Raw genomic sequence first — 45,449 nt, forward strand, 5'->3', positions numbered from 1 at the left:
TCGGCATATAGCGCTTTATCGCCCCAAGTGTTGATTGGGTTGAGTAAATTGCTGTCTACGCCTGTGACTGCCACAGGAACGGCGAGGTTCAAGGTGTCTAAGTGGACGGTTTCCACATCTTTCAGCTCACCGCTGACAATCGCATCGACGATGGCGCGGGTGGTTGGGATGTCAAAACGTTTACCTACACCGTGTGGACCGCCAGTCCAGCCTGTGTTGACTAAGTACACTTGGCTACCGAATGACTCAATGCGCTTCATCAACAGTTCTGCGTACACGCCAGCAGGGCGAGGGAAGAAAGGTGCGCCGAAGCACGTTGAGAAGGTGGATTGAATCGCCGAGGTTGAGCCGATTTCAGTCGAGCCCACTTTGGCGGTATAGCCAGATAAAAAGTGGTATGCCGCTTGTTCTTTGGTCAGGATAGAAACCGGTGGTAATACGCCAGATACGTCGCAGGTTAAGAATACAACCGCATGTGGCTCAGCGCCGCAGTTGTCTTCTTTACGTTGGGCGATGTGCTCCAGCGGATAGGCTGCGCGAGTATTTTCCGTTAGGCTGCTGTCTTTGTAGTTAGGTACGCGGTGTTCGTCCATAACGACGTTTTCAAGTACAGTGCCGAAACGAATCGCATCCCAAATCACGGGCTCATTCTTCTGGCTTAAGTCGATACATTTGGCGTAGCAACCGCCTTCGATGTTGAATACACCGCCGGGTGCCCAGCCGTGTTCATCGTCACCAATCAGGAAGCGTTTTGGATCAGCAGAGAGTGTGGTTTTACCTGTGCCAGATAAACCGAAAAATAGCGTAGTGTCGCCATCTTTACCCACGTTGGCTGAGCAGTGCATTGGGAGCACGCCTTGGGCTGGCAGTAGGAAGTTTTGCACTGAGAACATAGACTTTTTCATTTCGCCGGCGTATTTAAGGCCAGCGAGCAGCACTTTACGTTCGGCGAAGTTTAAAATCACGGTCGCATCTGAGTTAGTGCCATCACGTTCTGGTACGCAAACAAAGTCAGGGGCATTGATGATCTGCCACACTGGTTTGTCTTTACGATTAAATTCTTCAGGAATGATAAATAGATTGCGGGCGAACAGTTGGTGCCAAGCGTATTGCGTGGTGACTCGTACTGGTTGGTAATGTTCAGTGTCGGCACCGACTTCGAGATCAGATACAAACAGTTCTTTATCGGCTAGGTAAGCTTCAACCCGTGCCCATAAACCTTCAAAAGCACCTGGATCGAAAGCCTGATTGACTGTTCCCCATTCGATGTCAGCTTCTGAACTGGGTTCTCTTACAATGAAACGATCGCCAGGTGAGCGACCGCTGCGAGCGCCTGTTTTAGCAACTAATGCGCCATTGGCTGTCAATTCACCTTCGCCGCGTAGCAGGGCAAATTCGACAAGTTGTGCTGTTGAGGGGTTAAAGTGAACGCGGTTTAATCCATCCGCCATAGTGAGGTCTCCATTTGATTTGTAAGGTTATTTTAATATCGATCGTCTGCCGATTTAATTTTATTTATCGCCTGAGTCGTGCTAGGTGACAAAGTGAGGCGATTGTAGCCTAAGCCGAGTGCAATGTGTGAGGGGATTATAGGTATGAATAAAAAATGGGCGCCAAATAGGGCGCCCATTTTTTAGCTGTAGTAGTTTTACTGCTGGGTTGTTGATGTCTGACCGTTAGCAAATAAGGTTGCTACGTCTATGGCATCAAAGGTGTATTTAGCGTTGCAATATTCGCAACCCATTTCTATCTTGCCATCTTCGGCCAGTATGGCTTCGATTTCTGCTTGATCTAAGGTTTTGATCGCGCCGGCACTGCGCTCATGGGAACAAGTGCATTTAAAGCTCACATCAATAGGATCAAATAAGCGCACTTCTTCCTGATGATAGAGGCGATGTAACACGCTTTCTGCATCAAGAGTAAATAGCTCTTCGGCCTTGATGGTCGACGTCAGTTGGCTCAAGTGTTCGAAGTCGGCGTTGTGATCTTGCTGGCTTGGCAGAATTTGTAGGAACATGCCCGCCGCTTGCTTGCCGTCGGCAAATAACCAAATTCCCGTAGGTAACTGCTCAGATTGATTGAAGTATTCTTCAACACAGGCCGCAAGCGTTGGCTTGTCTAGTGCAACGACACCTTGGTAGCGTTCACCTTCGTCGGGTGTTAAGGTGATGACCATATAGCCTTGGCCGAAGAGTTCTGTGAGGCTAGCATCATCGGCGAGTTCAGAATTCCAGCGAGCCACACCGCGTAACTCTTGTAAATTGTTACCGTTGATCACCGCTAAAGAAACAGGGCCGTTGCCTTGTAACTGTACGCTGATATCACCGCTAAATTTCAATGTAGCGGTTAATAGTGAGGTGGCTGCCATTAATTCACCCAGTAGCACTTGCAGTACGGCTGGGTATTCTTGGGCGCTGATCACTTGTTGATAGCTGTCTTGTAACTGCACCAGTTCACCGCGCACATCGGCATTATCGAACAAGTAGCGGTGTAAAGTATCTTGGTTCATCGTGTATCTCACTGTTAAAGGTCTTTAAAGCGCATGAGCTGGCGTCGTTGCTTTTTATCTGGTTTCTGATCGGGTATCGGGTTATTGAGCATGTGGAGGCGTCGTTGCTCAGCATTAATGGCCCGTTTAGCCAGACTTGTCGCGGTTTCTTCGTACAATTCTTGTGCAATCGCACCACTTTGGCGTAATTGCGATAATTTTTTTATGACGATCTCTTTATCGTCATATCCTTGGCGTATCTTAAGGACGGCGCCTATCTCGGCATTCCTACTAGATTTGGCACGCTGGCCGTTGTAATGTACTTTGCCGCCGTTAATCATTTCTTTGGCGATGGCACGGGTTTTATAAAAACGTGCAGCCCAAAGCCACTTATCGAGTCGAATGTCTGTTTTATCGCTTTGACCTTGAGTCATAGTGTCTCCAGCTAAAAGATCGATGAGTTCACATGCCGAGCAAGAAAATGCGTGAAGAGCATTTCTATTATGTTAAAGGGTGGCGTGCTTCACACCCTTTTATGGCGGGCAAAGTTAGCATAATTGGCCTATTTTCGCCAATTTGAATGCTGTTATGGGCTTGTTGCCAAATGCTGCCTAGGTTAGCATGAGACGGTAATCGCCTAATTATTATAATCAGAACAGAGACCTGTATCGAGGGTCCACATAAAATATGGATTTATTAGATAAAGTTATCGCAAAAGCCATTGGCATGCCCCATAAGCCCTTAAGCCGGATAGTCTTCTGGTTGGGTTTTATTGTGATCATGTTGTTAGCCGCGCAAATTACATGGAAATTAGTGCCTACTAGCTCATCACCCAGTGCTTGGTCACCAACGCCCGTTAATCTGACGGGTAAAAGTGCTGGGCAGGTTGATCTTGCGGGTTTACAGCAGCTTGGTCTCTTTGGTAAGGCAGATGCTAAATCTGAAAAGCCAAAAACTGAGGTTGTTGAGACTGTGACCGACGCGCCTAAGACCACGCTCTCTATTCAGCTCACTGGCGTTGTTGCATCGACAGCAGATCAGAAAGGCTTAGCGATCATTGAGTCAAACGGCAGCCAAGAGACCTACAGCTTAGGCGATAAAATCAAGGGCACTTCGGCATCACTGAAAGAAGTCTATGCCGACCGTATTATCATCACTAACGCTGGCCGTTACGAGACATTAATGCTCGATGGCTTAGTTTATACTAGCCAAAGCCCAGCCAATCAGCAGTTACAACAAGCTAAGACTAATAAGACTGGCTCGGCAGTGAGCCGTGTCGATCAACGTAAAAATGCCGAAATCTCCCAAGAACTCGCCGAATCCCGCACCGAATTGTTAGCCGACCCCAGTAAGATCACCGATTATATTGCCATTTCACCTGTCAGACAGGGTGACGCTGTGGCGGGATATCGCTTGAATCCAGGGAAAGACGCCAATTTGTTTAAGCAGGCGGGTTTTAAAGCTAACGATTTAGCCAAATCGATTAATGGATACGACTTGACCGTAATGAGTCAAGCGTTAGAAATGATGAGCCAATTACCTGAGTTAACTGAAGTTTCTATTATGGTTGAGCGGGAAGGACAATTGGTTGAAATCATGTTTAGTTTGCCGCAATAACACGCGTTAGAGGAAAGAAAAAGAATGAATAACAAAAGGATTCGACGCAAGCTGATTGCTGGGGTTGTTGCGGGTGCAGCCATGTTCTCCTCCCAATTCGCTTGGTCTGAACAGTATGCGGCCAACTTTAAAGGCACGGATATTCAAGAATTTATCAATATCGTTGGTAAGAACCTGAATAAGACCATCATAGTTGACCCGACAATTCGCGGCAAAATCAACGTTCGCAGTTATGATCTGTTGAACGATGAACAGTATTACCAGTTTTTCCTCAACGTCTTACAAGTTTACGGTTATGCCATCGTTGAGATGGAAAATAACGTTATTAAAGTCATCAAAGACAAAGATGCCAAAACCGCTGCAATTCGAGTCGCTAACGATAATGACCCCGGCCTTGGTGATGAAATGGTGACGCGTATCGTGGCCTTGTATAACACTGAGGCTAAGCAATTAGCGCCGTTATTACGTCAACTTAATGATAATGCGGGTGGCGGCAACGTAGTGAACTACGACCCCTCCAATGTCTTGATGTTGTCTGGCCGTGCTGCTGTCGTGAACAAGTTAGTCGAAATTATCCGTCGAGTGGATAAGCAAGGCGATACCTCGGTGCAAGTGGTGCCGTTAGAATTTGCCTCCGCGGGTGAAATGGTACGAATTATCGATACCCTTTATCGTGCTACCGCTAACCAATCCCAATTGCCAGGCCAAGCGCCAAAAGTGGTTGCTGACGAACGTATCAATGCCGTAGTCGTGAGCGGTGATGAGAAGAGCCGCCAACGTGTGGTCGAGCTTATCCGTCGTCTCGATGCCGAACAAGCCAGCACAGGTAACACAAAAGTTCGTTATCTACGTTATGCCAAAGCAGAAGATTTAGTTGAAGTGCTGACCGGTTTTGCCCAAAAGTTGGAAGGCGAGAAAGATCCGAGCGCTCAGGCTGCAGGTGGTAAACGCCGTAATGAAATCAATATCATGGCGCATACTGAAACCAACGCCTTAGTGATCAGTGCTGAACCCGATCAGATGCGTACTATCGAGAGCGTGATTAATCAACTCGACATCCGCCGTGCTCAGGTACTCGTAGAAGCCATTATCGTGGAAGTCGCCGAAGGCGATAGCGTCGGCTTTGGGGTCCAATGGGCCGCGAAAGCGGGTGGTGGTACTCAGTTTAATAACTTAGGCCCAACCATAGGTGAAATTGGTGCAGGTGTATGGCAGGCGCAAGATCAAGAAGGGACATTCATCACTAACCCGAGCACTGGTCAGGTGATAGGTCAAAACCCGAGTACTAAGGGAGATGTGACGCTACTCGCACAAGCCTTAGGCAAAGTTAACGGTATGGCTTGGGGCGTGGCCATGGGCGACTTTGGTGCTTTAATTCAAGCAGTGTCGAGTGACACTAACTCAAACGTACTGGCAACGCCTTCTATTACGACCTTAGATAACCAAGAAGCCTCATTTATTGTGGGTGACGAAGTGCCTATTCTGACAGGTTCTACCGCCAGCTCGAGCAACAGCAACCCATTCCAAACCGTTGAGCGTAAAGAGGTTGGGGTTAAACTGAAAGTGGTGCCGCAGATCAACGAAGGCAGCTCTGTTAAGCTGACGATTGAACAGGAAGTTTCTGGGGTTAACGGTAATACAGGCGTGGATATTTCCTTCGCGACTCGTCGGTTAACCACTACCGTTATGGCGGATTCTGGTCAAATTGTGGTACTCGGTGGTTTGATCAACGAAGAAGTACAAGAAAGTATACAAAAAGTACCGTTCTTGGGTGATATCCCTATTCTAGGACATTTGTTTAAATCTTCTTCGAGCAAAAAAACGAAGAAAAACCTAATGATTTTCATCAAGCCAACGATTATACGTGATGGCATCACGATGGAAGGGATTGCTGGGCGTAAATATAATTATTTCAGAGCATTACAGCTTGAACAGCAAGAGCGTGGCGTTAACTTAATGCCTGATACTAAAGTGCCTGTACTAGATGAATGGAATCAGTCTGAGTATTTACCACCTGAAGTTAACGAGATTTTAGAGCGTTATAAAGAAGGTAAAGGCTTAGAGACTCAGATGCGTAAAACGGATCCGACGCTCAAAACGCTCGATGAAAACAAAAACAAAGATAAAACCAATGAGTGAAATTCAACTATCCCAAGTCGATGACCTCAGCCAAGTCTCTAATGAGCTAGGCCTTGAAGCTGAAGGTGATGAGGTATTTCGTTCGAGCAGTAAAGAGCGTTTACCTTTTGCCTTTGCACACCGCCACGATGTGGTGCTCGCGCTGGGTGAAACGGGCGAGTTAAGCTTGTTCTATACGAGTAAAACACCGTTAACGGCTATGCTCGAAGCGCGGCGTTATTCGGGTGTTGATTTGCCTTTGGTTAAGCTCGAAGTCGCAAAGTTTGAGGCCAAACTCACTCAAGCATATCAGGCGAACTCGTCTGAAGCGCAGCAGTTGATGGAAGACATAGGCAACGAGATGGATTTATTCACCCTTGCCGAAGAGCTGCCGCAGACCGAAGACTTACTTGAAGGTGATGATGATGCGCCTATCATCAAATTGATTAATGCCTTGTTATCTGAAGCGATTAAAGAAGAAGCGTCGGATATCCATATCGAAACCTACGAGAAACAGCTTGTAGTGCGGTTCCGTATCGATGGTGTGCTCAAAGAGGTCCTTAAGCCAAACCGTAAACTGTCGTCGCTGTTAGTCTCGCGGATTAAGGTTATGGCTCGCCTCGATATCGCCGAAAAACGTGTGCCACAGGATGGCCGTATTTCTCTGCGTATCGCAGGTCGTGCGGTGGATGTGCGGGTATCGACCATGCCATCGAGCCACGGTGAACGTGTTGTACTGCGTCTGCTGGATAAAAATACTGGCAACCTCGATTTAGAGCAATTGGGGATGACCGACAGTATTCGGGTTAAGTTTGAAGATCTTATTCGTCGCCCTCACGGGATCATTTTGGTGACTGGCCCAACGGGCTCGGGTAAAAGTACCACTTTGTATGCGGGTTTGACGGAGATCAACTCCAAAGACACCAACATACTCACAGTAGAAGACCCTATCGAATACGAGTTAGACGGTATCGGTCAGACCCAAGTTAACACTAAGGCCGACATGACCTTCGCCCGTGGTCTGCGCGCTATTTTGCGTCAAGACCCCGATGTCGTGATGATAGGCGAGATCCGCGACCTCGAAACCGCGCAAATTGCGGTACAAGCGTCACTCACTGGCCACATGGTGATTTCAACCCTGCATACCAACACAGCGTCTGGCGCGATTACACGTTTGCAAGACATGGGCGTAGAGCCTTTCCTCGTGTCTTCAAGTTTACTCGGCGTGTTGGCTCAACGTTTGATCCGAACCCTTTGTCCTAAATGTAAAATCGAGCATGTGCCCGATGCGCGTGAGCGTGAGTTGCTGGGCATAGCCGCTGATGATGACAGGCGTATTTTCCGTGCCAATGGTTGTAAATCCTGTGGTAACAATGGCTACCGTGGTCGAACCGGTATTCATGAGCTATTACTGGTTGACGATAATGTGCGTGAATTGATCCATGGCGGCCGCGGAGAGTTAGCCATCGAAAAGTATATTCGTCAGTTTGTACCGAGCATTCGTCACGATGGCATGAGCAAAGTGCTCGCGGGCATCACCACTCTCGAAGAAGTGCTACGTGTGACTCGCGAGGAGTAATTTATGCCAGCATTTGAATATAAGGCACTGGATGCCAAGGGAAAGCAGCTTAAGGGCGTGATTGAGGCGGATACCGCCAGACATGCCCGCAGCCAACTGCGCGATCAGCGCATGATGCCCTTGGAAATACTGCCTGTTACTGAAAAAGAAGCCAAAGCTAAGAGCAGCAGTTTTTCGTTTTTCAAACGTGGTATTTCAGTTGCTGAATTAGCTTTGATCACCCGCCAAATTGCGACCTTAGTGGCCGCGGGTTTACCGATTGAAGAATCCCTTAAAGCCGTTGGTCAGCAGTGCGAGAAAGATCGTCTCGCGAGCATGATTATGGCGGTACGTTCTCGGGTGGTGGAAGGTTATAGTCTGGCCGATTCCTTGGCTGAATTTCCGCATATTTTCGATGATTTATACCGTGCCATGGTGGCCTCGGGTGAAAAATCCGGTCACTTAGAAGTGGTGCTTAATCGTCTGGCGGATTATACCGAGCGACGCCAACAGCTTAAATCTAAGCTGACCCAAGCCATGATTTATCCCGCGGTTTTGACCACAGTGGCGATAGGGGTGATTTCAATCCTGCTAGCTGCGGTTGTGCCTAAAGTGGTCGGACAGTTTGAGCACATGGGCGCCGAGTTACCCGCTTCGACCCGCTTCTTGATTTCTGCCTCTGACTTTGTTCAAAACTATGGTGTGTTTGTGGTCATCGCCTTAGTGCTGCTGTTCGCACTCTTTCGGCGCATGTTAAAGTCACCTGCGTTTAGGATGAAGTACGATAATTTTTTATTGAGCATGCCGGTTGTTGGCCGCGTGAGTAAGGGATTAAATACGGCGCGTTTTGCGCGGACGTTAAGTATTTTATCCGCCAGTTCAGTACCTTTGCTCGATGGGATGCGTATCGCGAGTGAAGTGTTGCAGAATATGCGAGTGCGGGCCGCAGTTGACGATGCGACTGCACGCGTGCGGGAAGGAACTAGCTTAGGTGCAGCGTTGACTAATACTAAGTTGTTTCCGGCTATGATGTTATACATGATTGCGTCGGGCGAGAAGAGTGGTCAACTTGAGCAGATGTTAGAGCGGGCCGCCGATAACCAAGACAGGGAATTCGAAGGTAACGTCAACATAGCATTGGGTGTATTCGAGCCTATGCTGGTGGTCAGTATGGCGTGTGTTGTGCTCTTTATCGTGATGGCAATTTTGCAGCCAATTTTAGCCTTGAATAACTTGATTAGCGGTTAATTTTTGAATTTATGGATTATGACCAAGTCGATTGGCATAGGATTTTTTAGGAGAAGTAGTCGATGCAAATGAACAAGAAACATCAAGGTTTTACCTTACTCGAAGTGATGGTTGTTATCGTGATTTTAGGGATTTTAGCCTCTATGGTTGTGCCTAACTTGATGGGTAACAAAGATAAGGCTGACCAACAAAAAGCCGTGTCTGACATAGTTGCACTCGAAAATGCCTTAGATATGTATAAGTTAGATAACGGTGTCTATCCATCGACCGAACAAGGCTTAGAAGCATTAGTGCAAAAGCCTACGATTTCGCCTGAGCCACGTAACTACCGTGAAGATGGTTATGTAAAACGTTTGCCAGAAGATCCATGGCGCAATAACTACCTGTTGTTAAGCCCTGGCGAAAACGGCAAGTTAGATATTTTCAGTGCAGGCCCAGATGGTCAACCAGGTACCGAAGATGACATCGGTAACTGGAATTTACAGAATTTCCAATAAGATGCTAAAGCTGCGTCACGCTGGTTTCACCTTAATGGAGGTGATGCTAGTGATTTTGTTGATGGGGCTCACGGCTGCGGCCGTGACTATGTCTATCGGCAATTCTGGGCCGCAACAGGCCTTAGATAGAACGGCGCGGCAGTTTATTGCGGCCACTGAAATGGTGCTTGATGAAACTGTTTTAAGTGGCCAGTTTATTGGTATTGTGATTGAGAAAACTAGTTATCAGTTTGTTTTTTATAAAGAAGGTAAGTGGGAGCCTTTGGATAAAGACAGACTCTTATCTGAAAAGCAAATGGAGCAAGGGGTTGAGCTGAACTTAGTGCTCGATGGTTTACCTTTGGTACAAGAGGATGAGAAAGACGATTCTTGGTTTGAAGAACCGCTGATTGAACCCTCTGCCGATGATAAGAAGAAACACCCTGAGCCACAGGTCATGCTATTCCCGAGCGGTGAAATGAGCGCTTTTGAGCTGACGTTTATCGCTAAAACTAACAAAGGCCAGCAGGCCGAAACGTTAGTGGTCGGTGATGCGCTGGGCAGATTAACCATAGGGCGCCCCGATGAAACGCGTTAAGGGCATGACCCTACTCGAAGTGATTGTGGCCCTTGCCGTATTTTCGATTGCGGCCGTGTCTATCACTAAAAGTTTGGGCGAGCAGATGGCAAACATGCCGATTCTGGAATCGCGCACTTTGGCACAGTGGGTGGCTGATAATCAGATGGTCGATGCCAGACTTGATCCACAGTTTCCTGAAATCGGTAAAAAAGAAGGTCAAGTTGAGCTCGCAGGAAAGGATTGGTATTGGCGTAAAGAAGTGGTGAAAACGACGGACGATAATTTTCGTATGATCCGCATTAGTGTGAGTGAAGACGAACGATATCAGCGTATTGCCGCACAAGTGAGCAGTTATGTCCTTAAAACTAACTAGTGCGCAGCGGGGATTCACCCTGTTGGAAATGCTGATCGCCATCGCGATTTTCGCCATGATAGGTTTGGCTTCTAATGCGGTACTCAGCACAGTGCTGACTAACGATGAAGTGACGCGCGCTTTTTCAACTCGGCTTAAAGCTCTACAACAAGGCTTTGGTGCGATTGAGCGTGATCTCGCGCAAATGGTGGCGCGCACGCCAAGATTACTCGAAGGTGGTCGAGGTTCGACCGTCTTCCAAACGGGCAATGATATCTTAGATTCGGAATCAGAAGCCTTAGTGTTTTACCGCTTAGGCTGGTTAAATCCCGACGGTTTATTACCGCGAGGCAGCTTACAGTCGGTGGCGTATGTGGTGCATGAAGGGCGGCTGGAACGTTGGTATTTTCCTTATCCTGAGCCTGAATTTGGCGCCGAGCCGATTAAGACAGTGATTATCGACAAAGTGCTGTCGGTGGAATATTCCTTCTTCATGGAAGACAAGTGGGAGCGTAAAGTCGAGGCGACTAAGTTGCCTAAAGCGATCGCCATGGAGATTGAGATTGAAGGTTTAGGCAAGATCCAACGTAAGTTCTTGTTGCCGCTGGGTGCTGTTGCACCAGAAAAGTCTAAGGATGACGATAATAAAGACGAAAATCCGGACGATACGAACAAAGATAAAGACAAAGATGGAGTCGATGATGGCTCGGGGAACGATCCAGGTGACGGTTCTGGTGATCCAGGTGATGGCGACCCTGAAGATGAGGGCCGCGAATGAGAACCCAATCTCGGTCTAAACAGCGTGGTGTCGCACTGATAGTTGTGCTCTTGATAGTTGCCATGGTGGTGATCATCGCGACAAATATCACAGGCCGTAATCAGTTATCCATGCGTCGAACGTTGAACTTGGCCCAGTACGATCAAGCCTATTGGTACGCGATTTCTGCCGAAGAACTGGCGAAGAAGATTTTAAAACAAGATTTAGACGACTCGGAAGGTCGAGTCCACAGGCAACAATATTGGGCCATGGCCGATGTTGTGTTTCCGGCGGAATACGGTGAAATTGCTGGCAAGATCACTGATATGCGCGCCTGTTTTAACTTAAATGCCTTGTCTGTGACTACGAAAGAGGTGGAAAACAGTCAACCTAAGCTGCCGCTGGCGGCGAAGCAATATAAGGCCTTGTTGGTGAGTTTAGGGATGGACGACTTTAGTGCGGACCGTCTGACCCAGACCTTAAAAGATTATATCGACGAAGACACCACTGCTAGCCCTTATGGTGCCGAAGATGCGGAATACGAAGCGCGAAATGTGCCTTACCGTGCGGCCAATACGCTGATGAATCATCGCAGTGAATTACGGGCAGTGATGGGATACACCCAAGATATCTATTTGAAACTCTTGCCCTATGTATGCGTTATCCCTGGCAATGACAGGCAATTACTGAATGTGAATACCTTGGAAGTAGAGCAAGCGGCACTGTTAGCTGGCATGCTCGAAAATCAGATTTCGGTAGGCGAAGCAGAAAGTATCATCAACCAACGCCCCGGTGATGGCTTTGCCAAGATAGATGATTTTTATGAAAGCTCATCCATGGGATCGATCAAGTGGGAGGGTGCCATGAAGTCGAGCTTTGTCATCGATAGCCAATATTTTTTATTGGCCTCAGGGGCGAAGGTTGATAACGCCGTATTTAGAATGGAAAGTGTGCTCAAAAAGAGCGGCGGCAATAAAATGGAAGTGCTCACCCGTCAGTTTGGTGGCCAAAAATAATGGAAGTGCTCACCCGGCAGGGTTTGATGTTGGTGGACAAAAATAATGGCAGTGCTCACCCGTCAGGGTTTGATGTTGGTGGCCAAAATAATGGAAGTGCTCACCCGGCAGAATCTGGTGGACAAAAATAATAGCAACGAGCTCAGTCACGCTTTCTTGACTGGGACTGGTGGAGAAAAACTGTGAGTGAACGGCTATTTATTCGCTTAGGCAGAACAGCAGAGCAAGCGTGCTCTTGGCTCGTTTGGTCGGAGCAAGAACAGGAAATTATCGCCTCTGGCGAGCTCGCCAATGCCCAAGGTTTGTCGACCTTAACTGAGCGTGCGGGCAATCGTCCCGTCGATGTGTTAGTGCCCGCCGCGGCAATGACGCTCACTAGTGTGCATTTGCCCGAAAAAGGTCAACGCCAAGCCTTGAAAGCCTTGCCTTTTATGCTCGAAGAAGCCTTAGCCGATGATGTCGATGCTATGCATTTTACTGTTGGTCCACGTGACGGTGACGCCTTAAGTGTGGTCGCAGTGGCACATGAGCAAATGCAGACTTGGCTGAGTTGTTTGACCGAAGCGGGTTTAAAAGTGAAGCGCATTGTGCCTGATTGTTTAGCCTTGCCATTGCAAGAGTGCCAATGGGCGGCAATGAATTTTGGCAATGAGCTATTGCTGCGTACCGGATTAGCTTCGGGCCAGAGCTTACCTCTGCCTTGGTTGCCAATTGCGTTAGAACAACTTAAGCCTGCACAGGGCGAAGTCTCTGTCGCCAGTTATACCGAGATGCAACTCGAGGGGGTCGAGCTTAAGCCGCAGTCACTCGAGCTACCTATGTTAGTGTTAGCCCGCGGTATTTTGCATGCACCAGTGAATTTACTGAGCGGCGTTTACACACCGAAGCGTGAATACAGCAAACAGTTGATGATGTGGAAAAGTGCGGCCATCGTTATTGCCATCGCGTGCGTGCTGGCCTTAGTGAATAAAGGGCTGACTATACATCAAGTCAATGGTCAGGTTGCCGATCTTAAAGCCCAGAGTGAATCCATTTATCAGCAAGTGATCCCGGGAAATTCGCGTATTGTTAACCTACGTTCGCAGATGGAAAGTCAATTACGTGCATTGCTGGGACAGGGCAGTGGTGCCGAGTTTTTTGCCATGCTCGATGGTTTACAGGATGCCTTTAAGCAAGTGCCTGAACTTAAACCTAATAGCTTAAGATTCGAAAGTGCTCGTAACGAGATCCGCATGCAAGTGAGTGCGAAAAATTACGCGCAGATCGAGAAGTTTAAAGAGATTGTCGGTCGTCGTTTTCAACTCGACGGCGGCACTATGAATAGCGGTGAAGAGCAAGTCACCAGTACCTTAACCTTGAGGAGCAAATAAGATGGATAATTTGCGGACTTGGTGGCAAGGGCTCGCATCGCGCGAGCAGCAGTTAGTGGGCTTTTGCTCGGTATTTTTAGTCATTGGTATTTTTTATTGGGGTGTTTGGACGCCGATTGCCAATGCTGAAGCCGATGCATTACGTAACCTCAATGCACAACAACAGACGTTGAACTATGTAAAACAAACGGCGAATAAAATAGCGAGTCTTAAGCAGAACGGTGCTAAGCCAACGACGTCGGGCAGTTTAAGCTCAGTGGTTAACCAAACTGCAGGCAATTATGGGTTAGTGATTACTCGCATGCAGCCCCAAGGCGATAAAATCCAAGTGTGGATGGACGATGTTCCTTTTGATGCCTTGTTAGGTTATTTGAGTGAGTTAGTGCAGAAGAAAGGACTTTCGCTCGAAAGTGTTGATTTGGCTGAGGCCGATGTACCTGGCTATGTCAAAGTGAGACGTATCCAATTAGCGCAATAAATTAAGGTGTAGCTGTGAGTTTGATAAAAAAAGTCATCATAGGCGTACTGATTTATTTAATATTTTTAGTCGTTCTATTCCCCGCTAAGATTGCGATAGCGTTAGCCCCATTGCCCGCGAATATCAGTGTTTCGGGTGTGAGTGGCAGTATTTGGTCTGGCAGCATAGAAACCTTAAGTATGCCGCAGCGTCAGGTAGAGCAAGTGCGTTGGGATCTGAGTCCTTGGGCGCTATTTTTAGGTAAAGTGAAAGTTGATTTTCAAGTGGGCAGCCGCGCAACACCTGTCAGTGCTAAGGGATTAATTTCTTGGTCTATGGGAGGCTTAAGTGCGCAGGGTTTACGTTTCGAAGCGCCAGATAGCTTTTTACTCGGCAATGCAAAACTGCCTTTTAAAACCGAAATATCCGGTGAAGTTAGCCTATTAGTCGAGACGTTAGAGCAAGGTAAGCCTTGGTGCGAGCAGCTGTCTGGTAAGCTGTTTTTGAATCAAACCAATGTTAAAAACCAGTTTGGCAACTATCCACTAGGCAATATCGAACTCGGCCTTAGTTGCGTTGATGGCAAAGCGCAATTAGCCACAGATGAAGCCAAGAACCAGCTTGGTATTGTTGGTACCTTACAGTTAGATGAAGGTAATATGGTGAAGGTTGAGGCTAAGATTAAAGAAACGGCAGAGCAACCAGAAGATATGCGTGAGTCGCTGAATATTTTAGGTAAGCGTGGTGCGGATGGCTATTTCCCTGTGGTATATCAGGGGCGGATCCCTGGGTTATAGCGCTGTTTTAGATGAGCACTTAAACTTAATGTGAGTGCTCAGATGTGAAGGCCGTAATGCGAGAGTTGCGATTAAATGTCCGATCATAAAACAATGCGATGAATAGAAACGAAGGCACCTTAGGTGCCTTTTTTATGGCCTTTTTATCGCGTTAGATCAGTCAGTAGTGAGTGATAGTCGGTAATCGCGGGGAAATCGTGAAAGACTTTGATTGGTTTTTTACTGTCTGGGTTAGCAATCCCCAATTGATGGCCCACGCCAGCAAGTTTAGCGGCTTTGAGTATGGGTTCGCTATCGTCGATAAAGAGACAGCGACTTGGCTCAAGGTTGAATTGTTTAAACAAGGTGAGCCAGAATTGTGGGTGTTCCTTAGGGTAACCCGTCTCGTGGCTAGAAATCATGTCATCGAGCCCTGCTGCTAGCTCAGTATGTTCAAGCTTTAGGGCAAGACTCTTGGGATGCGCATTGGTCACTAAGATGCGCCGTTTACCCGCAGAGGCCAAGGCCGCTAAAAATGGCATGCTGTCTTGGCGCAGTTGAATGCGATCCACTAAAGTGCGGTGCAAGCCCATAATGTCGAGCTGCAGTTGCTCCTGCCAATAATCGAGACAGTACCAATCGAGCGTGCCGACGACTTTCTCATAGGCGTTTACAACTAATTGCTGCGCTTCGTTGTGGCTCACACCTTGCTGTCGACTCAATTCCTGCGGTACTAAATTTAGCCAAAAATGATTGTCGAAGTGCAAATCCAATAGGGTGCCATCCATATCGAGCAGAACCGTATCGATAGTCTTCCAGTTAAACATGGGTATTTCCTATTTTTGCAAAACTGAATCACGCTTAGCATTGATTGTTGCACTGCGTAATACTCAGTGATGACGATGATTCGAGTCACTTGTATGCTCAAATCTTTGTGCTAGTCTTGGATGATTAATTATTTTTAGTCTGAAAATTAAGCGGTTGGATATGGATATCTGTTCTTTTGCCCTATTAGCTCAAGTTTCAAACCCCCTTAGTTTACAGCAAGAGTTGAATGCTTTGCTGCAACAAGACTGGTTACCCCATGTAAATCCGCGTGATTATATGGGTGGTTGGGATGTTCTCGTCTTACGCTGTGCAGCAGAGTATCGCGGTGCTCATCCTATCTTGCAAGCCTTCTCAATTTCTACCGGTCAGCACTGGCAAGATTTGCCTCAACTCGAATCGAGCCCTGCGTTATGCCATTTTCTGCAATCCTTAGCCTGCCCAGTGAAATCCGTGCGTTTGATGCGCTTACATGCGGGGGCAGAAATCAAACCCCATAGAGATCAAGGACTCTGCCTAGAACAAGGCGAGGCAAGATTACATTTGCCACTGCAAACGAATGAGCAACTCAATTTTTACGTGGACGATAAACGTGTACCCATGCAGGCCGGAGAGCTTTGGTATATCAATGCCGACCAAGTCCATTGGGTTGAAAATAAAGGGCAGGATGCGCGGATCAATTTAGTGATTGATTGCGAGGTCAATACTTGGTTAAGGGAGTTAATCGATGCTGCAAAGATCAGAGCTTGAATTAGGGCATAGTTTGGATGTAGCTGTATTAACTCAGTTTGCTAATGCGCTACTGCTGTCAACCTCAGCAGGGGAGTCTAAACGGCTCATCGATCCCATGCTGAAGCAGTTGTGCCAAATAGCGGCAGTGGAGTTACACCCCGAGTCTTTTTTGGATACTGAGGCGAGCCATACGCCTTTTGGTAAGGCGGTGTCACTCACTACCGCGGCGCAGTGTGCCGAAGATCCTGAGCGGGGCCGAGTCTTTATACAAGGGATTTATCAAGCAATACAAGATCGTCTAAAGGCTCATCCCGGGCAGATTGTGAACATCTTATATGCGGGGACTGGGCCTTTTGCTTGGTTATTATTACCTCTGCTGCCGTTATTTTCTGCGAGTCAAATTCAAGTGACCTTGCTCGACATTCATCAAGCCTCGTTAGATAAAGTTACCAAGCTTATTGAACACTTTGATTTAGCTGATCGTGTGGTGGAGAGTGTCTGTGCGGATGCCACGTTTTGGCAGCCAAATACAGTCGTAAAGTTTGATGTGATTCTTTCCGAAACCATGAAGCACTTGTTGCAACAGGAGCCGCAAGTGCAAATTTTTACCCATTTACAGGCGTATCTTGCAGATGATGGTGTGCTCATCCCGCAAAATATTGAGTTAGACGCTTGGCTTGAGTGTCGTACTGTGCAGGATTTTGTGGAGACGCATTATTTAGGGCCGTTATTCGCGCTCAACCTACAAACAGCACGCTTGCTTGCCAGTGGAGACCGCAGTTTCTTGGCTGGTACATTACTATTGCCCGATTTCAGTCTGAGTGCAGTAACGCTTAAGTTTACTACCAGCATTCAAGTTTATGGTGAATCGAAGTTGAGCGAAAACCAATCTCAACTCACGTTACCTCGATATCGACGTGAACATTGGCTTAAGCCGCTCTCATGCCTTGCTTTTCGATATGAGCAGGGTACTCATCCCGATTTTGTGTTTGATGTTATAGAGCAAAAACCAGTGCTTGTGTCGAGTGACGATCTGAGCTGCTTAGGCATTTATCATTTGCAGCGGCTTTGGCAAAAGATACAGCTACGCAAATGGGAAGTGCCATTCACTGAACTGGCTAATGAATGGCACTTAGATAAAACCTTGCTGGATCTTTGTGGAATAGGGCTAGAGCCGGGTCTAAGAGCTTTATATCAAAACGATCATCAGTCAGCTTTTGTTGCTTACATTCAGCAAATCGCCAAGCTGACAGCCGCGGATATTGCTGGGATTAATCAGCAATTAGGCGCTATTTTCCATGGATTAACGCCATCGGTCACAGTATCAGAAGTCGAAGACTTCAATTCAGCGGAGGTTGAAGACTCAAATCTGGCGGCAGTACTCAGTGAGTCACAACTCAATTTTTGGCAAAGTGAAGGTTATTTAGTGATCCCGCAAGTACTCACGGCAGAGCAATGCGCCGCAACTCGAGATTTTATTTGGCAGCAGTTAGGATCCAATGAACAAGATCCCACCACTTGGTATCAACCTCATGAGTTTATGCAGAAAATCATGCTGCAACTGTTTCGCCATCCGCAACTGGACGCGAATCGACAAGTCCCCAAAATTCGTCAAGTGTTTGAACTTTTGTGGCAGCGAACGGATTTAGTTATGACAACCGATAGAGTCAGCTTTAATCCACCTGAAACGCCAACTTGGCATTTCCCCGGTCCGGATATGCACTGGGATATGCCGCTACAGCTCCCCGTTAAGTTTGCGACGCAAGGGTTAATTTATTTAACCGATACCAGTGCGGAACAAGGCGCATTCTGTTGTGTCCCCGGATTTCATCTCAAGATAGAGGAGTGGCTTCTCGAACAGAACAAGTCTGATATAGAGCTTCAGCAACAGGATTGGCATCGCTGGCAAGTAAAACCTATAGCGGCTAAAGCGGGCGATTTAATCATTTGGCACCATGCCTTGCCCCATGGCGCCAGTCCTAATCGTGGGACGTTACCGCGTATGGTGCAATACATTAACTTTTACCCTATGGCTTCCTAATGGTTGATTTTAAAGAACAACAGCAACGCTATTGGTTGTTAGTTCATAATCCAACCGCCCTGAGGGAGCTTGGCAAGGTTATGACTCTCACCAACTTTTGCCAATATTTGCGGCTTTTTTGGCACTTACCAGACTGTGGCGATGATACGTTACTGGCTATCTTGCATACTGGTAATCGACAAAGGATAGAGCCGGATTATTCACTCTTCTGCCAGTTTTGGGCGCCAACTGACTATGACCCTAAACGCAGAGTATTAGAGTGGATGTCCGCCGCAGAAAAACCGATTCATCCTTTCTACTCGGAGCATATTTCTGCCGTGCGGGGTCAGTTATTGTCCGCCTTGATTAAACCCCAAACTGCTCTGTTACCTGCGCCAAATCTTTCTGGGCTAGTAGAACAAGTGCAGCCTGCCGGATTTATATTTCACCTCTCTCGCTGTGGATCTACCTTAGTGTCGCGCAGTTTTGCGGGGTTATCTAAATGCAGGGTGTTATCTGAATCGCCTTTACTGACTCAAGTGCTATTGGACAGGAGCCTATCAGATACTGAAAGACGTGCGGCTTTAATATTTTGCATTAATACCCAAGGTCAGTTGTTTCATCCTGAACAGCATTTGTTGATTAAATGGAATGCGTGGGATTTGCAGTTTTGGCCATTGATCCTATCACTTTATCCTCAAGTTCCCGTGTTATTACTACTTAGGGACCCCGTCGAGATCTTAGCATCACAGCAAAAGTCTGCTGGATATCATATGGTGCGACAACCGTCTCGACCTTTATTCCGTGAATTATCAGTACCAGAGGAGGGGGAGTCGATACTGGATTATCAATGTAAGGTATTGCGCTTGTTATTGGGTTATGGGTTAGAGATGAGTCAGCGTAACCAAGTGATGGTCGTGGATTATCAGGAGTTGTTACCCGCGATAGCGAATAAAATCGCAAACTGGTTTTCGTTGGCTCTCTCTAAAGAAGAGTGCAGCCAAGTCGAACAATGTCAGTTAATACATGCTAAAACAGCCACGCAGCCCTTTGTAGCAGATTCACAATCTAAACAAAGTTTTTTTTCGGCTAAGCAAAAAGAACAGATCCACCGTTATTGTAACTGGTCTAATCTTCACCTTTTTGAAACTAAAGGTTAACATAAATCTTGTATTTTTGTGTGATGTGAACTAGCTTTAGCCAACTATCTATATTAAAAAATATCAGCAAGTTAACGTTTTTATTCTAGGGATGGAAAATGCAATCATGTCATTTCAAGTCGTTAGCCGTTTTATTCTGCCAACGCATTCCCCTGAGCCACTCTTTAAACCTGTCATTCGATTTGTTGAGTTTTTTGCCCGTTAACCCCGAGCTGCCACGACGAATTAAAGAACTATTAACGCGCTGTTAGAGTTACTTATTACAGGGAATGTATTTGATGGTAGAAGACATAGTATTACCTAAGGCCTATTCATTGCGTTATGCGTATAAAAATGACGATGCTTTTGTATTTGTACTATTTTGTTCTGCAAGGACGGAACTGTCTCTATTACCGCTTCCCCCACAGCAACGAGAGCTGTTAGTGCAACAACAATACCGCTTACAGCAAGCGAGTTACGCTGCCCAATACCCTCAAGCGGTGACTCTAATCATTGAATATCAATCAATTTCTATTGGCAAAATCATACTTAATCCCTCTGTTAACGGTGTCCATATCGTCGATTTTGTCATCGCACCGCAATTTCGTGGCTATGGTTATGGTTCAGTCATTTTGGACTCGGTAAAAGCCTATGCCCAAGCAAAAGAGGCGAGTGTGAGTCTGAGTGTTGATCGACAAAATATGCGTGCGAAACAGTTATATCTTCGCTTGGGTTTCTTACCTTTTGAAATATCACCTACCCAAGAGTGGCTATCGTGGCCATCATCATAGGTAGTGTTGTTTGAGGGAAGAGGAAAGCGTGTGTAATCAAACTGATGATGTATAGATAGGTTTATTTTTATTAAGGAGTCATGGATGTCTGATTTTTTTCTCGGAGAAATTAAGCTTCTCCCATACAACTGGGCACCTAAGTATTGGACTTTGTGTGCAGGGCAATTATTGCCAATCAACACCAACCAAGCACTTTTTTCACTCTTGGGTACGACCTACGGTGGCGACGGTATCAATACTTTTGCGTTGCCGGATTTACGTGGTCGCGTACCAGTTCACCCTAATGTTAGTGCAGGTTTGCCTCAGGGCAGTAAGGCGGGTGTTGAAAATGTAACCCTAGTACCTAACAACCTGCCAGTACACAATCACCTTGTGATGGCCAGTTCTACTGCCGGCGATACCACGTTGTTTGCAGGCAATAATATTGCCGCCGCCAAAAATGCAGCTGGTGAGGTCAATTTGTATGGGTCCGCTGCAAGTTTACAAGCGTTGGACCCTGCAACGGTATCCAGTACTGGTGGCAATCAAGCCCATGAAAATTGTCAGCCTTCACTGGTAATGAATTATTGCATTGCCACTCAAGGCATTTACCCTTCACGTAACTAGAGGAGAATCACTATGGATCCTTATATCGGTGATATCCGTCTTTTTGCGGGTAGTTTTGCACCTAGAGGTTGGATGTTGTGCGCTGGTCAGCTATTAAGTATTAGTGAGCAAAGCACTCTTTTCGCAATTATCGGAACCACTTATGGTGGTGATGGGGTAACAACATTTCAATTGCCGGATTTGCGCGGTCGCCTTCCGGTTGGGCAGGGTAATGGCCCTGGTCTGACTCCCCGTGTTATCGGTCAGCAGTTTGGTGTTGAATCCATTACCTTATTAACGCCGCAAATACCTTCACACAGCCATAGTTTGTCGGCGAGTACTGCAAGTCCCTCCACATCACCTAGCCCTATGGGTAATGTCTTTGCCCACAGTAATACCGATAATATTTATGCTCCTTTGCCATCTAGCGGTGCCGATCCCCAAGTTATGAATGCACTCAGTGTGCAAGCCTCAGGGGGAACACAACCACACAATAACATCATGCCTACTACAGCGATAAATTACATCATATGTATTGAAGGCATTTTCCCATCGCGTAATTAAGGAGCGAAATTATGGATCCATTTATAGGTGAAATCCGTTTGTTGCCATTCAGCTTCGCTCCCCACAATTGGGCGCTGTGTAATGGCCAAATATTGTCAATCGCAAGTAATACCGCGTTGTTTTCAATTATCGGAATTACTTATGGTGGCAATGGTACAACCACGTTCCAATTGCCTAATTTGCAGGGGCAGACCGTAGTTGGTGTAGGTCAGGGCCCCGGGCTGAGAACCTGGGATTGGGGCGAACAGTTTGGTGAAAATGGGGTGACGCTGATCTCCACTGAAATGCCAGCACACAACCACACGCTGACCGGTTTGAATAATCAGGGGACTTTGCCTTCTCCGGCAGCGAATACCTATCTTGCGAAGGATGGACGTGGTGGTGGCATAGTCAACTATATGCAGGCAGCACCAGGTACATTAAATACCACTATGGCACCACAGACTTTAGGTCTAAATGGTGGTGGTCTACCCCATGAAAACCGTCAGCCATTTATCGCATTGAATTATTGTATTGCCCTTTATGGTGTATTTCCGGCACGCAATTAATTGATGAATGATCCCGGCATGTTTGTCGGGAAGTTTTTAATAAATATTTTTAATTAGTAAGTCACATTAATGCCAAACAAATTACATTTTATTTCAGGTTTACCGCGTGCTGGCTCGACGCTGCTCGCAGGTATACTTCGGCAAAATCCACGCTTTCATGCGGCTATCAGTAGCCCTGTAGCGGGGCTTGTGAATGGTGCCCTCGAACAAATGGGGGCAGGTAGTGAGTCCTATTCATTTTTCGATGAACATAAACGTAAGGTCATTTGTCGGGCATTAATTGATGCTTATTACCAAGATAAAAATCATCCGGTTATTTTCGACACCAACCGTCACTGGACTGCCCGTCTACATCAATTGGTAGAGTTGGTTGATGATTTTAAAGTGATTTGTTGTGTGCGCAATCCGGCTTGGATTATGGATAGTTTTGAAGTGATTTACCGTAAAAACCCATTTGATTACAGCCGTATGTTCAATGCGGCCTCGCGTCAGACGGTGTATAGCCGCTGCGAGTCATTAATCAATGCTGGTGGTGCGGTTGGAAGTGCATGGACCGCACTCAAGGAAGCCTATTACGGCGAGTTTTCTGATCGCTTGCTATTAGTGGATTATGATCTGCTTACCCAGCATCCGGCACGCACGCTGGAGTTAATCTATCGTTTTATTGGCGAACCGCAATTCGATCACGATTTTAATAATGTCGACTATGCTGAAAATGAGTTTGACCACAATCTTGGGGTCAAAGGTTTGCATAGCGTTAAGCGGAAAGTGGAATACAAAAGTAGGCGCAGTATTTTACCGCCTGACTTATTTATGAAGTATCAAGAAATGGACTTCTGGCTAGATAGTACTGGCACTGCAGCCAATATTATTGCAAGTAAAAAACCTGTAGCACCTAACGCAAAAAATGAAGGGAATCACTTATCATGAGACACGCACTGCTTAGTGGGCTTTCCTCGCTGTTATTACCATTCGGACTCTATGGTGCTGGTGCTATTGCAGCGCCGAGTTATCAGCGATCCTATTTGAGTTCATCGATAAGTGCATCGACCGATCTATTATTGCGTTCAGACACCTCTCTACCACAGGATCTAATTGATTTATCTGGCGATCAACTGGATATCCAGAGTGCACATCCGGTGCGTGAGCTGGTGATTGTTGATGGCGCAGTGGCTGAAGCTGATAAATCGGTATTGCGTCGCGCCCTTAAACCTAGTGTTCAATTGGTAGAGTTAGATTCTTCTATCGCTGGATTACCGCAATTAATTAATGTACTTGATGGTCACAAAAATCTCGCAGCTATTCATGTGGTTTCCCACGCACAAGCTGGTGTGATACTGCTAGGCAATTCACGTATTACCCCAGAGATAATCCAGCAAGAAGTGCAGGCATTTGCTGCGCTAAAAGGCGCGGTGCGTGAAGGTGGCGATTTATTATTTTATGGTTGTGATTTGGCCGCGAATGAAAGCGGTGAAGCGCTGCTGGATATCATTAGCAATAACACGGGTTTGGATGTTGCCGCCTCCAATAATTTAACCGGTAATGCCGAGTTGCAGGGCGACTGGGATTTAGAAGTTACCCGCGGAAATATTGAATCTACTGTGGTGTTTTCTGAAAAAGCATTAAGGGATTTTTCAGAGGTGTTAGCGCCAATTGTAGATGGCACTTATGATTTTGCAGGTTGGAGTGGACAGGGAACTGCACAGCTCAGCACAACCCATTTCAGATTAACCGCTAAGGGGGGGGATGGAGTCACTCAAAATCTAGGTAATGGCCTTGGCAATTTTGCTTACATGCATGGTGGTGCGACTAGCACTAACCATTATTTTTATTTGCGCGCCGATGGTACCAATACTACTGCATTTGAGTTAACGGGATTAACGGGAGGCGAGTACGCTGGCTACTCTAGTGAATTTACTAATCTGCGTATTGTCGGTTACTTGCAGAGTGGCGGAACGGTTACGTCATCTGTTGTTAACGGAGTCTCAGGTGCTCAAAACTTCGCCTTTGGTGCTGGGCAGTTAGGATCTTTTTCTGGCGTTAAGCTAAAAGGGTTCAAATTATTTTTTGATTGTGCAAGTGCTTGTACTTTGCCAAATGATGGGCCGGAGAACTTTGAGTTTCGTAGCTTCACAGTCGCGAATGCAATAGATACTCCTCCTCTACCTACAGTAAGTGATGCCCGTATCGGTATCTCCGGCGCGTCAGGTACGAGCGGGGCATATAAAATTGGCGATATAGTTACCGCAACTTGGAATAATACAGCTGGAGGCGACAATAACTCAGGTGTGACGGGGGTGACTGTTGATTTCTCTCAGTTTGGCGGCGGCGCTGCAGTGGCCGCAACGGATAGCAGCGGAACTTGGACGGCAACTTATGTTATCACCTCAGGTGCGATTGATGCGTCCAGTCGTAATGTCAGTGTGACCGCAACCAATGCCCAGGGGGGAACTACTACTGCTGACACTACTAATGCTGTTGTGGATAACGTTGCGCCAGTTGTCACGGATAACCGTCTTGGCCTCAGCGGAGCCACTGGTACCGGAGGTGCCTATAAAATTGGCGATACCGTCACCGCGACCTGGAACAACACGGCCGGTGGTGATAACAACAGTGATACGATTAGTTCAGCTACCGTCAACTTTTCACAATTTGGTGGCGGTGCCGCCGTTGCAGCAACTAACAGCAGTGGTACTTGGACTGCAACCTACACGATAGTGGCTGGTGCGATTGACACCACCAACCGGAATATTTCCTTCAGCGCAACCGATAACGCGGGCAACAATACGACAACGGCAGACACCAGCAACGCGACACTCGATAACGTTGCGCCATTTGTGTCCGATGTTTATATCGGCATTTCCGGCGGTACTGGTACTGCTGGCACTTTTATCGCTGGTGATACAGTCACTGCCAGCTGGGACAATAGCGCCATTGGGGACGATAACAGCGATACCATCAGTGCTGCGACGGCTGACTTCAGCCAGTTTGGTGGTGGCGCTGTCGCGGCAACCAATAACAGCGGTACTTGGACGGCGATTTATACCTTAGTTGCGGGCGCTATTAATACCACTAATCGTAATGTGTCAGTCACTGCAACGGATAATGCAGGTAATACCAGAACTCAGGCAGATAGCAGTAACGCCACTGTGGATAATGTGGTGCCAGCGGTAACGAGTGTTAGCGTTCCGGCCAATGCGACTTATATTACCGGGCAATCCATCGATTTTACCGTCAATACTAGCGAAGCTATTACTGTTGGTGGCACGCCGCGTATTGCATTGACGCTCGGTGCATCCACTGTGTATGCAAGCTATCTTTCAGGTACTGGCAGCAGCGCATTGACTTTCCGCTATACAGTGCAGAGTGGCGATCTCGATACCGATGGAATAGCGATCGCGGGATCGATAGAAGCCAATGGCGGCACTTTAAAAGAGGGCTCGGGTAATACTCTGAACTTAGTGTTAAATTCGATTGGCAGCACGACGGCCGTATTAGTGGATGCGGTACCACCAACTGTGAGTAGCGTTACAGTGCCCACAGATAATACTTATGCAGTTGATGATACCTTGATTTTTACGGTGAGCAGCACTGAAAATGTGACTGTTAATACGGGCGGGGGTACGCCGCGTATCGTCTTGACTATTGGTGGAACAACCCGTTATGCCTCATATATCAGTGGCTCCGGAACCTCAAATTTAGTCTTTAGCTACACAGTGCAGGCCGGTGATAACGATACCGATGGTATTGGCTTGGCATCTAGTATTGATGCCAATGGGGGCGCATTGCTTGACGGCGCGGGTAATAATTTAGCGCTTACGCTGAACTCGGTTGGTTCAACTACCGCAATTCTCGTGGATACAGCCACGCCAACAGTACAGAGTTTTAACCCCCTAGATGGCGCTATTGGGGTGGCAGTTGGTGCCAATTTTGTGCTGACCATGAATGAAGATATTCAACTCGGTAGCGGTAATATCGTTATTTACAACACCGACGATGTGGCCGTAGCGACGATTGATGTGGGTTCACCTGTTGGACAGTTAACGATAACGGCGGGTGTGTTGACTATTAATCCAGCCGCTAACCTAGTTGAAAATACCAGTTATTACATTCAAATCGCTAATGGGGCTATTACCGACTTGGCGGGTAATCTTTACGCCGGAATTAGCAATAAAACCGATTGGAATTTTACCGTTGCCGATGTTACACCTCCAGTGGTTACTGGGATTGTCGTGACGGGATCGCCAGCAGCGAATGGGGCTAGTCTAGTATTTACTGTGAGTTTTGATGAGGTAGCGAGCAATCTATCTACCGATGATTTTGTGCTCACGGCAACAGGCTCGGCAAGTGGCAGTATTGCCAGCGTTTCTGCGGCATCTGGAACAAGTGTTGATGTGACGGTGAATACTGTGAGCGGCACTGGTAGCCTGAGACTCGATGTCAAGGCGAATTCCAATATCCAAGATGTTTCCGGTAACGGTAATGGAACCAATGGCTATACTGCCGCTTATACCGGTGGCGCAAATCACACAGTCGATCGCGATGCGCCTTTAGCACCTTCGGGACTCGATCTTGCCACGGCTTCCGATTCTGGGATCAGCAGCACAGATAATTTAACCAGCGATACCACTCCGACACTCACAGGCAACGCTGAGGCGAATAGTACAGTGACGCTCATGAGCAGTATCGATGGTGTATTGGGTACCACAACTGCAGATGGTTCTGGAAATTGGTCGTTTACCACGCCACTATTAACCAGCAATTCCGCGCACAACATTACGGCCACTGCGACCGATGTTGCGGGCAATACTGGCGCGGTGTCGACGGCACTTGCGCTTACGCTCGATACACAAATCCCCACGATAACCAGCTCGGCTCCTGCAGTAGGTGCCGCGGCCGCGGATGCCAGTGTGATATTCAACCTCGCTTTTAGCGAATCTGTGAATAGTCTGACGACGGATGATTTTGCTCTGGCGAGCACAGGCACTGCGTCTGGCACTATTTCGAGCGTTTCTGCTAGCTCTGGAACTGGTGTTGTCGTCACTGTTAATGGCATATCGGGTACGGGTAGTCTGAAGGTAGGCCACACAACGAGTGATATTGTTGATGATGCGGGTAATGCACTCGGTACCTATAGTGCTGGCACTGCACACTCTGTCGATACGGATGCACCAACTATTTCGGGTGTCAGTTTTGACCAGACGTCGGTGACTCAGGCAAATCAAAATGCGATTAGCCTGACCTTAGCGAGTGCGGAGGTGGGAACCAGCGCAAATTACACTATTACTGGCAGTTCAGGCACGCCTGTTACAGGATCTATTGCGGTCGCAAGTGCGTCACAACAGATCGTCAATATAGACGTGAGCGGCTTAGGGGATGGCACTCTGACAGTGAGCCTTACCCTGACCGATGCGGCGGGTAATGTTTCTAGTCCCGCAGTGACCGATACCATATCGAAGGATGCTGTAATTCCCGCAGTGAATGTGGTTAATGTTAACTATGGCCATTATGGGGTCGGCAGTGCTATTGATATCACTCTTACTCTGACCGAGGATGTGACGGTTTCTGGCACACTTTCTACGCTGTCGCTCGATATCGATGGTGTGGCTCGTCAGGCTGTGTTTGTGTCTGCGGCGAGTGGTGTGCTGACCTATAGATATACTGTCCAAGCGGGTGATAACACGGGGGCGAGTGGGTTAATTGTCGATGCCAATGGCATAGTCCTTAATGGCGATACTATGCGAGATGCGGGCAGCAACGATGCTGACTTAAGCTACAGTCAGTGGAACAGTGTCAATGTGATTGTCGATACGACGGCTCCCGTCGATCCAGTGGTTACTACACCTGCTGGCGCCATCAGTACCAATCAGGCAACGACATTGGTCAGCGGTACGCACGCTGAAGATGGGGTGACAATCAGCCTCTATGCCGATGTGAACAATGATGGCGTTGCCGATAATGCGACTGTGTTGGATGATACTATTGTGGTGGCGGGCGCTTGGACCCTGAGCGCTGCATTATCGACGGACAGTGACAATAATTTTGTCGTGGTTGCCAGCGATGCTGCGAGTAATGTTTCTGCGCCTCAGAATGTCCCTACTATTACTCAAGACGCCACTGTACCTGTCGCACCTTCTGCGCCTGATCTCGATGCGGCAAGCGATTCAGGTGTGAGTTCAACGGATAATATCACCAAGAATACGACTCTCATACTGACTGGCACGGCAGAGGCCGGCGCCAGCGTTGTCCTTAGCAGCCATCTTGATGGAGTGCTTGGTACAGTCAATGCGGATGGTAGTGGTGACTGGAGTGTCAACGCAACGAGCGTGAGCCCTGGAACCCATAGCATCACAGCGGTTGCGACAGATATTGCAGGAAATAGCAGTGTTGCATCGAGCGCCCTTTCTGTAACTATTGATACGAGTGCACCCACTTCCTCGGCAATTACTCATCAAAATATTCAACCTGGCGAGAGCTCATCTATGCTCGCATTTACTATTGCAGATGATGTAACCGCTGCAACGGATATCCTAGTGACGCCAGCGAGTTCTGATACCACTGTGGTTCCACTTGCGGGTGTTGTATTGGCAGGAAGCGAAGCTGATAGAGGTGTGACTGTGACTGCGCTGGGATCTGGCACGAGCACCATCACCCTGACGCTAGTTGATATTGCGGGTAATACTAGCACTCGGACCTTCGATGTTGTGGTGAATAGTGTACCCACTATTTTAGGGACACCTGCGACCAATGTGGCTCAAGGTACACTTTACAACTTTATGCCCATCGCAGCAGACGCGGACGGTAATAGTTTAGTCTTTGATATTACGAATCGACCTTCGTGGGCTGGCTTTAATACAGTTACGGGGGCATTGAGCGGTACGCCGAGCAATGCAGATGTTGGTATGACGACGGCAATTGTGATCAGTGTGAGTGATGGGGTGCTCAGTGCGAGCCTGCCCGCTTTCAATCTCACAGTGACGAACGTCAACGATGCACCGACGATTAGTTCGACGGCGATGACGGCAGCAACTCAAGATGCGGCGTACAGCTACACCTTGACTGCAATTGATTCTGATGTGGGTGATGTATTAACGCTGAGTGCCATCAATAAACCGAGTTGGTTAAGTTTCAACGCGACTACAGGTTTACTCAGTGGCACGCCAGGCAATGCGGATGTGGGCAGTCATGCGGTCACCTTAAGAGTGACGGACACGGATGGCTTAACGGCTGAGCAAAGCTTTAGTATCACGGTGACGAACGTCAACGATGCACCGACGATTAGTTCGACGGCGGTGACGGCAGCAACTCAAGATGCGGCGTACAGCTACAGCTTGACTGCAATTGATTCTGATGTGGGTGATGTATTAACGCTGAGCGCAGTGACCAAACCGAGCTGGTTGAGTTTCAACTCGGTGACGGGTTTACTCAGTGGTACGCCGAGCAATGCGGATGTGGGCAGTCATGCTGTGTTACTGCGAGTGACGGACGCTGACGGATTAACAGCAGATCAATCGTTTAGTATTACAGTCACTAATAGCAACGACGCACCAACCATCACTTCAACAGCAACTACGGCCGCTGTGCAAGACGCTGTTTACAGCTATACCTTTGCCGCTACAGATGTCGATGTGGACGACGTACTGACATTGAGTGCGGTGACGATACCAAGCTGGTTGAGCTTCAACGCGGCGACGGGTTTACTCAGTGGCACGCCTGGCAATGCTGATGTGGGCAGTCACCCGGTAACCTTACGTGTGACGGACACGGATGGCTTAACGGCTGAGCAGTCCTTTAGCATTACAGTGACTAACGTTAACGATGCGCCTGTTGCGACGAGTGCAAGTTTGACCTTAGAGGAAGATAGCTCTGTGATGATCACGCTTACTGGGGAGGATGCAGATAGTGATCCTCTTACCTATGAAGTGGTGAGCCAACCTGAGTCGGGCACTTTGGAGCAGCATGGAACTGTGTGGTTATACACACCGGGGAAAGATTTCAACGGTGCAGATCAGATAAGCTTTATTGCTAAGGATGCTGAACTGAGTTCTGAGCCTGCAACTATCACCATGAATGTCACACCAGTGAATGATGACCCACAAGCTGTAGATGATAATTACACTCTAGCCAGCACCGCGGATGATAAATACATACTACCTGCGCTAGAGAATGATGTTGATGTGGACGGTGATACTTTGACTATCGATGGCGCGGCAGCAGACATAGGTAGTGTGCAGATTACTGCTGATGGACTCATATTTACTGCCCCTGCAGCTTATGTTGGTCCGGTCGCACTTCGTTATACCATTAGTGATGGTCAGAAAGGGCGCGCAAGTGCAAAAGTCAACTTACTGGTAGAAGGTGGGGAGGCTGACAATTTACCTGTTATTACTGTACCTAGTGATGTTGAAGTTAATGCAACAGGCTTGTTCACTCGAGTGGATCTAGGGTTTGCGAAGGCCGTCGATCGTAATGGTCATCCACTGCCCGTTTCTTTGGTCGATAAGCGTTTATTCTTTGCCCCTGGTAGTTATCTTGCTTACTGGCAAGCCGTAGATCGTGATGGCAACAAAGCGACTAAGGCTCAGAAAGTAAAAGTGCATCCATTAATTTCCTTGAGTAAAGATCAAGTCGTGGGTGAGGGTAATGAGGTTGTTGTTAGTATTCACTTAAACGGTGTCGCGCCTGAGTATCCAATATCAGTTCCTTATACGGTTGCAGGTTCCGCGGACAGCAATGATCATGACTTAGTCGATGCGGTATTGGAGATTACTTCAGGTACATTGGCCCATATTCACTTTAGAACCATAGAGGATGGGGAAGTTGAGGCTGAAGAAGATGTGTTGATCAGCCTAGATCCAAGTTTGAATTTAGGCAGTAAGAAGCAAACACAAGTGTCGATCACTGAGGCTAACATTGCCCCGAGTGTGACTCTTGAGGTGACTCAAGCGGGTGAACGTCAGTTGATCGTGGCACAAAATGGTGGCGAGGTTCATATTCATGCGCAGATTAGCGATGCCAACATGAACGATACTTTGACATCTGTATGGTCGAGTGGCGCGCTGAACTTGCAGTCCGATGATGCGGGGATGTTCTTCTTGCCGACAGAGGTCTTGCCGGGCATTTATCCTGTGAGCCTGACTGTGACGGATAGCGGCTTACCCGCGCTGTCTACCACGGAGAAAGTTTATATTGTTGTGCGCCCATCTTTGCCACCTCTGACGGGGACTGATACCGACGGTGATTTGATCCCTGATAAGCAAGAGGGATTTACCGATACAGACCGCGATGGCATTCCAGATTACTTGGATGCAATCAATGATTGTAACGTGATGCCTGAAGGTGAGTTGCAGCCTGTGTACTTTCTGGCAGAGGGGCAAGCGGGCGTGTGCTTACGCTTAGGTAATATTGCACTGATGCAAGAGCAAAGTGGTATTCAACTATTACCTAATCTGGTTCCTGAAGACAGTATCGCGGCTAATGTGGGGGGGATTTTTGACTTCATTGCTACAGGACTACCGCAACAAGGGCAGAGTTACAGTCTGGTGATACCACAACGTTCGCCAGTTCCTGCCAATGCAGTATATCGTAAGTATCAAGCCCAAAATGGTTGGAAGGATTTTGTGATTGATGCGCGCAATAGTGTCGCGAGTAGTGAAGGTGAGCGTGGTTTCTGCCCTCCTCCTGGAGATAATCGTTGGACTTCTGGATTAACTGAAGGCCATTGGTGTGTGCAGTTAACCATAGAAGATGGTGGGCCAAACGATGACGATGGCGTCGCTAACCGAACCATTGTCGACCCAAGTGGCGTGTCAGTGATACTCAATGGTAACCATTTACCTGTGGCGAACCCAGATACGGCATCTTTACCTTGGAATCAGAGTCTCGATGTCGATGTGCTCGCCAATGATACGGATAGCGATGGTGATGCCTTGACGGTAACACAAGTCACCAGCGAGTTCGGAACTGTAGTTATCTTGGCTAATCAGCAGTTAAGTTACACGCCAGCAACCGATTTCATCGGTACAGATGTGCTGGTGTATAGCATTACCGATGGTAAAGGTGGTACTGCGAGTAGTGAGTTGACTGTGATTGTTAATGGCAATACGGCACCTACGACGGTGAACGATAGTGCTGCCATAGATGACAGAACGAGCTTGTTACTCGATGTGTTGAGTAATGACAGTGATCCCGATGGAAACGTTTTAACCTTAGTCAGCGCAACCGCGCAGCAAGGAACGGTTTCTGTTGAGTCTAATAAACTACGTTATATCCCTAAAACTGGATTTGATGGAGTAGATACTGTGAGTTATCAGATTAGTGATGGATTGGGCGGCGAAGCAACTGGGCAAGCGTTAATCACAGTTAAGGCATACCAAGATGTGGTGATAGATAACAAGTCGGGTGGAGGCAGTATGTCCTTATGGGCATTAGGTTTGATTCTTACAATGGGTTTAATTCGCCGTAAGGAATTACATAAATTAGTCTTGGGCACTGTGTTGCTCGTAGGCTCCGTTAATCAAGCAAATGCGGCTGATAACTGGTATGTCGAGGGATTTGTCGGGCAAGCTCAGGTTGATAGCAGCAGGCGAGATCTACAGCCACAAGCGGGGGCAGGCTTTGTAACATCGGTTGATGATAAAGATACTGCTTTGGGTGTGAGTATCGGTTATCAATGGACTCCCTATGTTGCCATCGAATTAGGCTATGCCGACTTTGGTAATGGGACTGCGAGGATTGAGGGCGCAAGTCTCACTCCTGAGCAATATCATGGGCAGGTCAAAGCCGTGACGCCAGTTCTGGCCGATGGTGTCATGCTGGGATTACGCTTCACTTTACTCCAACATGAAGCTTGGCGGTTCGAAGTACCCATCGGATTGTTTAGGTGGCAAGCGGATATCAGTAGCACTATGGGCAATAGCCGTTTAACTACAGAGCTTGATGGTACAGATTGGTATGCGGGCGTGCGTTTTAGCTATCAATTTACTGAGTCATGGTCTGTAGGTTTGGGATATCAATATGTGGATATCGAGCCTAATGATTTCCTCAGTTACCAGCTCAATCTACGATATCAATTTTAAGCGTTAGCATATCAAAAGGGGCATTCGCCCCTTTTTACTATCCAATAAAAACATCATATTTGAGAATATTTTGAAGGTGTTCACTTAAGGCTGGGCTTGGTTTGTGATGCATATCGCAAAGGATTTGTGGCTTACCATTAGGAGCATGTAATAAATTCAGGTTGTAGATTAAAGACAGGATAGTAAGATTGTCACTTACCTTATTTAATTTATCGCTTTTTTATCCAGAGGCAGTTATGTCGCAACGGCAGAATAAGCCGGAAATATTGCATACCGAAGTTGTCGCGAGAAGCCGATTATTTCAAATTGAGCAAGTGCATCTTAAGTTCTCCAATGGTGTAGAGCGCCAATATGAGCGCATGAAAGGCGGTAGCCGTGGCGCTGTGATGATAGTGCCTATTCATCAAGGGAAAATGCTACTGGCACGCGAATATGCTGCAGGAACTGATAATTACGAACTCGGTTTTCCAAAAGGTTTGATCGATCCCGGTGAGACAGCAATAGAAGCTGCTAACCGTGAATTACAGGAAGAAATTGGCTTTGGATCGAATAAGCTCACTTTACTGAAAGAACTCAGCCTAGCTCCGGGTTATTTCTCTAGTAAGATGCAAATTTTTCTTGCAGAAGATCTGTATGAGAGTCGTCTTGAAGGTGATGAGCCAGAGCCAATTGATGTGGTGCCTTGGGCGCTCGCCGATTGGGAAGCCTTGCTCGATGATGTCGATTTTTCTGAATCCCGTAGTGTGAGCGCGTTGTTTTTGGCGCAAAAATATTTACAACTTAAATAATCTTTTTCCTTTTAAGCGTTCAGAGTTTGCACGCTTGCAAAACATTCGCTCAGCAGGCGATTGGAGTTGTTATGAAGCCAGAAGAGTTGATCGACGAAGTTATTGCGATTGCGACCGATGCAGGGATAACTATCCGTGACATTTATCTCAAAGGTAATTTTGAGCGAGAAATGAAGTCTGACAATACCCCTGTCACTTCCGCAGATTTAGCGGCGAACAAGATCATTTGTGACCGATTAACCGCCTTAACGCCTGATATTCCTGTGTTATCTGAAGAAGCCGCTGACATTCCGTTGAGTGTGCGTGAATCTTGGAAGCGCTATTGGTTGGTGGATCCGCTCGATGGTACGGGGGAGTTTATCGCCGGCAGTGGTGATTTTTCAGTCATTATTGCGCTGGTGGAACACAATCGTCCCGTGATGGGTGTAGTTTATGTGCCGATGACGCAAGTGTGTTATTACGCTATTGCTGGTTTAGGGGCGTACAAGCGCACGGATAAACAAGAAGTGCGTATTAGCAGTCGCCAAATTGAGCACCGTGAAAAGGTATCCCTAAGATTAGCCGTAAGTCGCCGTCAGGACCCTCAATCTGTGTTGACCCTATTCAACCATCCCAAACACTGCGAGTTAGTCGTGATGGGGGGGGCAGCGTTGAAGAGCTGTCTTGTCGCCGAAGGTCGTGCTGATTGTTATGTACGAGTCGGACCAACGGGTGAGTGGGACACGGGAGCTGCGCAAATTATCGTCGAGGAAGCGGGTGGACAGCTGATGGATACTGAGCTGCAACCGTTAACCTACAATGAGCGCGAGAGCTTAGAGAACCCTAATTTCATCGTAGTTGGCGCACCCAACTTAGAGTGGGATAAGATTTTAATAGGTGAATGATTTTCAAATGCAGTCTATACGTCCGGTATTAAAGTCAGAGTTATTCGCGGTTTATCAGCTCGAACAGGCCATTTTTGGTGAGCACAGCTATCCTGATTTCTTCTTCCGTCAGGGATTTGATTGTTGGCCAGAGCAATTTTTAGTGGCCGTGGATGCAGATAATCAGCTACAAGGCTATTTGCTCAGTGCCCAGAGTAGTGATCCTAACTGCATGTGGATATTATCTGTCGCAGTGAGTGAAAATGCTCGCGGGAAGGGATTCGGCAAGCGTTTGATGCAACAATGTTTAGCCGAGTTGCCCGTGTCAGTTGAGCGGGTGTGTTTAACCGTTGATCCGAGTAACCCTGCCCATGGCTTATATCAGCATTTAGGTTTCATTGATTCAACTTTTGAAGCCGATTATTTTGGCGCTGGCGCAGATAGGGTTGTGATGACTTATCGCAGGCTTTAAATCGCGTGCTTATCTTTGAACCAAAGATTATCCTCAAATAAAAATCACCTTTGAATTAAGAATGATTTTTAAATCAAGATAATGGACGGTGTGCTGACTGAGCGCGCCGTTTTTTATGCTCTTTTAGGTGATGTCATCCCACGGATCCAGTTTGGCTTGCTGAGGGAATCTAATTCGAGTGCCTATCTTTATCCATCATCTTCAATAATATCCTTCATTATTTACCCTCTTCTGTACGTAAAACAAACTTATTTTGAACGTTGTTTTTTATTTTAACTACTGTTAGTCTCTTGCTATTCAACAGGGGATGAGACCTATGGCCAGACGAAAAGAACACAGCCATGATGAAATTCGCGCGATGGCAATACAAGCGGCAACTGAGTTACTGATAGATCAAGGTGCCATAGGGCTCAGCTTACGCAAAGTGGCCAGCCAAATTGGTTATGTCCCTAGTACCTTGATCAATATTTTCGGCAGCTACAACTATTTATTACTGGCGGTTTCTGAGTCAACGCTTAGGACTTTGCACGACCGATTGACGGGTGTTCGTGCGGCCGACAGTTTAGGTAAAATTATTGCAATGGCTTGGGAGTATAGTCAATTCGCCCATGAGCAGCGCCAAGCTTTCAAGCTGGTTTTTGAGCTGCAATTACTCGATTCTGAACCCTTGCCTGAATCGCAAGGGCAATTGATTGCGGGGTTATTTACTCTGATTGAGCGTGAATTGGCGCAACTATTTCCCGAGGTTACGCCGGTGCAGCATCTCAGTATGAGCCGGGTATTATGGGGGGGGATTCATGGGCTGACCTCTCTGTCACTCGATAATAAGCTCTTCGCTGAGTCGTTATCACTGCGGGATTTACTCGAGAGTCACGTACAAGCTTATTTACAAGGAATGGGTTACCAGAAGGAACTATCATGCTGCTAACAAAACGTTTTTTACCCTATTTTGCGACTCAGTGCTTAGGCGCATTGAATGACAACATCTATAAAAATGTGTTGCTGTTATTAGTGACCTTTAGCCAAGTGAAAGACCTACCCATAAGCGTCGATATGTTTGTGAACTTGGCGGCTGGGGTGTTTATTTTGCCATTTTTCCTCTTTTCGGCCCATGCGGGTGTGGTCGCCGATAATATGGATAAGGCTAAACTCATTCGCCGATTGAAATTACTCGAAGTCATCATCATGTTTAGCGCTGCGATTGCGATTCTGAGCGAGAGCTACATGATGATGTTATTACTGTTATTTTTAACAGGTAGCCAGTCTGCATATTTCGGTCCGGTTAAATATTCCTTGTTGCCCCAAGCGTTGAAAGAGGACGAGTTAGTCACAGGCAACGCTTGGGTTGAAATGGGCACTTTTCTCTCTATTCTGGTGGGCACTTTGAGTGCGGGGATCTTGGTTTCTGATGAAAACGGTACGCTTTGGTCGGCGATTACTGTTGCTGTATTAGCCTTTGCAGGATATTTATCGAGCCGAGCGATTCCTGCATTACCCCCGCAGGGCGTCATCGAAAAAATACGTTTCAGGCCGTTATCGGGCACTTGGCGTAGCATCAAAAAAGCCCGTCAAACGCCTTCAATCTGGATGGCTATCCTCGCGATCAGTTGGTTTTGGTTTTTAGGTGCGACCTATCTGACTCAGTTTCCTAACTTTGCTAAGCTGCATTTGCATTCTGGTGCGACTGTGGTGTCATTATTATTAGGCATGTTTTCCATCGGGATTGCTGTTGGCTCCTTCGTTTGTGAACGTTTCTCCTACGGCCATGTGGAACTCGGTTTGCTGCCATTTGGGGTATTGGGATTAACTATCTTTGGTGTCGATTTGCTTTGGGCTATTCCACCAGTGCCAGTGGATGCTGGTTTTGTCTATGGATTAAAGGCCTTTATTGGCGAGTCCCAACATTATCGCGTGATGCTAGATTTCTTTATGATTGGCGTTAGTGGCGGTTTGTTTATCGTCCCCCTGTATGCGTTTATTCAATCTCGTTCGCCTAAGGGCGAATGTGCTCAGGCGATTGCTGCCAATAACATTATGAACTCATTGTTTATGGTGGTTTCGGCACTGTTATCTATGCTGTTGCTGGGCGTTGTAGGTTGGACTATTCCACAGTTATTTCTGCTACTCGCCGTGATGAATGCTGTAGTCGCGCTCTATGTTTATTCACAAGTACCAGAATTTACACAACGATTTATCAGTTACTTACTCAGTCATGTTATGTATCGAGTGACAGTCACAGGCCGAGAGAAAATTCCAAAGGAAGGGGCTGGCATCATAGTCTGTAACCATGTGAGTTATGTGGATGCATTGATTATTATGGGAGCGTCGACACGGCCAATCCGCTTTGTGATGGATAAATCCATCAGCGAAATTCCTCTGTTGAAGTATTTGTTCCGCCACGCTGGAGTGATCCCTATCTGTTCACCTAAGCAAAGTGAAGAGACCTATAATCGTGCCTTCGAGGCGATTCATGAAGCGCTCGCCAATGACGAGTTGGTATGTATTTTCCCTGAGGGTCGACTCACACCTGACGGTGAACTTGGCGATTTTCGTCCTGGAATTGATAAGATTTTGGCCAGAGATCCAGTGCCAGTCATTCCTATGGCGCTACACGGATTATGGGGATCTTACTTTAGCCACAAGGGCGGACATGCCTTGGCTAAAATGCCCAAGCGTTTTTGGTCAAGGGTGTCGGTGGATTTAACGGATGCCGTCGATGGTAAGCTTGCGAATAAGGAATCTTTGAGAGTCCAAGTGGCGAGCCTGCTGGGCAAGTCTTAAATTCGTTAAGGCATGAAATAAAGTGATAGCCGCGGATCTAATGTTCGCGGTTATCTCATTTATGCGTGGGTAATTTATCGAGTTTGATAACTATCCAACCATTCGTGCATCGCTTGATGTGAGCCTTTAAAAAGAACACGTTCGGACTTTTTCTGTAATTGGTATTGATACATAGGATCGTAATACTTGTGCAATAACAGGTTTATCCAGACTAAGTGCAGCGAAGTGTCATTCTGGTTGATTTGTTGATCGAGGGCTTGTTGCATCAAATCTTGCAGTTCTTGATGTTGTTTTCCGCCTAGACGTTTGCGAATGCTCACTAAACTCTGTAATAGATATTCACTGAAAGCCGCAAAACCTGCTTCCGGCCCTAGGCGCTCACAGAAGCCGCTATACATTTTATGCACATATTCATAGCGTAAGCGTTCGAGCCTCGCATCGTCCGACTCTTCTAGCACTAAAACATTAGCGGCTTGCATGGCATTGTAAAATGTCTGCGGCAGCGCCGAACGCCCAATCAGGAAGCTTTCATCCTCGAGCAGTAAACACGCCGCGCCACTTGTTTGGTGCTGTAGCAAGGCAATGGCGAGTTGATTTTCAAAGTTAATCTGCGTTGGCTGTGGGTCGATATTCTTTCCAAAACTAGAGCCTCTGTGATTGGCTATCCCTTCAAGATCAACCGCTTCTTTACGCTGTAGTAGAAAATCGGTTTTACCGCAGCCCGTCATCCCGCTCAAACTCAATAACGGTTGTTGAGTCGGTGCCGCTTCAATCACGCCAATCAGATATTGGCGCATGGCCTTATAGCCACCCTGAATATAAGGGACTTCGATCCCCGCTTCTTTGAGCCATTGTTGCGTGAGTTGCGAGCGCAGGCCGCCGCGAAAGCAATAAATGTAAGCATTAGGATTGGCTTTAACATAGCTAGCCCAAGCCTCGATTCTCTGTTGCTTGATGGGACCATTCACTAGTGAATGACCTAATGCAATCGCGGCTTGCTGACCAAATTGCTTATAACAAGTACCGACTTTTTCCCTTTCACTATCCAGCATCAAGGGCAAGTTGGTCGAGTTGGGAAACGCACCTCGAGTAAACTCTATGGGCGCTCGCACATCCATTATGGGATGTTGGTTGAGGAGAATTTCCCGATATTGCTCTGCGGCTATAATAGCGCTTGGCATCAGCACAACACCACATTCGCTGCTGTGGTCGGTGTTTCCAGTGACCCAATGCAGATTGGGGTTATGTGGTTCGCATCGAGTAGGGCGATTAATTCCGCTTCAGCTGCGGCAGAGACGGCAACTAACAGGCCACCACTGGTTTGCGGATCGCACAGTATCGCTTTTTGATGCTCGCTGAGTTCAGGGAGATGCTCGCCATAACTGTCGTAATTACGGTGAGTCCCACCAGGAACACAACCTAAAGCTAAATAATCTAAGGCGCGTGGTAACAATGGCACTGCATCAAATTTAAGCTTCGCAGTGAGGTTGGCGCCTTGGCACATTTCGAGTAAGTGTCCCGCCAGTCCAAAACCTGTGACATCGGTCAGGGCATTTACACCGCTAATTTTTGCTATGGTCGCGCCTATAGTATTGAGTTGGCACATGGCATTGACCGCAATGAGACTATCTTCATCGCGGAGTTTTTTCTGTTTTTGCGCTGTGGTTAAAATACCAATGCCGATAGGTTTAGTGAGATATAAACGATCGCCGGCTTTAGCGGTATCATTCTGTTTTAAATCACTTAAGGCAATTTGCCCGGTAACCGCGAGACCAAAAATAGGTTCGGGTGCGTCTATGCTATGACCACCGGCTAGCATGATCCCCGCTTCCATGCAGGCTTGTCTGCCGCCATCGACCACTTGCTGTGCGATTTCTGCGGGTAGTTTATTGATTGGCCAACCTAAAATTGCAATCGCCATAATAGGCGTGCCGCCCATGGCATAAATATCGCTGATCGCATTGGTCGCTGCGATACGACCGAAGGTGAATGGATCGTCAACAATTGGCATAAAAAAATCGGTAGTGCTAATGATGCCTATGTCATCATTGAGTTTGTACACTGCAGCATCGTCGCGGCTCTGATTGCCAACCAGCAGATTTGGATCGGTAAATACAGGTAATTGCGAGGCTAAGATAGTGCTGAGCACTTTAGGGGATATTTTGCAGCCACAACCTGCGCCATGACTATATTCTGTTAGCTTGATTGATTCTGGGAGTGTAACTGGGGAATCTGACATGATCTCAACAGCCTATTTAAGTGATTAAGGCATCATCATAATCAGATACGGCCACCATGCAAGGTGGCCGTATGACTTTCGGGCAGAATTGTGGCTTAGCTATAAGTTGCGGTCAGGCTGCGCCAATGTTTTTGCTGGACTAAGAAACGCGCCTTTAGCTCTTCAACTTGTTGCAATAGTTGCTGATCGACAAGTTGTTTACGCTTGGCCTCAAGCAAGGTTTTCTGTGCTTGATAGTAATCCATTAAGTGCAGCTTTAATAACTCATACTCTGCTTGGATTTTTTCAATAATTTCATCGGCATTAGGCAGGTTATTAACCTTCCGCTTGGTACGTAATAACTGCATCTGTAAGCGTGCGCTCTCGATACGTTCCTGTGGACTCGTACGCAAATCCTTAGCTAATCCCAACCAAGATAATGACTTAATCAACCATTTGGTTGGATCGTAGTGCCACCATTTAATGCCATTACGATAGTCATTTTCGAAAATATGATGGAAATTATGATAACCCTCACCGTAGGTCAACATGGCCAAGAAGCCATTATCGCGGGCGGTATTCTTATCGGTATAAGGCTGACTGCCCCACACGTGGGCTAAAGAGTTGATAAAGAAAGTGCAGTGATGCACCACCACTAAACGCAATAAACCCGCCATCAATAACATAGACAGCACGTCACCATTGAGCCAGCCAAGCAGTGCTGGCAGTCCAATGTTCATCAGCAAAACGAGTGCGAGGTAATGTTTGTGTTGCCACATGACAATACGGTCATTTTGCAGATCACGCACATTTTGATAATCATGATAGCGTTGCGACTGATACTCACGCAGCATCCAACCGATATGGCTGTACCAGAATCCCATTTTGGCTGAGTACGGGTCCTTGTCGTTATCATCTACGTGTTTGTGGTGAACTCTGTGATCAGATGCCCAGTGCAATGCACTGTTTTGTAATGCTAAAGCACCACCAAGGGCATATATAAAACGCACCGCCGGATGGGCTTTATAGGCCTTGTGTGACCAGAGTCTGTGATAACCTGCGGTGATTGACAGGCCACTGGCAAAGGCTAAAACAATAAAAGCGATCCATTCACTGGCACCATAGCCATGAACAATACCGCGCCATGGAACTAAAATTACCGCACTGAGGAAAGTGATGGCAAACAGACTGACATTAAGCCAGATGATAGGGGGTTTTTTCATTATAGGTTTCCAAAATTCGCTTTTGAGCGTACATCTGTAAGCTAATTTAGCTTAGCTATATTGTTTGGTCAAGGACGATGGGGCTGTGTTTAATGCCTAAAAGCGGTATTATCGCGTTATTACATTCAGTTAGCGGATTTAAGAATGGGTATTCGAGCACAGCAAAAAGAGAAAACTCGCAGAGCTTTAGTCGATGCGGCCTTTAATCAGCTAAGTGCTGAGCGCAGTTTCTCAAGTCTGAGTTTGCGAGAGGTTGCTCGGGAAGCTAATATCGCGCCGACATCTTTTTATCGCCATTTTAAAGATATGAACGAACTTGGCCTTACTATGGTGGATGAGGGCGGGTTAACCCTAAGGCAGATGATGCGTAAAGGCCGTCAGCGAGCTGAAGTGGGTGGCAGTGTGATCCGTATTTCCGTTGATACCTTTATGGAAGTGCTTGATTCGAATCCAAACGTATTCCGTATTTTATTGCATGAACGCTCTGGAACCTCGGCAGCATTCCGTGCGGCAGTTGCCCGCGAAATTGAACATTTTATTTCTGAATTGGCTCATTATACCGAAGCCAAAGCGGGTCGAACCCCCTTGCTAGCCCGTGCACAGGCTGAAGCGTTAGTGACACTGGTGTTTAATGCTGGCGCTTCCGCATTAGATATGAAACGGGCTGACCGCAAAATTCTTGCCGATCAATTAGTCATGCAATTGCGCATGGTCGCCAAAGGCGCCGAGGCTTTGCAGCATAAGGTTGAACACCGCTAATCTGAGTGAGATGCAGATTTACTAAAATAATGGAGCCTAAGGCTCCATTATTTTTAGCGAATTTACGTTGAAGTGTTATGCAGTCGAGCTCAGTTTATCTGAAGTGATTAACGACGCTCGAGTAGTACACCCGTTTCCATGTGATCTGTATAAGGGAACTGATCAAACAAGGCAAAGCGGGTCACCTTATGGGTTTCGTTCAGTTGTTGCAGGTTATCTTTTAAGGTTTCTGGGTTGCAGGATATATACAAAATCCGCTCATAACCTTGGACTAGCGCCAGCGTATCAGGATCAATCCCCGCGCGTGGTGGGTCGACAAAAATGGTGTTGCAAACATAGCTGTCAAGATCGATACCTTCTAAACGTCTAAAGCTGCGTTTCTTCGCCATGGCATCGCTAAAGTCTTCGGCTGACATACGAATAATCTGCAGATTATCAATACCATTCACTTCGATATTGTATTGCGCCGCATCGACTGAAGGCTTAGCGAGTTCGGTGGCCAATACGCGATTAAAGTTTTGCGCCAGTGCGATAGAGAAGTTGCCATTACCACAGTAGAGCTCGAGTAAATCCCCCTTACTGTTTTGAGTCGCATTGATAGCCCACTCCAGCATTTTTACGGAAACTTTGGCATTGGGTTGAGTAAAGCTGTTTTCGATTTGCTTATATAAGAAGGTTTTATCATTTACTTGTAATGACTCAACCACAAAGTCTTTATCTAAATCGATTTTTTGCTTACGGGCACGGCCGATGATATTGACGTTAAACTGGCTACTTAACTTGGCTTTCAGTGCAGTCGCATCGGCGCGCCATTGGTCATCAAGCTGCTTGTGATAAAGCAAAGACACTAAGATCTCGCCGCTTAAAGTCGACAAAAAATCCACTTGGAACAGTTTGTGCCTTAGACTCGGATTCGGTTTCAGTTCGGCGATTAAGGCCGACATCATTTGATTGATGAGTACGCTAGCTGGTAAGTATTGATCGCAACGTACTTTCTCATTCAATACTTTATCGAACATGTAATAGTATAAGTCGTCACCATCATGCCACATGCGGAATTCGGCGCGCATACGGTAATTAGCTGGCTCTGAGGCAAAAACTTCAACACTCGGTGTTTCAAATTGGGCAAAGGCTTGTTCTAGCTTGATACGCTTGTGTTCTAACTGCGCATCATAAGTCTGAGGGTCCATTGCTGCTAAGTTCATTGTTTGATTCACCGTTGCTGTAAATTGGGGCGCAAATATTATACTAGGTGACACGAATGTCCAGTATCTTGCTTTTGCTGTTTTCGCAAAGCTATGGGAAAATCCGCGCACTTGAATGTGGTTCTATGGTATTTGGCTGGATTCCGCCAGTAAAGCAGCCATCGAATCGTTAATGCGTCCAATCTATATAGTTTATTTATATATCCGAAACTGGAGATTCGCTTGTCGCGACCTATATTAGTGTTTGATTCTGGGATTGGTGGCCTATCTGTTCTGGCTGAAATCCGTAAGAGTTTACCCCATAGCGACTATTGCTATCTTTTCGACAACGCTAGGTTGCCCTATGGAGAGTTGGAAGAGCAGGTATTAATTTCTGGCTGTGTCGAATTAGTATGCGATCTCGTGGCTCGTACCAATGCAATGATAGTGGTCGTTGCCTGCAATACCGCAAGTACTGTTGTGTTACCGGCATTACGTGCACATCTTACTGTCCCTGTCGTAGGTGTTGTCCCCGCCATTAAACCCGCCGCTCTAATGTCTAAGAGTAAACGTATTGGACTCTTGGCTACACCTGGCACAGTTAAGCGTCATTATACCCATGAACTCATCAGCCAATTTGCTGATGATTGCCATGTCGAACTCTTTGGTTGTTCTGAATTAGTGATGATGGCAGAACAAAAAGTGGCGACTGGAATGTTGGATATGCATAGATTGGCACAGTTACTGGCACCAGTCGTTGCCGCACAATTGGATGTTCTCGTACTAGGTTGCACTCATTTCCCTATGATCAAAGCTGAATTACAACAAGTGCTCGGTGCGGGCGTAAAACTAATGGATTCTGGCGCTGCTATTGCTAAGCGAGTTGTCACTCTTTTAACGCAACAGAATCTTATTTTGGAAGAGCACAGAGTAACAGATGAGAGAGAAGCAGTAAGGGAGTCAGTGATGCAAGCTTTCTATACTAAGATGGGAATCAGCGAAGGGTTAACAACAACATTAATTGATTGTGGCTTTTCAACTATCGAACGAATCACCACAACCAACTAAATTACAAAATAAAGCAAAACAGTTTAAGCGGTAATGCTACTCGTCTGTCCCTGTACGGTCGGCAGCTTCCGAATCTTGTGTTTTTGCTTCTCTTACTTTTAAGGTTCTTTCTTGGAAACTATAGTCATTCAGTTTAACCATGGCTTTCTGAGCGCCTGATTCTGACATCTCCACAAAACCAAAACCTTTACGACGACCCGTTTTACGATCTCTGACTAAACGTACAGAGTTTACTGGGCCAAATTCGCCAAATAGTACTTTTACTTCACCCTCATGAACACGATAAGGCAGGTTACCTACATATAAGGTCATTGTAGGGCCAACATATTGTTCTTCTGAAGCATGAGATGATGAAGTCTCTGGAACAAATTTAAAAACAAGACTTGCAATGATAGCGCCAGCGACAAAAGCAATAGCTGATAATGGCGTTGCGAACTGAGATAGTGCTACTGCGCCAATAATGGCGACAATCAAGACAATAAGAAATGACTTTTGCATAAGAATGCTCTCTGATGAATGGGAAATTGATAAATAACTGTTAACAGCAAGTATATGGTAATGAATTATTTACTTTTACACTAGACCATTGCTGAAATATTGAGCGTGAATTATCAATTATTAGATAAAAAACCTTACTTATCTCCGATAAATAGAGCTTATAAGCTAAAAAATGGACATAACGTTTAAAATATCGACGTGCGATTCAATGATCGATAAAAAGCCCTTGCGGACTTTCTCAATCTCCCTATAATGCGCATCCACTGACACGGCAGACAGCGTAACGCAAGTTAAGCAAAGAAAGCCAAGCAGTTCATCGGTTAGCAAGCTAAACGATGAGTGTTGAGAAAGTTGAAAAAACTACTTGACGCACTAACGGGAATGCGTAAAATACGCAGCCCTGACCCGCTGAAAACTCAGTGTGTGGTCAACGCTCTTTAACAATTTATCAAGCAAATCTGTGTGGACACTCACAGGTGTTGAGTTAATCGAAACTGCTT

General features: G+C 46.8%; 38 protein-coding genes (1 of these 38 cut by a window edge). 29 read left to right on the top strand and 9 right to left on the bottom strand.

Going from position 1 to position 45,449, the window contains the following annotated elements; translation table 11 throughout:
• The 3 genes from KO531_RS16690 to hslR form a co-directional block, all read right to left on the bottom strand.
• Positions 1 to 1,451 carry the 5' portion of a phosphoenolpyruvate carboxykinase gene (locus tag KO531_RS16690; protein WP_168826957.1) on the bottom strand. 91 nt of this gene lie to the left of the window's left edge, so 1,451 of the gene's 1,542 nt are visible here — the first part of the coding sequence; it begins with the start codon at positions 1,449 to 1,451; its stop codon lies beyond the left edge, outside the window.
• Between the two features lie 197 nt (positions 1,452 to 1,648).
• A complete protein-coding gene (gene hslO, locus KO531_RS16695) occupies positions 1,649 to 2,509 on the bottom strand; it encodes an Hsp33 family molecular chaperone HslO (protein ID WP_219251740.1) in 861 nt (286 codons plus the stop codon).
• A 14-nt stretch (positions 2,510 to 2,523) separates the two neighbouring features.
• The gene (gene hslR / locus KO531_RS16700) at positions 2,524 to 2,922 is read right to left on the bottom strand and encodes a ribosome-associated heat shock protein Hsp15 (RefSeq protein WP_011848177.1); all 399 of its coding nucleotides are present in this window, start codon (positions 2,920 to 2,922) and stop codon (positions 2,524 to 2,526) included.
• Positions 2,923 to 3,175: 253 nt separating this feature from the next.
• Here hslR and gspC point away from each other — a divergent pair, with 253 nt between their 5' ends.
• The 13 genes from gspC (at position 3,176) to KO531_RS16760 (ending at position 14,834) form a co-directional block, all read left to right on the top strand.
• The gene (gspC, locus tag KO531_RS16705) at positions 3,176 to 4,105 is read left to right on the top strand and encodes a type II secretion system protein GspC (RefSeq protein ID WP_113941579.1); all 930 of its coding nucleotides are present in this window, start codon (positions 3,176 to 3,178) and stop codon (positions 4,103 to 4,105) included.
• A 24-nt stretch (positions 4,106 to 4,129) separates the two neighbouring features.
• Complete coding sequence (gene gspD / locus KO531_RS16710; RefSeq protein WP_212600806.1) at positions 4,130 to 6,244, top strand: type II secretion system secretin GspD; 2,115 nt, start codon at positions 4,130 to 4,132, stop codon at positions 6,242 to 6,244.
• On the top strand, positions 6,237 to 7,802 hold the full coding sequence (gene gspE / locus KO531_RS16715) for a type II secretion system ATPase GspE (RefSeq protein ID WP_105250994.1): 1,566 nt from the start codon (positions 6,237 to 6,239) through the stop codon (positions 7,800 to 7,802). Before gspD ends, gspE begins: the two co-directional genes overlap by 8 nt.
• 3 nt (positions 7,803 to 7,805) lie before the next feature.
• Complete coding sequence (gene gspF, locus KO531_RS16720) at positions 7,806 to 9,029, top strand: type II secretion system inner membrane protein GspF (protein ID WP_105250995.1); 1,224 nt, start codon at positions 7,806 to 7,808, stop codon at positions 9,027 to 9,029.
• Between the two features lie 62 nt (positions 9,030 to 9,091).
• Positions 9,092 to 9,526 carry a type II secretion system major pseudopilin GspG gene (gene gspG, locus KO531_RS16725; RefSeq protein WP_105250996.1) on the top strand — a complete coding sequence of 145 codons (435 nt, stop codon included), beginning with the start codon at positions 9,092 to 9,094 and terminating at the stop codon, positions 9,524 to 9,526.
• Between the two features lies 1 nt (position 9,527).
• A complete protein-coding gene (gene gspH, locus KO531_RS16730) occupies positions 9,528 to 10,103 on the top strand; it encodes a type II secretion system minor pseudopilin GspH (protein ID WP_168827004.1) in 576 nt (191 codons plus the stop codon).
• Positions 10,090 to 10,458, top strand: coding sequence for a type II secretion system minor pseudopilin GspI (gene gspI / locus KO531_RS16735; RefSeq protein ID WP_105250998.1), 369 nt, complete (start codon positions 10,090 to 10,092; stop codon positions 10,456 to 10,458). Before gspH ends, gspI begins: the two co-directional genes overlap by 14 nt.
• Positions 10,439 to 11,215 carry a type II secretion system minor pseudopilin GspJ gene (gene gspJ / locus KO531_RS16740; RefSeq protein ID WP_131525235.1) on the top strand — a complete coding sequence of 259 codons (777 nt, stop codon included), beginning with the start codon at positions 10,439 to 10,441 and terminating at the stop codon, positions 11,213 to 11,215. The genes gspI and gspJ overlap by 20 nt, the downstream gene beginning before the upstream one ends.
• Complete coding sequence (gspK, locus tag KO531_RS16745; protein ID WP_105251000.1) at positions 11,212 to 12,210, top strand: type II secretion system minor pseudopilin GspK; 999 nt, start codon at positions 11,212 to 11,214, stop codon at positions 12,208 to 12,210. Before gspJ ends, gspK begins: the two co-directional genes overlap by 4 nt.
• Positions 12,210 to 12,341, top strand: a complete 132-nt coding sequence (locus tag KO531_RS22575) for a hypothetical protein (protein WP_263201166.1) — start codon at positions 12,210 to 12,212, stop codon at positions 12,339 to 12,341. Before gspK ends, KO531_RS22575 begins: the two co-directional genes overlap by 1 nt.
• Positions 12,342 to 12,392: 51 nt before the next feature.
• Positions 12,393 to 13,580, top strand: coding sequence for a type II secretion system protein GspL (gene gspL, locus KO531_RS16750; RefSeq protein WP_219251741.1), 1,188 nt, complete (start codon positions 12,393 to 12,395; stop codon positions 13,578 to 13,580).
• A gap of 1 nt (position 13,581) precedes the next feature.
• Positions 13,582 to 14,058 carry a type II secretion system protein M gene (locus tag KO531_RS16755; RefSeq protein ID WP_105251002.1) on the top strand — a complete coding sequence of 159 codons (477 nt, stop codon included), beginning with the start codon at positions 13,582 to 13,584 and terminating at the stop codon, positions 14,056 to 14,058.
• A 14-nt stretch (positions 14,059 to 14,072) separates the two neighbouring features.
• Positions 14,073 to 14,834 (top strand): type II secretion system protein N, encoded by a 762-nt coding sequence (locus KO531_RS16760; RefSeq protein ID WP_219251742.1) that lies wholly within the window; start codon positions 14,073 to 14,075, stop codon positions 14,832 to 14,834.
• A gap of 143 nt (positions 14,835 to 14,977) precedes the next feature.
• Here KO531_RS16760 and yrfG read toward each other — a convergent pair whose 3' ends face one another.
• A complete protein-coding gene (gene yrfG, locus KO531_RS16765; RefSeq protein ID WP_105251004.1) occupies positions 14,978 to 15,640 on the bottom strand; it encodes a GMP/IMP nucleotidase in 663 nt (220 codons plus the stop codon).
• 160 nt (positions 15,641 to 15,800) lie between these two features.
• On the opposite strand from yrfG, the gene KO531_RS16770 reads away from it, so the two are divergent.
• From KO531_RS16770 to KO531_RS16835, 14 genes are all read left to right on the top strand, one after another.
• Positions 15,801 to 16,388 carry an aspartyl/asparaginyl beta-hydroxylase domain-containing protein gene (locus tag KO531_RS16770; RefSeq protein WP_219251743.1) on the top strand — a complete coding sequence of 196 codons (588 nt, stop codon included), beginning with the start codon at positions 15,801 to 15,803 and terminating at the stop codon, positions 16,386 to 16,388.
• Positions 16,366 to 18,411, top strand: a complete 2,046-nt coding sequence (locus KO531_RS16775; protein ID WP_219251744.1) for a phytanoyl-CoA dioxygenase family protein — start codon at positions 16,366 to 16,368, stop codon at positions 18,409 to 18,411. Before KO531_RS16770 ends, KO531_RS16775 begins: the two co-directional genes overlap by 23 nt.
• Positions 18,411 to 19,550 (top strand): sulfotransferase family protein, encoded by a 1,140-nt coding sequence (locus KO531_RS16780; protein ID WP_219251745.1) that lies wholly within the window; start codon positions 18,411 to 18,413, stop codon positions 19,548 to 19,550. The genes KO531_RS16775 and KO531_RS16780 overlap by 1 nt, the downstream gene beginning before the upstream one ends.
• A gap of 278 nt (positions 19,551 to 19,828) precedes the next feature.
• Positions 19,829 to 20,320 carry a GNAT family N-acetyltransferase gene (locus KO531_RS16785; RefSeq protein ID WP_219235526.1) on the top strand — a complete coding sequence of 164 codons (492 nt, stop codon included), beginning with the start codon at positions 19,829 to 19,831 and terminating at the stop codon, positions 20,318 to 20,320.
• 84 nt (positions 20,321 to 20,404) lie between these two features.
• Positions 20,405 to 20,926: a tail fiber protein gene (locus KO531_RS16790; RefSeq protein WP_168826977.1), complete on the top strand. Its 522-nt coding sequence runs from the start codon at positions 20,405 to 20,407 to the stop codon at positions 20,924 to 20,926.
• Between the two features lie 12 nt (positions 20,927 to 20,938).
• Positions 20,939 to 21,469, top strand: coding sequence for a tail fiber protein (locus tag KO531_RS16795; protein WP_212600797.1), 531 nt, complete (start codon positions 20,939 to 20,941; stop codon positions 21,467 to 21,469).
• An 11-nt stretch (positions 21,470 to 21,480) separates the two neighbouring features.
• Positions 21,481 to 22,017, top strand: a complete 537-nt coding sequence (locus KO531_RS16800) for a tail fiber protein (RefSeq protein WP_113941567.1) — start codon at positions 21,481 to 21,483, stop codon at positions 22,015 to 22,017.
• Positions 22,018 to 22,086: 69 nt separating this feature from the next.
• Positions 22,087 to 22,947, top strand: coding sequence for a sulfotransferase (locus tag KO531_RS16805; RefSeq protein ID WP_212600796.1), 861 nt, complete (start codon positions 22,087 to 22,089; stop codon positions 22,945 to 22,947).
• Complete coding sequence (locus KO531_RS16810) at positions 22,944 to 33,095, top strand: Ig-like domain-containing protein (protein ID WP_219251746.1); 10,152 nt, start codon at positions 22,944 to 22,946, stop codon at positions 33,093 to 33,095. Before KO531_RS16805 ends, KO531_RS16810 begins: the two co-directional genes overlap by 4 nt.
• A gap of 236 nt (positions 33,096 to 33,331) precedes the next feature.
• Positions 33,332 to 33,883, top strand: coding sequence for an ADP compounds hydrolase NudE (nudE, locus tag KO531_RS16815; protein WP_173242602.1), 552 nt, complete (start codon positions 33,332 to 33,334; stop codon positions 33,881 to 33,883).
• Between the two features lie 71 nt (positions 33,884 to 33,954).
• Positions 33,955 to 34,767, top strand: coding sequence for a 3'(2'),5'-bisphosphate nucleotidase CysQ (gene cysQ / locus KO531_RS16820; RefSeq protein WP_011848162.1), 813 nt, complete (start codon positions 33,955 to 33,957; stop codon positions 34,765 to 34,767).
• Positions 34,768 to 34,774: 7 nt separating this feature from the next.
• Positions 34,775 to 35,218, top strand: a complete 444-nt coding sequence (locus KO531_RS16825; RefSeq protein WP_219251747.1) for a GNAT family N-acetyltransferase — start codon at positions 34,775 to 34,777, stop codon at positions 35,216 to 35,218.
• Between the two features lie 316 nt (positions 35,219 to 35,534).
• Complete coding sequence (locus KO531_RS16830) at positions 35,535 to 36,146, top strand: TetR-like C-terminal domain-containing protein (protein ID WP_219251748.1); 612 nt, start codon at positions 35,535 to 35,537, stop codon at positions 36,144 to 36,146.
• Positions 36,137 to 37,999, top strand: coding sequence for an MFS transporter (locus KO531_RS16835; protein WP_219251749.1), 1,863 nt, complete (start codon positions 36,137 to 36,139; stop codon positions 37,997 to 37,999). Before KO531_RS16830 ends, KO531_RS16835 begins: the two co-directional genes overlap by 10 nt.
• Before the next feature lie 74 nt (positions 38,000 to 38,073).
• Here the strand turns inward: KO531_RS16835 and mnmH are convergent, their stop codons facing one another.
• From mnmH to KO531_RS16850, 3 genes are all read right to left on the bottom strand, one after another.
• Positions 38,074 to 39,180: a tRNA 2-selenouridine(34) synthase MnmH gene (mnmH, locus tag KO531_RS16840; protein ID WP_219251750.1), complete on the bottom strand. Its 1,107-nt coding sequence runs from the start codon at positions 39,178 to 39,180 to the stop codon at positions 38,074 to 38,076.
• Complete coding sequence (gene selD, locus KO531_RS16845; RefSeq protein WP_105251019.1) at positions 39,180 to 40,238, bottom strand: selenide, water dikinase SelD; 1,059 nt, start codon at positions 40,236 to 40,238, stop codon at positions 39,180 to 39,182. Before selD ends, mnmH begins: the two co-directional genes overlap by 1 nt.
• Positions 40,239 to 40,333: 95 nt before the next feature.
• A complete protein-coding gene (locus KO531_RS16850) occupies positions 40,334 to 41,440 on the bottom strand; it encodes a fatty acid desaturase (RefSeq protein ID WP_028759426.1) in 1,107 nt (368 codons plus the stop codon).
• A 144-nt stretch (positions 41,441 to 41,584) separates the two neighbouring features.
• Between KO531_RS16850 and fabR the strand changes: the two genes are divergently transcribed.
• On the top strand, positions 41,585 to 42,199 hold the full coding sequence (gene fabR / locus KO531_RS16855) for an HTH-type transcriptional repressor FabR (RefSeq protein WP_105251021.1): 615 nt from the start codon (positions 41,585 to 41,587) through the stop codon (positions 42,197 to 42,199).
• Between the two features lie 107 nt (positions 42,200 to 42,306).
• Here fabR and trmA read toward each other — a convergent pair whose 3' ends face one another.
• Positions 42,307 to 43,404, bottom strand: coding sequence for a tRNA (uridine(54)-C5)-methyltransferase TrmA (trmA, locus tag KO531_RS16860; RefSeq protein WP_219251751.1), 1,098 nt, complete (start codon positions 43,402 to 43,404; stop codon positions 42,307 to 42,309).
• 222 nt (positions 43,405 to 43,626) lie between these two features.
• Between trmA and murI the strand changes: the two genes are divergently transcribed.
• Positions 43,627 to 44,451 carry a glutamate racemase gene (murI, locus tag KO531_RS16865; RefSeq protein WP_173497015.1) on the top strand — a complete coding sequence of 275 codons (825 nt, stop codon included), beginning with the start codon at positions 43,627 to 43,629 and terminating at the stop codon, positions 44,449 to 44,451.
• A 36-nt stretch (positions 44,452 to 44,487) separates the two neighbouring features.
• On the opposite strand, the gene KO531_RS16870 is transcribed toward murI, so the two are convergent.
• Positions 44,488 to 44,949, bottom strand: coding sequence for an RNA-binding protein (locus KO531_RS16870; RefSeq protein WP_113941557.1), 462 nt, complete (start codon positions 44,947 to 44,949; stop codon positions 44,488 to 44,490).
• Between the last annotated feature and the right edge of the window lie 500 nt (positions 44,950 to 45,449).

The sequence above is a fragment of the Shewanella sp. NKUCC06_TVS genome (assembly GCF_019345515.1).
GTDB lineage: Bacteria > Pseudomonadota > Gammaproteobacteria > Enterobacterales > Shewanellaceae > Shewanella > Shewanella oncorhynchi.

What these genes read in the sequence shown, in the direction of transcription:
- KO531_RS16780 (WP_219251745.1), top strand. Translation starts at nt 18,411, where the DNA reads ATGGTTGATTTTAAAGAACAACAGCAACGCTATTGGTTGTTAGTTCAT.
- gspK (WP_105251000.1), top strand. Translation starts at nt 11,212, where the DNA reads ATGAGAACCCAATCTCGGTCTAAACAGCGTGGTGTCGCACTGATAGTT.
- KO531_RS16825 (WP_219251747.1), top strand. Translation starts at nt 34,775, where the DNA reads ATGCAGTCTATACGTCCGGTATTAAAGTCAGAGTTATTCGCGGTTTAT.
- KO531_RS16810 (WP_219251746.1), top strand. Translation starts at nt 22,944, where the DNA reads ATGAGACACGCACTGCTTAGTGGGCTTTCCTCGCTGTTATTACCATTC.
- KO531_RS16755 (WP_105251002.1), top strand. Translation starts at nt 13,582, where the DNA reads ATGGATAATTTGCGGACTTGGTGGCAAGGGCTCGCATCGCGCGAGCAG.
- gspH (WP_168827004.1), top strand. Translation starts at nt 9,528, where the DNA reads ATGCTAAAGCTGCGTCACGCTGGTTTCACCTTAATGGAGGTGATGCTA.
- hslO (WP_219251740.1), bottom strand. Translation starts at nt 2,509, where the DNA reads ATGAACCAAGATACTTTACACCGCTACTTGTTCGATAATGCCGATGTG.
- yrfG (WP_105251004.1), bottom strand. Translation starts at nt 15,640, where the DNA reads ATGTTTAACTGGAAGACTATCGATACGGTTCTGCTCGATATGGATGGC.
- KO531_RS16830 (WP_219251748.1), top strand. Translation starts at nt 35,535, where the DNA reads ATGGCCAGACGAAAAGAACACAGCCATGATGAAATTCGCGCGATGGCA.
- mnmH (WP_219251750.1), bottom strand. Translation starts at nt 39,180, where the DNA reads ATGCCAAGCGCTATTATAGCCGCAGAGCAATATCGGGAAATTCTCCTC.
- KO531_RS16790 (WP_168826977.1), top strand. Translation starts at nt 20,405, where the DNA reads ATGTCTGATTTTTTTCTCGGAGAAATTAAGCTTCTCCCATACAACTGG.
- nudE (WP_173242602.1), top strand. Translation starts at nt 33,332, where the DNA reads ATGTCGCAACGGCAGAATAAGCCGGAAATATTGCATACCGAAGTTGTC.
- KO531_RS16835 (WP_219251749.1), top strand. Translation starts at nt 36,137, where the DNA reads ATGCTGCTAACAAAACGTTTTTTACCCTATTTTGCGACTCAGTGCTTA.
- gspJ (WP_131525235.1), top strand. Translation starts at nt 10,439, where the DNA reads ATGTCCTTAAAACTAACTAGTGCGCAGCGGGGATTCACCCTGTTGGAA.
- KO531_RS16770 (WP_219251743.1), top strand. Translation starts at nt 15,801, where the DNA reads ATGGATATCTGTTCTTTTGCCCTATTAGCTCAAGTTTCAAACCCCCTT.
- fabR (WP_105251021.1), top strand. Translation starts at nt 41,585, where the DNA reads ATGGGTATTCGAGCACAGCAAAAAGAGAAAACTCGCAGAGCTTTAGTC.
- trmA (WP_219251751.1), bottom strand. Translation starts at nt 43,404, where the DNA reads ATGAACTTAGCAGCAATGGACCCTCAGACTTATGATGCGCAGTTAGAA.
- KO531_RS22575 (WP_263201166.1), top strand. Translation starts at nt 12,210, where the DNA reads ATGGAAGTGCTCACCCGGCAGGGTTTGATGTTGGTGGACAAAAATAAT.
- cysQ (WP_011848162.1), top strand. Translation starts at nt 33,955, where the DNA reads ATGAAGCCAGAAGAGTTGATCGACGAAGTTATTGCGATTGCGACCGAT.
- KO531_RS16795 (WP_212600797.1), top strand. Translation starts at nt 20,939, where the DNA reads ATGGATCCTTATATCGGTGATATCCGTCTTTTTGCGGGTAGTTTTGCA.
- KO531_RS16805 (WP_212600796.1), top strand. Translation starts at nt 22,087, where the DNA reads ATGCCAAACAAATTACATTTTATTTCAGGTTTACCGCGTGCTGGCTCG.
- gspF (WP_105250995.1), top strand. Translation starts at nt 7,806, where the DNA reads ATGCCAGCATTTGAATATAAGGCACTGGATGCCAAGGGAAAGCAGCTT.
- selD (WP_105251019.1), bottom strand. Translation starts at nt 40,238, where the DNA reads ATGTCAGATTCCCCAGTTACACTCCCAGAATCAATCAAGCTAACAGAA.
- hslR (WP_011848177.1), bottom strand. Translation starts at nt 2,922, where the DNA reads ATGACTCAAGGTCAAAGCGATAAAACAGACATTCGACTCGATAAGTGG.
- gspE (WP_105250994.1), top strand. Translation starts at nt 6,237, where the DNA reads ATGAGTGAAATTCAACTATCCCAAGTCGATGACCTCAGCCAAGTCTCT.
- gspC (WP_113941579.1), top strand. Translation starts at nt 3,176, where the DNA reads ATGGATTTATTAGATAAAGTTATCGCAAAAGCCATTGGCATGCCCCAT.
- gspD (WP_212600806.1), top strand. Translation starts at nt 4,130, where the DNA reads ATGAATAACAAAAGGATTCGACGCAAGCTGATTGCTGGGGTTGTTGCG.
- KO531_RS16850 (WP_028759426.1), bottom strand. Translation starts at nt 41,440, where the DNA reads ATGAAAAAACCCCCTATCATCTGGCTTAATGTCAGTCTGTTTGCCATC.
- KO531_RS16785 (WP_219235526.1), top strand. Translation starts at nt 19,829, where the DNA reads ATGGTAGAAGACATAGTATTACCTAAGGCCTATTCATTGCGTTATGCG.
- KO531_RS16870 (WP_113941557.1), bottom strand. Translation starts at nt 44,949, where the DNA reads ATGCAAAAGTCATTTCTTATTGTCTTGATTGTCGCCATTATTGGCGCA.
- KO531_RS16775 (WP_219251744.1), top strand. Translation starts at nt 16,366, where the DNA reads ATGCTGCAAAGATCAGAGCTTGAATTAGGGCATAGTTTGGATGTAGCT.
- gspG (WP_105250996.1), top strand. Translation starts at nt 9,092, where the DNA reads ATGCAAATGAACAAGAAACATCAAGGTTTTACCTTACTCGAAGTGATG.
- KO531_RS16800 (WP_113941567.1), top strand. Translation starts at nt 21,481, where the DNA reads ATGGATCCATTTATAGGTGAAATCCGTTTGTTGCCATTCAGCTTCGCT.
- gspI (WP_105250998.1), top strand. Translation starts at nt 10,090, where the DNA reads ATGAAACGCGTTAAGGGCATGACCCTACTCGAAGTGATTGTGGCCCTT.